This is a genomic window from Synechococcus sp. GEYO, assembly GCF_900473955.1.
Classification (GTDB): domain Bacteria; phylum Cyanobacteriota; class Cyanobacteriia; order PCC-6307; family Cyanobiaceae; genus Synechococcus_C.
The window spans coordinates 1-55,517 of sequence record NZ_UCNL01000004.1; the positions used below are offsets into that span (position 1 = coordinate 1).

Here is a 55,517-nt window from a genome sequence, read left to right on the forward strand (position 1 = left end):
CGCATGTGATGCGAAGAAAGCCACCCTTGAGGGGTGGCTTTTTTTGTGCCCTGGCGCGTTTTGTTGTTTTCAGGTTCAATTCAGCGCTGGTTGTTGTGCGCTGCATTGATCTTCTCGAGATCGATATCGCAAAGTTGTTGTACGACTGCGTGCTCGCCAGGGTCTTGATGTGGATTGCCTTCGCGCAGGCAGAATACAGTGTTCATGCCTGACTGCCAGGCTGCATCGCATTCGCCTGGGTGATCGCTGATAAACAGCACTTGGTTGGATTGAACGCCTAGTTTTCGCGCAATGATTGTGTAGCTCTGATGGGCAACTTTGGGGCCTGTGCGTGTGTCAAACCAGTGGTCAAAGCGATCCGTGAGGTCTCCTTCGCTCGTATGAGCGTAGAGAAGTTTCTGGGCCTGAATGCTGCCAGATGAGTACACGGCAAGCGTGATTTCCTTGCGTTTCCAGTGATCGAGTTGTTTGCATACATCGCTGAATAGGGTTGATTTCAGCTCGCCTGATAAGTAGCCTTGCTTCCAGATTATGCCTTGTAATTCCTTGAGTGCTGTCGACTTTCTGTCTGATTGAATCAGGTGCTGTAAATACTCTTCTACCTCCTTTGTGGATGGAGGCTTTTGAGTGGTTTGGCTCAGCATCGTTTTGCTGGTTGGATCCGAATCAGCCAGCCATTCATTGATAGCTTCATCCACTAATGAATCAATCTCAGCATTGCTTGATCTGGTCATCAATGCTGCATTCAGATTCTTCTGCGCGAAAGGAAACAGCGTCTGGCTGACAAAATCGACGGGGCAGGTTGTTCCTTCGATATCCAGCAGGATGGCCCGAATCATTGTTGGCTCCGCATGAGTGATTGTCTCCAGCTGAGTTCCAAAAGGAATTCGAGGATTTCGGTATGACGACGAGCTTCTTTCAGGTTGTCGCCCCAGGCGTAGAGGCCATGGCCTGAAACCAGCAGCCCATGGGGAGCTTCACTTAATCGTTCGGCAGCTGCTTCGCTCAGTGCCTGTAGATCCTGATTGTTGGCAATGATCGGTACGTTGACACTGGTGTCATGGGTTGTGACTCCCTTCAGTCCCTTCAACATCTCCCAGCCCTCAAGAGTCACCTTGCCTCGCTCCAGCTCCGTTTTCGACAGCAGCGTTCCTGATAGGGAGTGGGTATGCAGCACGGCCTCGGCTCCGCAATAGTCAATGATGCGCAGATGCAGCAGGGTTTCTGCACTCGCTTTGCCTGCTCCTCGGGTGACGTCACCGCTGCTATTCACTTCGATCAGTTCTTCGGGTTGGACTGAACCCTTGTCGACTCCGCTGGGGGCCATCAACAATCGCAGAGGTTCATGCGCCACTACAACGCTGAAATTGCCTCCAGTGCCATCGCACCAACCCCGGCGATGCAGCAGTTTCATCGTGGCTGAGAGTTCTTCAGCAGCCTGAATCAACGCTTTCGCGCCTCCCGCGTTCCATGCTTCTCCGTCCTATCGCACCCGAGATTCAGGATTGGCAGGTGGGGCACCAATGGGTGCTACGGCCGGCAAGTTTCACCCGATCAATGGCAGTGCCACAGTTCAAACACGGTTGCCCGGTGCGTCGATACACCGCGGCTTGTCCTCCGTAATTGCCGTTGACGCCTTCAAGGTCTCGGAAATCGCTGAATGTTGTGCCACCAACGCCGATGCTGATCTCGAGCACATGCACAAGGCTGTCGCACACGTGTTCCAGTTGTTTGCGGTTGAGCCTGCCTGCTGGCGTTTGGGGTGCAATGCCCGCTGCAAACAAGCTTTCGTCGGCATAGATATTGCCTGCGCCTGCCACCAGTGATTGGTCCAGCAGGGCTGCCTTGATCGAGCGTGTTGATCCTTTCAGCTTCTTTTGCAAATAACAGGCATTGAATTCTTCGCTGAAGGGTTCGGGTCCTAGTCGCTTCAATCCGGTGATGACGGATTCGGTGGCTGTTCCTTGCGGAACCCACCACATCTCTCCAAAGCTACGTACGTCGACGAAACGCAGCTCCTGCTCCATGGCATTCCAGAAGCGCGCCCTTGTGTGCTGGCAAGGTTCTGTGGGTTCTTCGTGCCACTGGAACTGGCCGGTCATGCGCAGATGCACTCCCCAGCTGCCACTGGGCTCGCCAGTGCTGGGATCCAAGAGCTGGGCAATCAAATATTTGCCGCGTCGCCGCCACTCGCCAACGGTCTGGCCTACAAGACCACGGCAAAAAGCTGTCGCGCCCCCAGGGCTTGCCACAGCTCTCTCACGGAGGATTTCGGCCTCTTGAATGACAAACGATTGAAGACGATTCGCCAGTCCCCGACGAACCGTCTCAACTTCCGGAAGTTCCGGCAAGAGAGTTAGGCCGGTTCGAGTTCGTCGAGCGCGAAGTTGTTGGTGTTGATGCCACCGTCCGAACCCTGTAGGCCGTTGTAGTTGACCTGTTCGAACCTGACTACGACCGGGTAACGGATGCCGGACGTGTCGATTGAGGCGACCTTGCCCACATCGTTGAACCAGAAGGACTCAGGGCGCTTGATCCGCACCATGTCACCGCGGGAGATCGCCATCGCTTCGTAGCAACTAAAAGCACATTTAGCGTATCTCTAGGTCTTTCCCTGGAGTGCTGTTGCGTCACACAATGTCGCCCTGATCAGCTCTTTGCCAGCCCTGCGCCATGCCAGCATCCAGCCTCTGGACTGCTGCCTGCCTTGCTGCCAACGAACATGGAAACTCCAGTTCTGGAGCTGGATTTGCCAGATCCTGATCAGGACGACATCAGCACGATGGAGTTTCTGGCTCGCTTGGAACAGGCCTGGGCTGTCTGTGACAAGTTCGATCTGCAGACCGAAATTTGGCGTGGAAAGATCCTCAAGGCCGTTCGTGACCGCGAAAAGAGGGGTGGAGAAGGACGTGGCGCCGGATTCCTGCAGTGGCTCAGGGAGCGGGAGATCAGCAAAACCCGGGCCTACGGCTTGATCCAGCTTGCGGAGTCGGCGCAGGAGATGCTGGGTGAGGGGGTGCTCGAGGAGACCAGCGTCAATCAGTTCTCCAAGCGCGCCTTCATGGAAACCGCACAGGCGGCTCCGGAGGTGCAGCTGATGATCTCTGAAGCTGCCAATGAAGGGCAGGAGATCACCCGCAAGCAGGTTCGACGGCTCACGGACGAGTTCATGGCGGCCACCAGTCCTCTGCTGCCAGAGGAAATTCGGCAACGCACCCAGGAGAATCTGCTGCCCCCCAAAGTGGTTGCGCCGCTGGTGCGTGAGCTGGCCAAGCTGCCGGAGCCACAGCAGGATGATTTGCGCAAGGTGCTGCGCGATGAGCCCGAGCTTGACCGCATCAAGGATGTGACCCACACCGCGCGCTGGATCACCAAGGCGACAGAATCCAGTGTCGCCGTCCGTGCCTTTCAGCAGGGTGAGCTTGATCTGGAGAAGGCCATGCAGGAAGCCCAGAGGCTGGATGCGCTCGGATTGCTGGCTGATGCAGTCGGTCAGGCTCAGTCCCTGGAGTCGGCAGTGCTCAAGCTGCACACGTCCTGGCGACGACTGGGTGGTTTGCAGGAACGGCTTTGGGTGGAAAGTGGGAGCAGCACTCCGTATCTCCGGGATGTGCTCTCGGCGCTGCAGAGTCTCAGCGGCGCGACGCTTCGGGTGTCTTTAGGTGAGTTGGCCGGGGGTAAGCGGGTGCGACTCCAGCTGGTTGAGGAATCACCGGATCAGCTGGATCCTCCTCCGCTCCCCTAGATCTGGGGCTCGATAGGCTGGGCACACCATCTGTGGAGTGCTTTGGACCTGCTGCTGGATGCGCTCAAGCGCCATTACGGCTGGTCTGAGTTCCGGCCAGGGCAGCGTCCCGTTGTGGAATGCCTGTTGCAGGGGCAGGACTGCCTGGCGGTGCTGCCGACTGGTGGTGGCAAGTCACTGTGTTTTCAGTTGCCCGCTCTGGTGAGATCAGGTCTCGTCGTGGTGATCTCGCCTTTGGTGGCTCTGATGGAGGATCAGGTTCTCCAGTTGAGACGTCGAGGCATCGCAGCGGCCTGTCTTCATGGAGGAATTGATCCAGTTCAGCGGCGACAGACGCTTTCGCAGCTCAGCGACGGATCCTTGCGGCTGTTGTATCTCGCTCCGGAGCGTCTTCAGGGTGAAGCCACCCGTTCTGTTCTGCAGGAGCACGCCGCTACAGGACAGCTGGTGGCGCTCGCTGTCGATGAGGCTCACTGCATCAGCGCTTGGGGCCATGACTTCCGCCCTGATTACCGCCGGCTGGGTGAGCTGCGAGCCCTTTGCCCAGGGGTTCCTCTGGTGGCTCTCAGTGCTACGGCAGCCCCTCGGGTCAGAGCAGATATTCTTCGCCTTCTGCATCTCAGGCGGCCTCTGATCCAGGTCGGATCGGCCCGACGTCACAACCTCCACTACGCCATGCGCCGCCGGGTTGGTGATCCTTTGCAGGATGTGGTTGATGCATTGGAGGAAGCCCGTGGCGCTTGTTTGATTTACGCCCGCACCCGTGTTTCGGTGGAGCGTTGGACAGAGCGACTCTGTGCCAACGGGATTCAGGCCATCGCCTATCACGCCGGTCTTGAACCTGAAGTTCGACATCGAGCGCTGGAGCATTTCCTGGGAGCGCAGGATCCTGTGTTGGTGGCCACGGTGGCATTTGGTATGGGGGTGGACCGGTCGGACGTCGGTCTGGTTTTGCATCTGGATCTCCCAAGCACGCCGGAGGGCTATCTGCAGGAGTCAGGTCGTGCAGGGCGTGATGGCAAGCCAGCACACTGCCTGGTGCTGTTCTCGCCGAGAGATCGAACCAGTCTGGGATGGGCGATGCAGAGCGCTCTGCGCCGGTCATCCGCCAGCGATGCTGCCGAAGAATCGCGTCGAATTGAACTGGCGCAGCAGCAGTTGCGCCGTATGGAGGCTGTGGCAGAGGGAGAAACCTGCAGAGAACAAGCTCTGCTGCTGTCCGTCGGTGAATTAGTTCCTCCCTGTGGCCGCTGTGACCGCTGTCTTTCCAGTACCTCAAGTCAGGATTGGTCTGACCAGGCCACGGCTGTTTTGGAGTTGCTGGCGGAGGTTCACGGCACAGATTCCCGCAGACTCAGTGAACGACTTAATGCTGAAGAAGGTCGTTCGGCGCACTGGGGATGGCTGACGCGGCGGCTGGTTCAGGAGGAGTTGATCCATGAAACCGATGACGGCAGCCAGCGTCTGTATCTAAAGGAAAGTGGCCGTCGCTTTTTGCGTCAGCCCTGGCCTTTGCACTACGCCGCTTAAGCCGCGTTCAACCCTTTGCTGCCATACAGCGATCCTTCACGAGAGCCTTCTCGAATTCCGATTGGGGTGCAATCCAGTTTTTCCACTTCCCGTTGGCGCCAGTGGCATTGATTTTTTTGGCGGAGCAGTTCACCGCCACATAGAGCGACTGACCATCGCTGTTCAGTGTCGGAGCTACTTCACTCCCACCCATCGACTGCCAGTTTCCCCAGTCGACTTGAAGGGGGCCATAGTTCCGCCAAGAGGCTGGCTTCGGCTGCACGCTTGTTGTTGTTGCTTGGGTCGCCTTGGCAGTGGTGACAGGTTTGACAACTTTGGGCTTCACCGCACTGGGTTTCACAGTCGTTGGTTTGACAGCCGCCGGTTTGGCGGCAGACGTCTTGATGCTTTCGGTCTTGGGTTGGACTTGTGCTGGCTCCTGCTGATCAGGCTGGCTTTCGGTCAGCAATGGTTGTTGCTCAACAGGTGTTGTCGCCTTGGGTGTGGCTGTTGATGTGTTGCTGGTGCTTTCGGTGGAGCGCAGCATCAGCTGGGTTCCGATATTGACCTGATTAGGGTTTTCAATCGCATTGATGCTCACCAACGATGTGAGAGGGATGTCGTAGGCCTTAGCGATCTGGCTGAGAGTTTGGCCGCGGGCCACGGTGTGGGAGATGGCATTGGGTTTGGCCTGAATCGGCACCGGCTTGGCCGTGGGTTTGGGCTTGGCCTGAGGAAGCACCGCGTTGCTGGGAAGCTTCAGGGTCTGACCGATCTCAACATGGTCAGCACTCGAGAGTCCGTTCAGGGCCATTAACTGGCGTTCACCAACTCTGTATTGCGCCGCAATCCCGCTGAGGGTGTCACCGGACTGCACGTTGTGACGCCCCTTGCCTGCTGAAACGCTCCCAGGCAGCCGCAGTGTCTGGCCGGCCTCCACATGGTCCGAGTTCCTGATCCCGTTGAGGCGCATCAGGCTGTTGATCGATACGCCGTAGCGAGCCGCAATATCCGAAAGGGTCTCCCCTGACTGAACCGTCACGTTGGCGGCATGACCGGCGAGTGGTGTCAGAGCCATCGCGGCAAGGACGGTCAGGAGAGTGCGGCGCATGCGTGAGCGTTGGCTGGGCGAAAGATAAGGTGCCTCCCGTTCAGCGCCAGTGCTGTTCTGAACTTGTTGTCGCGTCCTTCAGCTCAAGAGACGACGGAATGTTTCTGGCTTGAGGGTGTAAGGCGGATAGCGCTGGGGCAGATCCAGCCAGAATGGACGCCTCAGAACCGAGCGCTCGTGGGAAAAGGTTCTGAATCCCGCTTCGCCGTGATGGGCTCCCATCCCGCTGGCGCCCACGCCACCAAAGGGCAGATCGGGGACGCCACATTGCATCAACACGTCGTTGAAACACACACCACCGGAATGGGTGCTGTTTAGGACGAGTTCCTGATCACGATCGTTGCCGCCAAATAAATAGAGCGCGAGTGGTTTGTCCTGCTTCTGGATTCTCTGAATGGCTTCATTCAGGTCGTTGATCTCCAGCACAGGCAGCAGCGGTCCAAACAGTTCGTCGGCCATCAGCGGATCTTTTTCGTCTTGAACGGCGATCAATGTCGGTGCAATCCGGCGTCTGATCGGGTCGCACTCACCTCCGAGCAGCACGCGACCATCATCTTTCGCTTCCTGCAACAAAGCCTCCAGTCGGCCGTAATGACGGTCGTGAATCAGACACGCCAGAGATTCGGATTCGAGTGGATCGCTGCCGTAAAGCTTCAGTCTTTCCTCAGCGATGGCATGCAGCAGAGGTGTACGCAGATCGGATTGGACAAGCAGATGATCCGGTGCGATGCAGGCCTGCCCAGCATTGAATCCCTTCCCCCAGACCAGTCTGCGTGCTGTGATGGACAGATCGGCCCCAGGCAGCACGATCGCAGGGTTTTTGCCGCCGAGTTCCAGGGTTACGGGCGTGAGGTTGGCGGCGGCTCCCTCCAGCACCTTGGCTCCGATCTGCCCGCCGCCGGTGAAAAAGATGTGATCGAAGCGTTGCCGAACCAATTGAGCGGCAACAGCTCCATCACCATTGACGACCTGAACCACATGATCTGGGAAGTGCTCTGGCACCAGCCTCTCGATCAGTTCGGCTGTTGCTGGGGCATGTTCGGAAGGTTTGATCACGGCGGTGTTGCCGGCTGCAAGAGCGCTGACTAACGGCCATAACGTGAGACTGAACGGCAGATTCCAGGGGCCGATCAGCAGCACGCATCCGAGTGGTTCGCGGATCAGCTCGGCCCGGCCGGGCTGCTGCACAAGCGGCACACGGACTCGGCGTGGACGCATCCAGGTACGAAGACGCCGTTCCGCGAGTTTGAGTTCCTGAAGCAGGGTCACAACCTCAGCCATCCCTTCAAGATCGGGTTTGGCAAGGTCATGGCGAAGGGCCTCGAGAATCTCTGGCTCGTGTTGTGTCACGAGCTCACGTAGGCGCTGAAGCTGTTCACGACGCCAAGCTTCCGGCCTGGTGAGTCCCTCCAATACAGGTTGTCGCAGCCGGTCCAGGTCGGTTTCGCTAAAGGGGTATGCAGCGTTGGCCTGGACCATGACGAGAAGAGCGTTCTGTCTGTGCAGGGCATGCTCGCAGTTTTGTGAGCTCAACCGTTGATGAGGGGATGACGCAGAACACGATCGCCATTACACCGTGATCAGAGGCAACGGCCTGATGAGTCAGCAGCAGCCGTGGTGGAACGGCGCCGTCATCTATCAGTTGATCGTGCGCAGTTACCGCGATGGCAACGGTGATGGGATTGGAGACCTGCAGGGCCTGTCCAGCCGGCTTCCTTATTTGCGTTGGCTTGGGGTGGAAGCCATCTGGCTCACGCCCATCTACCCCTCACCGCTGGATGACGGCGGGTATGACATCACCGACTTCAAGGCGATCCATCCCGATCTGGGCGATCTCGCCGCGTTTCATCGTTTCCTAACGGCCGCACATGCGCAGGGGCTGAAGGTGGTGATGGATCTGGTGATGAATCACACCAGCACCCTTCATCCCTGGTTTCAGCGCGCTCGATGGGCAGCCAAGGGCAGCCCTGAGCGCGAGATCTACGTGTGGAGTGATGACCCGCATCGTTATTCCGACGCCCCAGTGCTCTTCCGCCATTTCGAGTCGTCGAACTGGGAATGGGATGAGGTGGCAGGTCAGTACTTCCTCCACCGTTTCCTTCGCCATCAGCCCGATCTCAACTACGCCAATCCATTTGTCCAGGAGGCGATGTTGGATGTGGTGGATTTCTGGATTGATCGTGGTGTCGACGGTTTCCGCCTGGATGCCGTGCCTTTCCTGTGTGAGGAGGAGGGATCACGCTGTGAGGGGCTTCCGGAAACCCACGCTTTTTTACAGCGACTTCGCCAGCGGGTGGATTCTCATGGCAAGGATGTTTTGTTGCTGGGTGAAGCGATCCAGCCCGTTGAAGAAATTGCGCCTTACTTATTGCAGGATGAGCTCCACGGTGCCTACAACTTTGCGCTGACCGCTCACCTCTTTGCTGCGATCGCCAGCGGCAGTGTGGAAAATCTGCGCAATTGTCTGGAGAAGGCACAGCAAGTTGTCAGTGGCTGCCGCTGGGCATTGCCTCTGCGTAACCACGATGAGTTGTGGTTGGGTGATGGTCACCTGATCCCGGAGGAGGTGATCCAGACCATCCGTGCCGGACTGCATCAAGGACAGGGACATTGGCTCAACTGGGGCATTAATCGTCGCCTGGCGCCATTGCTCAATGGCGATCCGGGTTCCAACCGCGTTCTTCACGCCCTGCTGTACAGCCTGCCGGGGATGCCTTGCCTCTATTACGGCGATGAGCTCGGTATGGGCGATTGGCCGGGATTGCGTGACCGCGATCCCAATCGCACCCCGATGGCCTGGACTCCCGCGCGTAACGGGGGCTTCTCCACCGCACCTGATCCGCTGTTGGTGCTGCCGCCGATCACAGCTCCCGGCTACGACTACCGCGTGGTGAATGTTGAAGTGCAGAAGCAGCTGCCTGGTTCACTGCTGAACTGGCACCGGCGCATGCTCACCTGCCGGCGACTCTTGCCGGCGCTGCGACATGGCAATTTCGAGCTGTTGAAATGTACTCACCCAGGTGTGATCAGCTACGTGCGCTGCGACGGCAGCATGACGGTGTTGGTGGCGGCCAACCTCTCAGCAGCAGGGGCTTCTCTGCACCTTGACCTCAGCCGTTGGAGCGGTGTGCGTACGCGTGAGGTGTTCTGGGGTTGTGAATATCCCCCAGCTTCAGAGCATTGGTTTGTCTACTTGCCGGCCCATGGATTCAGCTGGTGGCTGATCGGTGAAGTGGAGGACGTGAACGCTGATCAATCAACGCTGAGCAATGAAATCTGATCAGTGACTCAGTTCAAGAGGTGCGCTGTTGCCATGGCCGCACTGCTCAAGCATTTGATTCACCACAGGAGCAAACCGTTGCGCTTCGTCGCGGTCAACCATGGCCAGCCGCGTCCGCCGGGCCAGCACGTCCGTGATGCTTCTCGCCTTTTCGGTCTCAATGGCATGCCGCAGCTCTCCGCTGCAGATGGGCATCACCGGGCTGAGAGGTTCACGCTCTGCTGTTGACCAGCTGTTGACCAGGGCTTCCGCATTGAGGCCATGACTGCTTTCAAGATGTTCGATCTGTTCCGCTTGCTGCGGCGATTTCGGCAACAGATCCTGGAGGGTTGAGCGTTGTGCAATCAGACGGTTTGGGGTTTGCATGGGATCGCGGTCTGAGCCGATGAGAGGCAGTTCCTTGGCCGGTGGCAGTGACTGTCCCAATTGCTTCGCGACGGCCGTGAGGGTGTCGAGAGCCATGGGACGACAGGTGGTCCATTTTCCGCCCATCACGCTCACCAGCCCGCTGGGCATCGTCTCCACCTCGTGCTCTCGCACAACACGGCTGCTGTTCATGTCGGCATCGGCTGGCTTGAGCAGGGGTCTTCCTCCAGCCCAGCAACTACCGATCTCAATGCTTTTAAGGCCTGGGAACCATCGCTTCACGTAGTCGAGGAGATAGCTCTGCTCCTGATCGGAGGGCACAGCTGCCTGCGGATGGCTGCAGGGCGTGTCGGTTGTTCCGATCAGTGTGCTCCCGAAGAAGGGCAGCATGAACAGCACCCGGCCGTCATCGGTGGAGGGCAGCAGCAGGCCGATGCGTTGCGGACAGAGACGCTGCTTCAGCACCAGGTGCACTCCACGACTGGTCAGCATGCGTTCCTGGCACTCGGGTTCGGCCATGCGCCTCAGCGCATCGGCATGAATGCCGGTGGCGTTGACCACCACGCGGGCTTGCCAGCGCTCTCTCTGGCCATCGGCGTTTTCGCTGATAGCTGCGCACAGCTTCCCGTGGCTGTCTTTCTCCAGCTCCACCACCGGCGTCCGCGTGCGCACGACCGCCCCGTGTTGCTCGGCGCTGAGTGCCATCAGCAGGTTCAGCCTGGCATCGTCAAACTGCCCATCGCTGTAGGCAACCCCTCCGCTGACATCGCTGCGCAGCTCGGGCAGCGCTTGGTGCAACAGCGTCCGAGACAGCAGCCGGCTACTGCCGATCCCTGCACGGCCTGAGAGGGCGTCGTACATGCCGAGCCCGAGGCGGTAATACAGCTGGCCGATGAGCCCATCTGTGGGCAGAGCTAGTTCAAGGCGATGGGCAAGAAACGGCGCCTGTTTCAGCCAATGACCGCGTTCCAGCAACGCTTCTCTGACCAGTCGAAGCTGAGCGGCGTCGGCGGTTTTGAACGCCAGTTCGAGATAGCGAACACCTCCGTGTAAGAGCTTGGTGCTGCGCGAACTTGTGCCGCCACCAAGGTCATGGCCTTCGAGCAGGGCCACCTTCAGCCCCCGGCAGACCGCTTCGTAGGCCACGCAGGCTCCACTGGCCCCGCCGCCAATTACCAGAAGGTCGAAGCAGTTGTCAGGCATGCCAGCGCAAGCTCCTTGAGATGGCGTCGCTCCATTGCTTCATCCAACACTGGCGTTGTTCAGCACTCAGCGAGGGTTCAAACACGTCGGCCTGCTCACCCCGGAGGGATTCCAGATCCTTCAGGTTGTTGATGAGTCCTGCTTGAACTCCAGCCAACAGTGCGACACCACGGGCGGTGCTTTGCAGGTAAGCCGGACGTCGCACCCTCAGTCCCGTGCTGTCGGCCTGGGCCTGCAGCAGTGGATCCGATGCGGCTGCACCACCATCCACGGCCAGCTCCCCGAGTCCATGGCCGATGGACTGCTCCGCAAGCTGCACCAGTCCCGCCACCGAGAGTGCGATGCCATCAAGGGCAGCACGAGCGATCTGGCCGCGACCAGTGTCGCGGGTCAATCCGATCAAAAGGCCCCTAGCGCCAGGATCCCAATGCGGTGTTCCCCAGCCTGTGAAGGCAGGAACAAGCATCACTCCACCTGCATCGGCAACGCTGAGGGCTAACTGGTTGATTTCTGCCGCTGTCTCGATGATTCCCAGTCCATCCCGCAGCCACTGCACCACCGTGCCGGCGTTGAACAAGCTGCCCTCAAGGCAGTAGGTGGGCTGCCCCTGGTCGTCGGTCCAGCCGAGAGTGCTCAGCAACCCAGCATCACTGCGTTGAATGCTGCTGCCTGTATTCACCACCAGAAAGGCACCTGTGCCGTAGGTGCATTTGGCTTCGCCTGGTTGAAGGCACAACTGGCCGAGTGTGGCGGCTTGTTGGTCGCCTAGCAGGGCATGGATTGGCACTCCTGCAAAGGGGAGTCCTGATGCGATGGTTCCAAAGTCGCCACGACAGGGCACCAGCTCCGGCAATGCACTCAATGGCAGCCCGGTCTGCTCGCAGAACGCATCCACCCACTCACGTTGTTTCAGGTCCATCAGCAGGGTGCGGCTGGCATTGCTCATGTCGGAGCAGTGCCGCTTTTGTCCGTTGAGGTTCCACAGCAACCAGCTCTCCACCGTGCCGAAGCAGAGATCATCATTCGCGGCAGCACTGGATGCGCTCGCCTCATGCCGCATCAGCCAGCGAATCTTGCTGGCGCTGAAGTAGGGATCGAGGAGCAGGCCGGTGCGAGCTCGCCATTCCTGCTCAAGGCCTTCTTCTTTCCACTGTTGACAGATATCGGAGGTGCGGCCGTCCTGCCAGACCAAGGCGGGGCCGCAGGGCTGCCCATCGCTGCGTCGCCACAGGATCGTGGTTTCCCTCTGATTGGTGACTCCGCAGGCCACCACAGCGTCCCTCTGTTCTTGGCTGATGGCCTTCTCCAAGCGCTCCATCGCCAGGCGCTGGCTCTCCCAGATGTCCCTGGGGTTCTGTTCCACCCATCCGTCAGCTGGATAGCTGATGGCTAAGGGAGCGCTGGCACTGGCAACAGGGAATCCACGCGGGTCAAAGAGAGCGGCGCGTGAGCTGCTGGTGCCCTGATCCAGTGCAAGAAGGAGGGGCGTTGCTGCCATAGCCGAGACTTTTTTTAGTGCTAGCGGCACTGGTCGGCTGTCGCCACTCGATGTTGAGGTCTTATTGCCAAGCCGGGTTGTTCTTTGGCACGTTTCGATCCATCGACCGCGAGCTTGCCAGCTGCGCTCGGGAGCTGAGGCAACTCTGACCTAGAGGAAACGTTCTCAGAGGCAATCCATCCTTGATTGCCTCTGGACACAACACCCGGTGCCTGGGTGTTGAGTGAAGCCCTTGTCGAGACTTGAACTCGAGACCTCTCCCTTACCAAGGGAGTGCTCTACCGCTGAGCTACAAGGGCTTGTGGTGGATGGGCCGGGTTGGATTTGAACCAACGTAGGCAGAGCCAGCGGATTTACAGTCCGCCCCCATTAACCACTCGGGCACCGACCCGAACCACTCGAAGAACTTACCAGTCGGCCTGGCGATCCTTTCAGCGATCTGTGCCTCTCGTTGGTTCTCGATACGATCGAGTTTCAAAGGAATTCTCGTAAGGCCATGCGCCTGCTGCTCCTCAACGGCCCCAATCTCAACCTGCTGGGGCAACGAGAGCCTGGTCTCTATGGACGACAGACGCTCGAACAGATTGAGCAAGCTTTGAAACAGCGTGCGACGGCAGCAGGCGTGCAGCTGGACTGTTTTCAAAGCAATTTTGAAGGTGCGCTGGTAGAGCGCGTCCATCAGGCCATGGGTGAGGTGAACGGGATTCTTGTGAATGCAGGCGCCTACACCCACACGTCGATCGCCTTGCGTGACGCTTTGCTGGGAGTGGCCATTCCCTACGTGGAGCTTCATCTCAGCAACACGCATGCCCGCGAGCCCTTCCGCCATCACTCATTTCTGGCCGATCGCGCGGTTGGTGTGGTGAGTGGTTTCGGGCCTTTCAGCTATGACCTGGCCTTCGATGGTCTGGTGAATCACCTGCGTCAAGTTGCCGTATGACCATCACCTCGTCGGTGACGAGCATCCGCTGGCTTGCAGCGCCCACCAGTCGTCGCTGGGTTGAGCAGGCCATTGCCAGGCCAATGGAAGTGCTGATCGACCATGCCCATTGCGAACGCAAAGCGGCTGGGGCGGCAGTGCAGCTGATGTTCCGCTATTTGTGCGAACCAGGCCTGGGCGAGGCCCTCAGTCCGCTGGCGCGGGAAGAGCTCGAACACTTTGAACGGGTGTTGAAGCTGCTCAAGGACCGGGGGCGCTATCTGGAGCCGCTGCGCTCTCCCGGTTATGGGGCATGGCTGGCCAAGCAGGTGCGCCGGGCAGAGCCCGAGCGCATGCTCGATTCTTTTTTGGTTGCCGGGTTGATCGAGGCCAGAAGTCATGAGCGCATGGCACTCCTGGCTGAGCACAGTCCGGATCCAGACCTGCGCTTGCTCTATGGCGACCTGCTGAAGAGCGAAGCCCGCCATTTCGGTCTCTACTGGGTGCTATCTGCAGACCGATATCCGAGGGACAAGATTGTGCCTCGGCTTCAAGAGCTGGCCGCGGCTGAGGTGGATGCGCTACGCGGGGAGCTCTCTGCACCGGAGGCTGTGCGCATGCATTCAGTGGGAGTTGATGCCTGATCAGCCATGACCTGTCGATCTCTGGATGGAGGCGAGGCTTTTTCAGTTGGTCGAGCGTGGCGCCAGGGCCAGACTCGGAAAGTTCGCAATCAGAGTCCAAAAGAAGTCTGAAGAGACGCGCCATGGACTCTGGGTCACTTCTAGAATTGACCCAGTCAATTTGCGATGTCGATGCCTGACCCTGTGATCGCTGTTGCTGATTCGTTGCAGGCCCTGCGGAATGGCACCACCGACGAACAATGGGATGGTCTCAAGTCCAACCCCCTGGTCCGTGATCTGATCGGGCGTTGTGCCGACCTGGAGGCCGCGATGCTGCTCGATGATCAGACATTGGCGGCCGAGCTACCCACCACTCGGATCGCATCGTTGAAATCTGCTGTCGACGCGCGTCTGTTGCTGGCGGCCTGAGTGTCTAAGACGGTCGGAGGCGGGGGTAGCGCTCGGAGATTGGGTCTCCGGTGAATTCTGCGACCCAGCCGTTTGGATTGTTGAAAAACCTGAGTGTGCAGAAATAGGGCGTTTCGCCCATGTCAAACCAGTGAGGTGTTCCTGCAGGAACACTGATCCAGTCGTTTGTTTCACAGAGCACCTGCACAACTTCATCGCCGATATGCAGGCAGAACAGACCGCAACCTTCCACAAAGAACCGCACTTCGTCCTCTGCGTGGACGTGCTCTTTCAGAAACTTTCGGCGCAGGGAGATGCGATCTGGATGATCAGGAAGCACCCTGATGGCATCAACGCTCGGGTAATGCCATCGAGCCTGCGTTCGTGCGATTTCGCTTTTGTAGTTCTCCAGGATCTGTTGAGGTGAGGCGTTGTCATCCGGCCGATAGTGTGCCGGCCAGCGTTCGAAGCCAATGCCCCGTTCCTTCAGCACATCCTGGATCCGCCTGCCTTCCTGGGTTTTCAGCAGGATGGTGTTGGACCGTGCCGAATACAGCGTCAGTTCGCTCATGGGCCCGAAGCAATCCTGAAGCAGTGCATCAAGGCTCCTTCCACCCTGTTCAGCATGCTGGATGGCTGGTTGGCTTGCATTGCCGTTGTCCATCACGTCCGAGTGTCCCCAAGATCAGCTGGTGTTAGTGGGCGTCGGTCCCGGGGATCCCGAGCTGCTCACCGTGGCTGCAGTTCGAGCTTTGGAAGCTGCTGATGTCGTTGCCCATCCCATCGCGCATGAGGGGGCTGAAGGTATGGCACTGGCGATTGCATCCCGCTGGATTCGGCCTGATCAGCGTTGTCTGCCTCTGTTGTTCCCCATGGTGACTGAATCTCAGCCACGAATCGCAGCCTGGAGGCAGGCGGCTGATGTGTTGGCTGCAGAGGTCAGATCCGGCAACCGGGTGGTGCTGCTGTGCGAGGGGGACGTCTCACTGTTCGCGACCGGAAGCTATGTGCAACTGGCTCTGCGGCGCCATCACCCTGATGTGCCGTTCGTCTTGATCCCAGGTATCACGTCGGTGAGTGCTGCAGCGGCAGCAGCGGCCAAAGATTCTTTCGATGTCCCTTTGGCGTTTCAGCAGGAGGGCTTGCTCATTCGTCCCTGCCCGGAAACGCATGCCGAGTTGATCGCCTTGCTGCAGAGTGCTCGCAAGACCTCCACGGTGCTGGGTTTGATCAAGCTGGGGCAGCGCTGGTCTTGGGTGCGAGCGGCTCTGGAGCAGGAACAGCTGCTCGATCGTGCCCTCTTTGCGCAACGGGTTGGTTGGCCAGATCAGTGGGTGGCATCGGCTCAGGCGGTGCCCGACGATGTGAGGCCTTACTTCTCAATGCTGCTGATCCGTCAGCAATGGCCTGAGGTATTGCCTTGATCGCCGCATTGCAACCGCTGACACCCCTGCAATGGCTGGCGCTGGTGCATCCGGTGCTGATCATTCTGTTTGTGTATCCGGTGATCGGCGCCACGATCCGCCTTGGAATTCTGGCCAGGGAGCGGCGTCTAGAGATCAACCCCATCGCTCCAACTGTGCCTGTTGAACATGTTGATCACGGCCGTTGGGCAACGGCTGGTCTGCTCGTGGCTGTGCTGTTTGCTTTGAGTCACGACTTGGCTGCCGCTGGCGCCGGTTTCAGCAGCTGGGCGGTGGTCATCCTTCAGGCGTGCGGCGTTGTGCTGTCGTTTGTGGCCCTCCTTCGCACCCGACGACTGGCCCTGAGGCTGCTGTTCTCCTGGAGCTGTTGGCTGTTTCTGCTGCTGATCATGATCCAGCCTTTGCTGGTGAGTGAGCGTGCGCTGGTTGCTCCTGCCGTCTGGCAGTCCCACACCTGGGGCGGACTGTTGCTGCTCGCTTTTCTGCTGCTGACCATGGCCTGTCAGCGAGAGATTGCCGGGCGCCTTTGGATGCGCCGTCTGCATGTGTCTCTCAATGTTCTCGTGGCCCTTTTGCTGGCGACTCAGGCCATCACGGGGACCCGTGATCTCTGGCTTGGTTGAGTGTCACTGCGGCGGGGTCTGTGGCATCAGACAGCGGTGGAACGGGCGTCGTGACGGCAGGATGATCAGACGGCTGATCAGGGCAATCAATGCTCGCCACTCAGGCGGAGCCTGACGTTCCGGCCAGCAGCCTGGCCGGCAGAACAACCAAAGGATGAGCTGTTGTCGAGTCTGGTCGCTGAGTTCTTGCCAGCGAAGCGCCAGTCGATTGCCTTGAGTGCGTTCCCAAATGACCGGCAGTGGCGACAAGTCGGCTGTCCAGCGAAGCTGCGTGATCTTCAGCTCGGCTGGCAATGGAGTGGCCAGCTCCAGCTCAGCGCCGCTTTCGCTGAGCGCCGTGATTCGACAGGGTCGCCGCTGCCCGTCGCTGTCTTCCAGCTCTGCTGGCAAGCAAGCGGCCTGCCATGGGGCCGGGTCGCGTGCGGGTGGATCCCAGCAGGCGCGCAGTGCAATCCAGAGGCTGAGCAGGTTGATCACCGCCCAGGTCAGGCCAAGCGGCCGCGAGTCGAGCATCTCGCTGTCCATTGGTGTTGTGGTCACCAGACCCAATAGGTTGACGAGGTTCAGCAGCAGCAGTGCCAGCAGGGGGATCACCAGAACGAGGCTGAAGCTGCCCCGATTGCGTTTCTGGTGTTTTGGTGTCACACGAAAACCACCGATGTGTCCCATCAGATTGGTGAACACCGTCAGCGTCAGTGGCACCGTCAGCACCCAGCCGGTGAGTTCGCTCAACAAGGCTGTGCGAGAGCCGCGGTTGATCCAGCCGATGCTGAGCAGAAGTGAGGCCCAGAGAGGCAACAGCAGCCGGAGAGCTTCACTGTTGCTGATCAGAATGGGAACAGTGCCAAGTAGGCCGTAGCTGAGTGGCATCAGCATCAGCACCAGCCGGGGCATGTTGTTGAACCAGTGCACAACGCCTTCGAGGTAGGCCATTCGTTCCCCGAAACGAAGCTCGCCTGGGCCCAGTGGTCCATCGCTCAGTCGCAGGCTTTGCAGTGTTCCATTGGCCCAGCGCTGGCGCTGACGCACAAAGTCGGCCATGGTTTCCGCTGCAAGGCCAGCACTGAGCTTCTGTTGGAGATACAGCAGTTTCCAGCCCTTGCGCCGTAGCCGTAGCCCCGTCACGAAATCCTCTGAGATCGCCTGTTCCTTGAATCCTCCGACTGAATTAATGGCGCTGCGTCGAGCCAGAAAAGCAGTGCCGGCGCAAACCACTGCTCCCCAGCCATCGCGGACGGGTTCGATCCATCGATAGAAGCTTTCTTCGTCGGGCAATAACCAACGCTCCATGCCCAGGTTCCGCATCACTGGATCGGCATTGATGAAGGTCTGCGGGGTCTGAAGCAGCCCAACCGATGGGTCCTGGAGAAAGCCGATGCAGCACTCGAGAAAGTCTCTCTGCGGAATGAAGTCAGCGTCGAACACCGCCAGCAGCTCTCCGCTGCAGTGCTGAAGTCCGTCATTGAGATTGCCGGCTTTGGCGTGGATTCGAGTCGGTCGATGGCGGTAATGGCACCCGTGCCGAAGGGCTAGTTCTCTGACTTCGTCTCGGCCGCTGTCATCCAGTACCCACACGCAATGGTTCGGATAGTTCTGATGACAACAAGCGATCAGGCTGCGTTCCAGCACCTCAAGGGGTTCGCCGTAGGTGGGCACGAGAATGTCGACCATCGGCCGCCAGTCGCTGCTCTGCCATTGTTTTTTCAGTTGGTCGATCGTGCTTCGACGGTCGGGGAAGCGACGCCAGGCCAGCCATAGCGGCAACAAGCCCGACAGCAGCAGCCAGGCTTCCGCTGTCAACAACAACAGGCTCAACCCTGTGCTCAGGTGCGTGCTCAGGTTGAGGCTGCTGGTGATTCGCCAGTGCAGATACCTGGCCGTTAGCAGGCTGATCAGCACAATCAGGCTGCGTCGCTTCCAGATGGGGCTCTGCTGCTCAGGCTGTTGCCTCAACCAAAGGGGCCACGCCAGCAGCATCAGTGGCAGCCAGTTCAAGCCAACTGCTCCTGTTGCTGTTGAAGCAGTGTCAGTGCCTGATCAGGGGTGGGTGCACGCATCAATTTCTGGCGGAACTGTGATGCACCGGTGAATCCTGTGCAGGTCCAGCTCATGTGTTTCCGCGCGATCAGCAAGCCGTGATCTCCCCGCGAGTCAACGAGGGCCTGCAGGTGTTCAGAGGCCAGCATCAGGCGTTCCCGCGGACCTGGAGTGGGGGGAATGGCGCGACCGGTCAGCGCCGCATCGATCTGCCCCACCAGCCAGGGCGCTCCCATGGTGCCTCTCCCCACCATCACCCCATCGGCACCGGTCTTTTCGAGGCAGCGCAAGGCGGCGTCAGGGTTGTTGACATCGCCATTGGCGATCACCGGAATGCTGAGTGACTGCTTGACCGATGCAATCGCTTCCCAATCCGCGGATCCGCTGAAGCGTTGTTCCCGTGTCCGACCGTGCACGGTCAGCAGCGTGGCGCCCGCACCCTCCAGCTGTTTGCACCAGGCCACTGCCGCGTGATGGGAGCCTTCGATTTGTGCTTGATTGCACCATCCCAGGCGTGTCTTCACCGTGACAGGAACGCCGACGGCTGAAGCCACAGAATCCACGATTCGGCAGGCCAGATCGGGATCGCGGATCAGGCCGCTGCCGCCACCTTTGCGGGCGATTTTTCTCACGGGACAGCCCATGTTGATGTCGATCAAGAAGGCACCTGCGTCTTCAGCCCGTCGGGCTGCATCGGCCATTGCCTCGGGTCTGTGATCAAACAGTTGGACGCCGATGGGGCCCGTTTCTTCGCTCAGCTCATCGACTTTGCCTCTGCCGTGGCCGAGCTCAAGACTCGTGGCGTTCACCATTTCCGTGAACAGAAGAGCATCCGGCGCCCAGCGTCTGACGAGAGCGCGAAAAATTTTGTCGCTGACTCCTGCAAGCGGAGACTGCAGCACGTTGCAGCGCAGAACGCGTTCAACGCTGCTTCCCTTCAGCCGCAGACCCCTCACCATCGGGATTGGATTCAGTTCATACATCCTCGCTAACTGCAGGTTTCAAGCGGTTTCAGGATGCGGACTCATCCAGTCCGAGCCCGGCACGGGTGTGCTGATGCCGGTCTTGCTGCTGTAGCTGAAGCACACCCTGCCTTGCGCATCCCAGGGAGGGCGTGTCGTGTCATCCCTTCCCCCTCAGCGGCTGTCGATGACAGCATGCGGCGATGTCCTCACAATCCTGGAGCCTGAGCCGGGCCCTACTCATGGCGATCCTTGAAGATCGGCTCAGCGACCGATTCGTGGCGTCGCTGGTCTGGGAGCGATTGGGCTATCTCCCCCCTGAGAATGGTGCGGGGTCATGGCTGGCAGGCCCTGCGACGCCCGCCGCCTGGAGAGAGGCCTTCCCGGAAGCTCCGCAGGTGATTGCTGTGCGGCCCGCTTCGGTGCGTCTGACCCGGTCGATTCCCAAGGAATCCAAACAGCTGCTGAAGCAACAGCTGCAGTTCGGCGGCTATCGAATTCATGAGCTCTATCCAAGGCGCACTCGCCGCGCCACGGCGGTGAACTGGTTACTCGCCTGGTTGGTCTCAGCTGGTGAGCTGCTGCCAGAGGAAGGAGCTCTGCCGCCTCTGCTCGATGCACCGGCGGATCCGGTGCGGGGGCACCCCGGAGATCCGCCGGTGCAATGAGCCTCACACCTGAATGACCACCTTGGTGCCCTTGAGCGTGTTTTCAAACAGCCAGCGGGCCTGATGCGTGGGCATGCGGACACAGCCATGACTGCGGGGAACGCCGAAGGCCTGGCCGGCGTCTTCCTGCCAGGGAGCTCCGTGCATGCAGATCATTTCGTTTGCGGTGATGCACATCGCATAGGGCACCCCGGGTGCGACATAACCACGGCCGCGCATGGTGACGGAGCGATATTTGGTCAGCACCTTTGCTTCTCCAGTGGGAGTTGGCGTGGATGCCTTGCCGGTGCTCACGGGGATGACCCGCACAATTTCTTGGTTCTGGTCGTAGACGGTGAGCTGTTGATCTGAGAGGTCCACCACCAGGGTGGCGATCAGTTCGAGCATGATGGTGTGACAGCAGGTTCACTGACCTATCGCTAGCTGTCTCATTCGAGTCTTACTGGTCTCGCTCGGAAAGAATTCCCATTCCTGTTGGCGAAATGAAAAGTTGAGCGGCTTCCCTTTCGGGTCCTGATCTCGCAGACAGGTGCCTCTGTACTGTCAAGACTGTTCTTGCTGTGGACCTTCTTGGCGCGTCCCGTCGTCGCGATTATCGGGCGCCCCAACGTTGGTAAATCCACGCTGGTCAATCGTCTCTGCCGAAGTCGAGAGGCGATCGTCCACGATCAGCCGGGTGTGACGCGTGATCGCACCTATCAAGATGGCTATTGGGGAGATCGCGAATTCAAGGTGGTCGACACCGGTGGGTTGGTGTTCGATGACGACAGTGAGTTTCTGCCTGAAATCCGTGAGCAGGCTGCGCTGGCTCTCGAGGAGGCCAGTGTTGCTGTGGTGATTGTTGATGGTCAGCAGGGCCTCACGGCATCGGATGAGGCCATCGCGGAGTTCCTGCGCGGTCAGCGTTGTCCAACGCTGCTCGCGGTGAACAAGTGCGAGTCACCTGATCAGGGTCTGGCCATGGCTGCGGAGTTCTGGAGTCTTGGACTCGGAGAGCCCTACCCCATTTCCGCAATTCATGGTGCAGGCACTGCAGAAGTCCTGGATCGGGTGCTCACATTCCTGCCTCCGAAAGATCAAGAGGGTGATCAGGAAGAGCCGATACAAATGGCCATCATTGGTCGTCCCAACGTCGGTAAATCAAGCCTTCTGAATGCCATTTGCGGTGAACAGAGGGCCATTGTGAGCCCGATTCGAGGCACCACGCGCGACACGATCGACACCAGCATCGTGCGTGAAAACCGTCCTTGGCGCCTGGTGGACACCGCTGGGATCCGCCGGCGTCGCAGTGTTAATTACGGGCCTGAATTCTTTGGAATCAACCGCAGTTTCAAGGCGATTGAGCGCAGTGATGTGTGCGTGCTGGTGATCGATGCATTGGACGGTGTGACCGAGCAGGATCAACGCCTTGCAGGTCGCATCGAAGAAGACGGTCGGGCCTGCGTGGTTGTTGTCAATAAATGGGATGCCGTGGAGAAGGACAGCCACACCATGACGGCCATGGAGAAGGAGCTGCGTTCCAAGCTTTATTTCCTCGACTGGGCCCAGATGCTGTTCACCTCAGCACTCACCGGCCAGCGTGTTGACAGCATTTTTGCTCTGGCTGTTCTGGCGGTGGAGCAGCACCGTCGTCGTGTCAGCACTTCCGTGGTTAACGAAGTGCTGAAGGAAGCCCTCAGCTGGCGGAGCCCGCCGACAACAAGAGGCGGACGTCAGGGCCGGCTGTACTACGGCACCCAGGTGGCGACCAGGCCCCCGAGTTTCACCCTTTTCGTAAATGACCCCAAGCTGTTCGGTGACACTTATCGGCGTTATGTCGAGCGTCAGATCCGGGAAGGGCTCGGATTTGATGGCACTCCCTTGAAGCTGTTCTGGCGTGGGAAGCAGCAGCGCGACGCTGAAAAGGATCTGGCCAGGCAGCAGAACCATCAGGGCTGAGCAGCATGGATTGGCTGAGGCAGATTCCGATCGGGCAGTACGTGGATGGTGCCGGTGGTTGGCTGCGCCAGCTGGATCCCCGCCTGAAGCTGTTGTGGGTTCTGGTGTTTCTCCTCACGCCTGTACTGGCAGGCCCCCTGTGGCGCGTGGCGCTCGTGCTGGCCCTGCTGTTGATCACGTTGGTGAGTGGATTGCCGGCGCGGCTGTGGTGGCGCTCGTTGCTGTTGGTCAGTGTTCTCGGCTGTGCGGTCGGGCTGCTGGCCATGTTGCTGCCCACCGGTGATCCTGGAGCCAGCATGAGCCTGCGTTCGCCGGCGGAGATTCCAGGCCTCACACTGACCTCACCCTCCTGGGAGTTGATTCGTCTGGGGCCTCTGCAGTTGGGATCTCTGCAACTGGGCCCACTTGTGGTAGATCGCCGCTCGGCTGAATTGGGGTTGAACAGCGCCACCTTGATCGTGACCGTTGTCCACAGCGTGAATCTGATGTTGCTGTCGACCCCCAGTGAGGAGTTGATGTGGTCCTTGAGTTGGTGGTTGGCTCCCCTGGCTTGGCTTGGAGTTCCGATTGATCGACTGAGCTTTCAGTTGCTTCTGGCTCTTCGCTTTCTGCCGTTGGTTCAGGAAGAACTCCAGAACCTGTTGCGCTCGCTCGCTAGTCGTGCCGTGAACCTGCGCCAGCTTGGTTTTAAAGCTTCCTTCGGGTTGGTGCTTTCAGTGGGAGAGCGCCTTCTGGCCAACATCCTGCTGCGTGCAGAACAAGGTGCTGAAGCGTTGCTTGCGCGAGGTGGAACCTGGTTGCCTGCAGATGCGTTTCGTCCAGAGCAGGCTTCGAAGGGTGCTCTCCCAAGCATTCTCAACGGGGTTGCTGCTGTGGGGCTTGTCACTGTTCTTGTTCTGCGCGGAAGGTACGGTGCTCTCTGATCCCCGTTTTCAGGTCTGTGAGCGCTGAGGGTTATCTCAACCACCCCACCTTTGGGATGCTCTACAGAGTGGCCCCTGCGGGGGAAGGTCGTGATGTGTACGCCACCTTGTACGCCCAGCGCATGTTCTTCCTCGTCACCCTGCAGCCTCGAGGGGCTCAGTTTGAAGTGATTCCCTATCTGGATGCGCGCCACCATGCTGAGTTGAATCTTGCCCGCCGGCGCCGGGATGCTTCGGAGGATTACGGCAGCTGGAAGCAGTTGTTCGATCAGACCTTCATCTGAACCATGCAAGGCGGACCGCTCGGGTGACAGAGATACAGACCCGCTGGCAGCAACTGCAACAGCGTCTTCCGCAGGGCGTCAACCTGCTTGCTGTGAGCAAGATGCAGCCTGCTTCGGCAGTTCGAGAGCTTGCCGCTTGCGGTCAAATTGATTTCGGCGAAAGTCGGGTTCAGGAGGCTTTGCCCAAGCAGCAGGCTCTCGCCGACCTCACGGATTTGCGCTGGCATTTCATTGGCCGCCTGCAGGCCAATAAGGTCCGCGCGGTGGTGAAGGCCTTCAGCTGGATTCATTCCATCGACTCGATGGCGCTGGCGGAGCGTTCATCCCGCATTGCCCTGGAGGAGGGGTGTTGTCCTTCGGTGTTATTCCAGGTGAAGCTGAGGCCTGATCCTTCTAAGGGCGGCTGGGACCCTCAGTCACTCAAAGAGGCCTGGCCCGTGTTGCGACAGTTGCCGGGACTGAAGGCCTCCGGGCTGATGACGATGGCTCCGTTGGGACTGGACAGCATCGAGCGTCAGGGGCTTTTCAGGGATTGCCGTGATCTGGCGGATCAGCTCAGTCTGTCTCAATGTTCGATGGGGATGAGCGGCGACTGGCCGCAAGCTGCCGCCGCCGGTGCGACCTGGGTTCGTGTGGGATCAGCCCTGTTTGGTGCGCGGCCTCCTGTGTCTTCTTGAACGGAATGATCAAATCAACGTTGCGAGATGGACATCAATTCATCTGGACACGCTTGCTCACAACTCCCTTGAGCGCTATTCAGGGTCAAGGTTCTGCAGATTTCCAGTGTCGTTGATTTCTCGTCTTCGTGCGGTCGTTGCTGGTGACGATTACCTAGATGGCGATTATGACGAGCTCGACTACGACACAGGCGAGCAAGACGACAGCATGCAGGGCATGTCGTCTGTCAACAGCAGTGCTCTGGCGCCTCTGGATGCATCAAATCCGTTTGAGATGGACCAGAGCTTCTCAGGCTCGAATGTGATCGGGATGCCTGGAATTAGCTCCGGCACCGCAGAGGTTTCTCTGATGGAGCCGCGCAGTTTTGATGAAATGCCAAGGGCGATTCAGGCCTTGCGCGAACGCAAGACCGTGATTCTCAACCTCACGATGATGGAGCCTGATCAGGCTCAAAGAGCGGTTGATTTCGTGGCCGGTGGAACGTTCGCCATTGATGGTCATCAAGAGCGTGTTGGTGAGAGCATTTTCCTGTTTGCCCCGAGTTGCGTCACTGTGACCAACGCCAGTCAGGACGAGAGCACGACTCCAACGGTTGTCACCAAGGATGTCGAGCAAGCTTCAGCTGAGAGCAGCGTTGCTCCCGCACCGGCCTGGGCTGTTTCGGATGCCGCCGCTCTTTGAGTTTTCGCTTCGGTGACTGTTTCTGTTGGTGTGATTGGTCTGGGTCGGATGGCCCAGGCCCTGATCTTCCCTCTGATTAAACGAGGCAAGCTTCAGTCAGCTGATGTCATCGGGGTTGTTGGCAGTCAGTCGTCTGTCTCCCGGCTGACCCCTGATTTGCCCAATGGCTTGACTGTTGTTTCCGCGTCTGATCCCCGGTCTATGGACGCCTGGAATGCTCCGGTTCAGTTGTTGGCGGTGAAGCCCCAGCAGCTTGATGCTGTGGCCGAATGCGTTTGGCCAGTTCCATCAGGCCAGTCGCCGCTGCTGATCTCTGTGTTGGCGGGTGTCACTCTGGAGCGTCTTCAGAGTCAATTTCCAGGTCGTGCGTGCGTGCGTGCGGTTCCTAATACCCCTTGCTTGGTGGGTGAAGGCTTGTGTGGACTGGCATTTGCAGAAGGAGTCTCGGTGCAGCAGCGTCAGTGGGTAAAGGAGGCTTTCGACCCAGTGAGCGAAGTTCTTGAGCTGCCGGAGTCCAGGCTTGATGCGTTTCTAGCGTTGACCTCCTCAGGCCCCGCTTACGTAGCTCTTGTGGCTGAAGCTATGGCTGATGGCGCAGTAGCTGCTGGTTTGCCGCGCGATCAAGCCCACCGGCTCGCTCATCGGACATTGGCCGGAACGGCTGCATTGCTTGATCAGCAGCAACTCCATCCAGCTCAGCTCAAAGATATGGTCGCCTCACCTGGCGGCACGACCATGGCGGCTCTGCGCAAATTGGAGAACGCTGGTGTTCGGACAGCCCTGATCGAAGCGGTGATTGCTGCCGCCGACCATGGACGGACTTTGCGCTAGGCCGCCAGCGGCGCTCGACGCATTAGCTCGCCATACAACTGTTCGAGTGCGTCGATATTGCGGCTGATGGTGTAGCGCTCTAGCACTCTTTCGCGGGCCTGTCGGCCGAGTTCGCGCGTCAAAACGGGTTGATCGCGCAGCACCGGAAGCAAGGTGCGAAGTTGGCTGGTCACGCCCAGAGTGCTCATCACGATTCCTGCCCCGCCAGCGAGCACTTCTCCGTCGGCTCCAGCATCGGTGGCCACACAGGCACAGCCACTGGCCATGGCTTCAAGCAAGGCGAGTGAAAGCCCCTCCACTAGAGAGGGAAGCACGAACACCTCGGCGCATTGCAGTAAGGCAATGCGAGTGGCCAGATCGGCTTCGTAGCCCCACCAGAGCACGTCATCGTCGTCGTAACTGTTCTGCAGGGTGCTGCGCAAAGGTCCTTCGCCAACGATCACCAGGCGACAGCCCTGCATGGCGACCAGACGCCAAGACTGCAGAAGAGCTTCCACGTTTTTTTCGGTGGCAACGCGTCCCATGTAGAGGAAGACGCGCTCCTTACCAAGACGGCAGCGCACCTTATGCATTGCGCTGCCGATGGGCGGTGTGATGCCTGGTTCTGGTAGTGGGTCAGAGGGACTCCACTGGCTGGTATCAACCCCGTTGGGGATCACGGCTAAACGGTCTTCGCGTACTCCAAGACGCGCCAGGAATTCAGCTTGTAGATCGGAGAACACGATCACCCGGTCGTACTTGGAAAGTGCCGGTGCGTAGAGCTGATAAGTGAGTTGCTGTGTCCCTGCCGTCAGGTTGCGGAGGCTGGCGTCGAAGGGAGGGTGGAAGGTGGCCACCAGGGGGACTCCCAACTGCTGACAGAGCTCCGGTAGTCGGAAATCCAACGGCGACAGCGTGAGGCTTGCATGCACCAGATCGGGTTGCAGACGTTCCAGCGATTCCCGCAACTCACGCTGGGCACCCGGCGAGGGGATTGTGTAGACCTGCGATTTGACCAGATACGGAAGGCTGACATCGGGATCGTTGGCGAGAAGCGATGTGCTGCTGCCAGGTGCCTTCGGATTATCGAAGTGAATGAAACTGGTCTGATGACCCCGTGTCCTCAGGGCCTCCGTTGTGCTGAGCCCGTAGGTGACATTGCCGCAGAACGGAGTTTTTTTGCCCAGCCAGGCAATATGCGTCACCGCCACCAGTCACAGGGCATGGCTGACGCTAGCAGCGTTGCCAAGGTCGTTCGAGCAAGGCGGCAACAAGTGCCAACAGGGCGAGCAACCACAACACCGGACTGAGCCCGATGCTGCTGACCAGAGTGCCTGCCAGCACTAGCGGCAGGCTGAGAGCGATATTGATCAGGTTGTTCTGAAGACCGAAGACTCTGCCTCTCTGGGTGACCGGAGTTTCCTCCTGAATGGTGGTCTGTGCCGGAATGGCGACTAGTGCGGCTCCGATCCCGAGGATTCCGCAGAACGCCAGAGTGCTGTTGAGCGAGCCTTTGAACTGGCTGAGCAACACCAGTGAAAAGGTGATTAGGCCGAGTCCTGCTGCGGTGAGTCGACGGCGACTGAAGTGATGACCGAGCTGGGCCATCATCACGGCGCCAAGGGCCATGCCCAGGCCGCTCATCGCCAGCAGCATGCCGAAACCAGAGGGGCCAAGACTGCGAATCAGCCCTGCTAGCTGAAGGGCCAGAACATAGAGAGCCGCGAGCAGGCTGTAGAGCAACACCAGATGAACCATGGCGTTGCGCACTGTGGGGATGCGCTTCAGCACCTGCAGCCCTTCTCCGATCTCGTGCCAGACCGATCGACCATCGTTGTGGATTTCCCGCTCCCTGTGGCTGACCGCCAGCAGGCTTAGGGCCGCCATGCCGTAACAGAACGGCAGCAGAATGAACTCACCACCGCGCACGCCGACCGCGCTGAACAGGTGATTCAGTGCTCGAAGGATCGGCTCACCCAGAGCGAAGCCAACGATGGTGGCTCCCATGCTGGTGGTTTGGTATAGAGAGTTCGCTGCCAGTAGGTGTTGGCCAGGCACGAGCAAAGTGATGGCCGCCTGTTCGGCCGGTGCGAAGAACTGCGTGAGGATCGACTCGATAAACGTCATGCCGATCAGACCCCAGTAGCCCCAGGGCAGTCCCAGGATCAGGGGGCCTGGAATCAGAAACAGAGGCGTCAGCATCACCATCAGTGCCCGCAACCCGTTCGAGGCCACCATCACCCGTCGTTTCGGCCAGCGGTCAACCCATACCCCCGCCACGCTGCCCAGGACCATCGCCGGCAGTGTGTTCGCCACGAAGATTCCCGTGGCCAGCAGGGTGATGACTTTGGTGCGGGTACTGATATCGAGGCCGTAATCGGAGGCCACCTCCGCAAGAACGCCGTTCTGTTGGGTGGTCAGCAGCAAGTGCTGATCGATCAGAAAGACCATCAGCACGATGTAGAACTTGTCCGCCAGCTGAGAGAAGATCTGGCCGATCCAGAGTTTTCGGAAGTCGCTCAGGCGCAACACAGCCTGGAGCCCGCGGCCTCCCTCCGGATTGTTGCCAGTGGGTAGGACCGGCTCAGGACTGTTCAGGGGGGATCCGCTCAAGGTTCCAGCAATGACCGGCTCATGATCGCTTACTGCGACGGCATGCAGTTGCCGACCATCTCCAGTGAGCGCACCGGGCGGGGCAAATGGGTGCGGCACCAGCACTCCAGGACAGCCAGGAGCTTCAGCCACACCGGACGTGGACCCATCAGTTGGCCATCGCGTCTCCTGGGGAGTTCCGCCCTGGGCAACCGTTGCAGAAGAGCCAGTTCAGATGGGTTGAACTGAAGCGTGGCGCCCGGTAATGAGCCGATCGCTAGTCCCTCTTCAGGCAGAAGGCTGCAGCGCCATTCCCACTGACCGATCGGAGGAGCCAGCTCTGCTCCAGTGCGGCAGCAGATCTGCAGTGGAATGCCATAGCCGCCCAGCGCCAGCAGATGCACCCCCGCCTGCACGAGCATGGCCAGGCAGAGATCCGGGTCTGGTTGGTCGAAGCGGCTCAGGGCTTCGAAGCTCTCGAGATGAATCAGCACCGTATCCAGCATTCCTGGAACAGGGTCGCAGTCGCTCACAAGGGCAATGGCTAGTTCCGCCAGGGCTTGGGCGGCAGCCAGTGTTTCCAGTTGCTTGCCAACACCGCTGTAGTTATGCACGACCTGCAGCTGACGCACCCTCTTCAAACTGCGACGCCCCACCACCTGCAGTTCCAGCAGAGTGAGCGGGACTGCAGCGGCAAGGCTGCTGCGTGGTTTGCGTGCTCCAGGCACTGCCAGTCGCACCACGCCGGCTTCATCACTGAGCAGGGTGAGCAGCCGGTCATGCTCCCCGAGGGGCCCCACCTTGAGAGCAAGTCCCGATAGGCGCTTGTCCCCACTCATCGTGGTTGTCGCAGGGCTTTCACCAACGCTGGACCGTGACCGGTGCCCAGCGCGATGGCTCCTGCTTCCACGAGATCCAGCGCCTGTTCAAGCTCCCGGATCCCACCGGCGGCCTTGATGGCGCAACGGCCTCGGGTGAGCTGCCGTAGTTCTCTGATCTGATTGGTGGAGACCGCTGCTCCAAATCCGTTGCCGGCCTGCAGCGATGCAGCCCCTGCATCCATGGCGGCCTCTGCTGCTAAAGCAAGCTGCGCCTCACTTAGCTGATTCATATCCATCACGACGGTCATGGGTAGATCCAGTGCTGCGATCGCTGCCAGCTCCTCGGCGAAGCTGTTGGCGCGACCGTTAACGAGAGCTGACCAGTCGGGTGTGACTTCGAGGGCTTCGGCACCATGGGCAGCAGCCCATTCGGCCTGGGCCTGTTTCAGTTCGGCGGGCAGTGCTCCGAATGGAAAGGCAACGGTGGCGATCAACGTCACCGCTCCCTGGCCACCCAGGCGCCTGCGCACTGCTTCGAGGTGGATGAGGCTGACGCACACGCCGCCGAAGCCCAGTTGTTTGGCTGCGTCGCAGAGCGTCAGCAGTTCCTCCTCTTGCAGGAGTGGATTGAGCAGAGCCTGGTGAATCAGAGGGGGGATGTCCGGCAGTTCCTGCCGGCGCGGTGACTTGGTCATCGCTGAGCAAACGACGGATCAAGCCGCCACGAAAGGTTCAGTTGCGTGCCTGGATCACTCCATAGCCACCGTGGTTGCGCCGATAAATCACCTGTAATTCGCCGCTTTCACTGTCGCGGAACAGGTAAAAGTCATGGTCGATGAGATCCAGCTGGGTGCGTGCGTCATTCAGCGTCATCGGCGGCATGGCGAAGTACTTACGCCGCACACCCGGGCTAGGTAGCTGGGCTTCTTTCCCCTCGAACAGCGAATCGTCCACGGGGGTGTCATCAAGCACCGCTTCAGTGGTGGGGGTCTCAGTGGCCCGGTGGCCGGGGCTGTGATGGTGGTCGCTGTGGCGTTCTTTGAAGCGTCGCAGCTGCCGTGCCAGCTTGCTCGCCACCAGGTCAATGCTCGCGTAAAGATTCTCACTGCGTTCCTGGGCACGAATCACGGTGCCGTTGGCGAAGACCGTCACCTCGGCCGTCTGCTGCGGCACGCGGGGGTTGCGAGCCACTGACAGATGCACATCTGCTTCCTGAACCAGGTCATTGAAGTGATGGATCGCCCGATCAAGCTTCGTCTCGGTGTAATCCCGTAATGCGGGAGTCACATCCAGATTGCGACCATGGATCAAAAGCTTCATGCATCCCTCCGGTGCCTGCGCCTAACGGAAAGCTAGTGACGCTGAGAGATTCCGGAACCGGGTCTTCGGCATTTCTTTTTCAGCCTGAACAGCTGGTGCCGTTCCAGCAGGCCTGGGATCTGCAGCGCTGCTGGCAGGAGCGGTTGCTCCTGGAGTCAGACAACGCATCTGATGCGGACACTGAAGCTGAAGCGGTCTGGCTGCTGCAGCACCCCAGCTGTTACACCCTCGGCCGCGGCGCCAGTCAAGACCATCTGCTCTTTGATCCCGAACATCCGCCTGCCCCGCTGCACCGCATCGATCGTGGTGGGGAAGTCACGCATCATGCACCCGGTCAACTGGTGGCCTACCCGGTGTTGGACCTGCGCCGTCGTCGCACCGATCTGCACTGGTATCTGCGTCAGCTGGAACAGGTGGTGATTGATGTTTTGCAGCGTCTCGGGCTGCAGGGAGAACGGATCGAAGGACTTACGGGGGTCTGGCTCGATCAGCAGAAGGTGGCGGCCATCGGTGTTGGTTGCCGTCGCTGGATCACCCAGCATGGTCTTGCGTTGAACGTGACCTGCGATCTGGAGGGTTTCGAATCCGTGGTGCCCTGTGGACTCAAAGGACGATCCGTCGGTCGCCTTTGCGACTGGATCCCTGATCTGGAGATCGAGAGCGTGCAACCCCTGTTGCGCGATGCCCTGGCTGCCCGCTTTGATTTGGTTTGGCAGCAGAGAGCTGCAGAGCAGCTGTGATTGCCGAAGCAGCTTTGAGGTGATAGGCCTGGGCGACTACAGACCGTTCCCGTGACTGACGCCGCTCAATCCGCCTGGCAACCAACGTCCCGCGAGCAGGCAGCATTGGCTCGCCAGGCTCATGTTCAAACTCTCGGCCGGGTGGATCAGGTCTGGCCTTGGTTGCAATCGCATCACGGTGAGGTGATGGCGGTTGATGCTCCTCACGCTGCCCATCCGGAGCATCTCAGCTACCAAGAATTGGCAGAGCGGATTGATCAGGCCGCTGCCGCATTCCGAAGTTTGCAGATCGGCAGTGGCGATGTGGTGGGGCTTTTCGCAGAGAACAGTCCTCGCTGGCTGGTGGCTGATCAGGGCTTGATGCGGGCAGGTGCCATTGATGCTGTGCGTGGGGCAGCAGCACCTGTTGAAGAGCTGCGCTACATCCTCGAGGATTCCTCTGCCGTCGCGCTGGTGGTGCAAACCGCTGATCTGCTGCAGCGTTTACAGCTGCCGGCGGAGCTGCAGGAGCGTTTGCGCTTTGTGCTCGTGCTTGAGGGGTCTGCACCTGCTGGCGCGCTCGACTTCGACACTTTCCTCGCCCTTGCCGATGGGCAGGAGGCACCGGATCCAATCACTGGGCGGGACCGTGCCTCTGCGCCAGCCACCACGGCCACGATCCTCTATACCAGTGGGACCACCGGTCGGCCCAAGGGCGTGCCGCTGTCGCACGCCAACCTCCTGCATCAGATGCGCAGCCTCGCCTGCGTGACCCGCCCGGAACCGGGATCACCGGTGCTGAGCGTTCTGCCGATCTGGCATTCCTATGAACGCAGCGCTGAGTACTACTTCTTCTCCTGTGCCTGCTCGCAGAGTTACACCACGATCAAGCAGCTCAAGAAGGATCTGCCACGGGTCAAGCCGGTGATCATGGCCACGGTCCCCAGGTTGTGGGAAGCGGTTCAGGCTGGTTTCGAGGATGCCGTGAAGACATTTCCCGCCTCGCGTCAACGCCTGTTGAGAGCAGCCTTGGCCAACAGCACGGCCTTCACCCTCGCCCGGCGTCGCAGCCGTGACCTAATGATTCAGCCGCTGCGCAAACGCGACCGTCTAAAGGCTGCTGCTGAGGCGAGCCGTCGCTGGCCAGCCCATGCGCTGGCCTCCAAGCTGATCTGGCCCAAGCTGAGGCAGCAGCTCAGTGGCGGAGCACTGCGCTTCCCGATTAATGGGGGAGGTGCCATCGCTCCCCACGTGGATGCCTTCTTTGAAGCGGTGGGAATCGAGCTCCTGGTCGGATACGGTCTCACGGAAACCAGTCCGGTGGTGAGTTGCCGGCGGCCCTGGCGCAATATTCGCGGTAGCTCCGGTCTACCTCTCCCGGACACCGAGTTCCGCATTGTTGATGCCGACAGCAGGAAGCCGCTTGGGTTCCGTGAACGTGGGGTTGTGCTGGTGCGCGGCCCTCAGGTGATGGCTGGCTACCTCGGCAAACCTGAGGCAACAGCCAAGGTGCTGGATGCCGATGGCTGGTTTGATACAGGCGATCTGGGCATGCTTCTCCCCGATGGATCTGTGGTCCTGACCGGACGGGCCAAGGACACGATCGTGCTCAGCAGCGGTGAGAACATCGAGCCAGGGCCGCTTGAAGAGGCTCTTGTCTCCAGCCCGCTGATCGAGCAAGTGATGCTGGTGGGGCAGGACGAACGTCAACTGGGGGCTCTGGTGGTGCCGCGGGCGGATGCGATCAAGGCCTGGGCCAGCTCACAGGGCTGCGATCCAGGTGATGACCTTGGCGGTCATCCCGGTGATCAGCGCTTGCTCAAGCTGCTGCGCGGGGAGTTGAACCGATTGTTGGCGGACCGTGCTGGATCCAGGGCTGATGAGCGTCTTGCTGGTGTGGCTCTGGTCGAACCATTCTCGATCGAGAACGGCCTGCTCACCCAGACGCTCAAGCAACGCCGAGACCGGATCACTGAACGGGATCGCTCATTGATTGAGAGCGTGTATGGCCGTTGATCGTCCTCCGGTCAGGGTCGGGTTGACCATCCGTCGTGAGGCTGAGACGCTTGGCGCTGATTCCTCGCCCCAATGTCTGACGGCACCACTCTGTCGATCAAGCGTTCCATCACCATCCGTGCCGTGGTCACGTCGGCCTGGAAGGAAGAGGCCGAGCGTGAGTTGAGCGCTGGCATCGCCACCACCGACCAGCAACTGGCTCAGCTTGAGCAGGAGGGGCAGCAGGTTGTGGATGATGTTCGGCGTCAGAGCGCCAATCCCCTTGATCCGCGTGTGCAAGAGCAGGTCGCTCAGGTGCAGCAGCAGGTTGCTGCTAAGCGGGCTGAGCTCGACGAGCAGAAGCGCAATCTTCTTCAGCAGCAGGCCCAGGTTCGCGAGCTTGAAATGGAACAGATAGTGGATCAGGGCCAGCTTGAGAGCTTCTGCGATATTCAAGTGGGCGACAACCTGGTGAGCAAGATGCAGGTTGCGGTCGTGGTTCGCGACGGCGTGATCGAGGCCATCGAGCAGGGCTGAGCGCTGATGAGGGCCGGCCTGCCGGCCCGTAAGATTTTTCTTAGTCAGCCCCTCTGGAGACGGTTTTGGCAACCCACGACATCTTCATGCCTGCCCTCAGCTCCACGATGACGGAGGGGAAGATCGTTGAGTGGCTCAAGAATCCTGGCGACAAGGTGGGCCGCGGCGAGTCTGTGCTCGTGGTCGAGTCCGACAAGGCCGACATGGATGTTGAGTCCTTCAATGAGGGTTACCTCGCAGCTGTGCTGATGCCCGCGGGCAGCACGGCTCCTGTGGGCGAGACCATTGGTTTGATCGTGGAGACCGAGGCTGAGATTGCCGAAGCTCAGGCCAAGGCACCGTCGGGTGGTGGATCGGCATCCGCTTCCGCAGCACCAGCGCCAACATCGGCTGCTCCAACGGCACCTGCTCCAACGGCACCTGCTCCAACGGCACCTGCTCCAATAGCACCAGCCCCAGCTGCGGCTCAACCCGCACCAGTTGCGCCTCCTGCTCCGGTGGCTGCGCCAGCGAGCAACGGTCGACTGATTGCCAGTCCTAGGGCTAAGAAGCTGGCTTCTCAGATGGGCGTCGACCTCGCCGGGATCCGCGGCAGTGGTCCTAACGGTCGAATTCAGGCTGAAGACGTGGAAAGCGCCGCAGGGCGTCCCATCAGTGTGCCCCTGGTCGGGGAGGGGACTGCTGCTGCCGTCAGTGCCGGAGCTGCGAGCACCGCCAAGCCTCCGAGCTCACCGGCCGGCAATAGCTTTGGCCGCCCTGGCGACACCGTGGCGTTCAACACGCTCCAGGGCGCGGTGAACCGCAATATGGAAGCCAGCCTCGCGGTCCCCTGCTTCCGTGTGGGCTACACGATCACCACCGATCAACTGGATGCCTTTTACAAACAGGTGAAGCCCAAGGGCGTCACGATGACGGCCCTGCTGGCGAAGGCCGTGGCCGTCACTCTGGCCCGGCATCCGCAGGTGAATGCTGCAACGACTGCTGCGGGAATGACCTATCCCGCTGATGTGAATGTCGCCGTTGCCGTGGCGATGGAAGACGGTGGTTTGATCACCCCTGTGCTGCGTCAGGCCGATCGAACCGATCTGTATGAGCTCTCGCGTCAGTGGGGGGATCTGGTGAAGCGCTCGCGCAGCAAACAGTTGCAGCCCGAGGAATACAGCACCGGAACCTTCACCCTCTCCAATCTCGGCATGTTCGGGGTGGATCGTTTCGATGCCATCCTTCCTCCCGGCACCGGTGCCATCCTCGCAGTGGCGGCTTCAAGACCTGCCGTTGTGGCTGGAAAGGATGGGTCCATCGCTGTCAAGCGGCAGATGCAGGTGAATCTCACGGCGGACCACCGTGTGATCTATGGCGCCGATGGCGCCGCCTTCCTCAAGGATCTGGCGGAATTGATTGAAACCCGTCCCGAAAGTTTGGCGATCTGAATCAGGACAGGGGAAGATACACAGCTGCGGAGCTCAGGGAGCCTTGCCACTCTTGACGTGGTGATGGTCGCCCTGTGTCAATTCCGTCCTTTTCACGTCTGCTGGGCCGTCCCCTGCCGCGTTCCAGTGCCAAGGATGAGCGACTTCCCAATCTTCAGGCGCTGCCCATTCTCTCCTCGGATGCTTTGTCATCCGTGGCCTATGCCACGGAAGCGGCGCTTGGAATTCTGATCCTGGGAGGCAGTGCCGCTTTGCGGCTATCGCTGCCAATCACCGTGGCGATCATCGCCTTGATCACGATCGTGGTGCTGTCGTACCGGCAGGCGATCTCTGCCTATCCCAACGGTGGCGGTTCCTACGTGGTGGCTCGCGACAATCTCGGACGCAACGTGGGATTGGTAGCAGCCGCTGCGTTGCTGATCGACTACACCCTCACTGCAGCGGTCAGCTTGATGGCGGGCACCCAGGCGCTGTCGTCACTGGATCCAGCGTTGTTGGCCTACGAGGTTCCAATCGCTCTGTTCATGCTCCTGCTCGTGGGCTGGGCCAACCTGCGCGGGGTGAAGGAAGCGGGACGCGTGTTCTCGGTGCCCACCTATGCCTTCGTGGTGATGATTGTTCTGCTCACGGTGGCTGGGCTCAAGGACCTCACCTTCCATCACGGCTGGACTCCCGATGCTCCCCCGCTCACGGCTGCGCTGCAGCCGATCGGCTTATTTCTGGTGCTCCGGGCCTTCAGCTCAGGCTGTTCAGCGATGACCGGGATCGAAGCCATCGCCAATGGTGTTCAGGTTTTTAAGGAGCCTGCTCCCGTTAACGCTCGCAAAACCCTGCTGGTGATGAGTGTGTTGCTGTCGGTGATGTTCCTTGCGGTCAGCACCATAGGTTTCATGTATGGAGTCGCACCCAATCCCGACATCACCGTGTTGGCTCAGATCGGTCAGCGTGTGTTCGGCGACGGCAGCGTTCTGTACTGGACCCTGCAGATCTCAACACTGCTGATTCTGGTGCTGGCAGCAAACACGGCCTTCTCCGGCTTTCCACGTCTGGCGGCAATGCTGGCGGAAGACCATTGCTTGCCCATGCAGATGAAGCTGCTGGGTGATCGGCTCGTTTACCAGAACGGGATCAGTGCGCTGGTCGTGATTACCGCGCTGATCATCGTGATTTGCCGAGGTGACACCACCGTGGCGGTCAATCTGTATGCCCTTGGAGTGTTCACGGCCTTCACGTTGTCGCAGCTGGGCCTGGTCTGTCGCTGGTGGAAGCGGCGTGGAGAGGGCTGGCGCGGGCGAATGGCCATGAATGCGCTCGGATCGCTCACCACCTTTGTGGTCCTGCTGGTGATTGTGGTGAGCAAATTTGATGAGGGGGCCTGGACTGTGGTGATCGCGATTCCTCTGCTGGTGTGGGGACTGGCCTTGATCCGTCGCCGCTACCGGGAGATCTTCGCTGCCCTCGCTCTGGACCCTGATGGGTCGTCACTGAAGCTGATTCCCCGTGATCCACCCACCGGACACCATGCGATTGTCTGGGTCGCAAGCATGATGCAACCGTCGTTTGAGGCGCTGCGCTACGCCTGTTCGTTCGCCGATTCGGTCACGGCGGTGATGGTGGTGCAGAAAGAAGAAGACGCCGGCCAGCTCAGCCAACTGTGGGATCGCTACGCGGGCACCGACACCGGTGCTCTTGAGCTGGTGCTGCTCCACAGCCCATACAGTTCGCTGCTGGATCCCTTCTGTGACTTCGTGATGGAGCAGGAGCAACGGCATCCCGAGCGCGCCACCACGGTGGTCATGCCGGTGGCCATTCCCAGGGATCGACTGGATGTGGCTTTACTTAACCAAAGGGCTCGCAGCCTGTTCGAGGCACTCTCCACCGACCAGAGCCGCGTGTTCTCGATTGTGCGCTATTTCGTTCCCCGCTTGGCAAGCAAAGCCGGGACGTTGCCCTCAGGCAGCATGGATTAATCACGTTCAAGCGTTGTGGTGGATCCAAGGGATCTTCAGCTCAGCTCCTACGACTACCGCCTGCCTGAAGAGCGCATCGCGCAGGCACCCGTGGAGCCTCGCCATGCAGCACGACTGCTGATGGCTCCCCCCATGAACCGACCCGTGACGGAGCTGATGCATCGTCAAGTGTGGGATTGGCAGGATGAGCTCCGTCCTGGCGACCTGCTGGTGGTCAACGACACCCGGGTTCTGCGGGCGCGCCTGAGGGTGCGGCGTTCCGGTGGTGGCCTGGCGGAGCTGCTGGTGCTTGAGCCCCGCGGCGAAGGCCGCTGGCTCTGTCTGGCCAGACCCGGCAAGAAATTGAAGCCTGGCGATCAGGTTTGGCTTGAAGCCCTTGAGCAGGAGTCCATCCCTCTGCAGGTGTTGACCGCAGATGGCGCCAGTGGCGGTCGCATCATTCAATTCCCAGCTGCTTTCGTCGATGCTGCAGCGATCGAAACGCTGCTGGAGCGTTATGGCGAAGTGCCCTTACCGCCTTACATCACGCGTCACGATGAGTCGGATCAGGAGCGTTATCAAACTCGCTACGCCTCCAGTCCAGGAGCGGTTGCTGCACCAACCGCGGGCTTGCACCTCAGTGATGAGCTTCTCAAGGCGATCCGCGGCCGCGGCGTTCAACTGGCCACAGTGACGTTGCACGTGGGGTTAGGTACATTCCGGCCTGTGGAGACTGAAGATCTCAAGGATCTGAGTTTGCACAGCGAATGGGTGGAGGTCACTCCTGATCTGGTGGCTGCTGTCGCCGCGTGCCGGCAGCGTGGAGGCCGTGTGATTGCTGTGGGCACCACCAGTGTGCGGGCTCTGGAGGGAGCTGCTGCGGCAGGGGGCGGCAGCCTGCAACCTCTGCGGGGACCTGTTGATTTGGTCATCCAGCCCGGCTTTCGTTTCCAAGTGGTGCAGGGTCTGCTGACCAACTTTCATCTGCCCAAGAGCTCGCTGCTGCTTCTGGTCAGCGCTCTGATCGGACGCAGCAGGTTGCTTGAGCTGTATGGGATCGCCATTCAGGAGGCTTATCGCTTCTATTCCTATGGTGATGCGATGTGGATCGCTCCGGATGCCGTGCTTCCAGGCGTGAAGCTGCCAGTGGATGGCTGAGCAGTCGGCATGAAAAAAGCCCCGGTGTTCCGGGGCTGCATGATGTGTCAACGCTGTGGTTCAAGCTGTCACGGGTTGCTCGATGATCCCTGTGGGAACGTCGGCGAACATTACTGAAGAGAGGTAGCGCTCAGCAAGATCGGGGAGAACAACCACGATGGTCTTGCCGGCGTAAGCATCTTGCTTGGCCAGGCGAATGGCAGCGGCAGCTGCGGCTCCGCAGGAGATGCCCACCAGCAGGCCCTCTTCCTTGGCCAGACGAAGAGCCATCTCAACGGACTCGTCGTTGGTGACCTGTTCCACCTTGTCGACGACGGAGAGGTCGAGGTTCTTGGGAATGAAGCCGGCGCCGATCCCTTGGATCTTGTGGGGACCTGGCTTCACTTCCTCGCCGTTCATGGTCTGGGTGATCACCGGGCTGTGGCTGGGCTCCACGGCAACCGATTCAATCGCCTTGCCTTTGGCGTTCTTGATGTAACGGGACACGCCAGTGATGGTGCCGCCGGTACCCACGCCGGCCACCAGAACGTCGATGGCGCCTTCGCAGTCGTTCCAGATCTCGGGGCCAGTGGTCTTTTCGTGAATCTCCGGGTTGGCAGGATTTTCAAACTGCCCTGGCATGAAGTACTTGCCAGGGTCGCTGGCGGCGATCTCCTTGGCTTTGGCGATGGCGCCAGGCATGCCTTTGGCGGCTTCGGTGAGCACGATTTCAGCGCCGAGAACGGCCATCACGCGGCGACGTTCGATCGACATCGACTCGGGCATCGTGAGTACGAGCTTGTAACCGCGAGCGGCGGCGGTGAAGGCGAGAGCAACCCCGGTATTGCCTGATGTGGGCTCAACGATCACCTTGCCTTCGGTGAGTTCACCACGCTTTTCGGCATCCCAGATCATGTTTGCGCCAATGCGGCACTTCACGCTGTAGGCGGGATTGCGGCCTTCGATCTTGGCGAGAACGGTGGCTTTGCAGTCCTTGGTGACATGGTTCAGACGCACCAGGGGGGTATTACCGATGGCCTGGCTGTTATCGGCGTAAACGCGAGACATGAGTGAGTTGAAAAAATGGCCAATTTTTGTAATTTAGGGAGACTCTCAGTCAGGTGCCTGGCTCTTAAGAGCTTGTTCAAACTCTGTCAATCCAGCAGGCAGCAACTCCGACTTCATCACAAGCCTGTTTTCCGCTTATGCCGAGTCCAGAGCCAGCAGGAACCGCTTCCAGAGATCCGGCTGCTCCTCAAGCCCTACTGAAACGCGCAGTAGATGGGATGGCACATCGCAGCGTTTCGCCCAAACCAACTCGTCGTAGTGAGCAAGAAGTACGTAGGGGCAGACCAGGGTGAAGGCGGTGCCGAGACTTGGCCCCTTGCAGACCGTCAGTGCGTCATAGACCTTCTGCGAGGAGGGGGTTCCTCCTTTCAGTTCAAAAGACAGCAGGCAGCCATGGCCTGCACCTGGTCGCTGCAATGCCTTGAAGTTCTCGCATTCACCCGGATGGAACACCTTTTCCACGGCGGGGTGATCGCGCAGCTGTTCAGCCAGGAACAGCGTGTTGCGATTGAGCTGATGCACCCGTTCGACCACGTCTTCACTGCCCTGGTCGAGTGCGATGACATCCACGTCGGCAAGCTCCGCCAACGGTTGCAGGGAGCGAGCTGATGCAACGAGCTGATCTCTCCATGGGGAGTGCGGACTCAGCACCAGACCTCCGGCCAGAACATCGCCACGGCCGGCGAAGCTTTTGGTGAGCGAGCTGAAGACCAGATCGGCGTGGGGCAACCCGTCGATATTGACCCCAGATCCAATGGTGTCGTCGGCGATCACGGGGATCCCCTGCCGGTGGGCAAGCCTGGCGATCGTTGGCAGATCAATGCAGCGCAGCAGGGGATTGCTAGGCAGCTCCACCACCACTGCTGACGGCTCTAGGCGCTCGAGAACGTCACCCACACTGGCTGCACTGTCATCTAGCAGCAGTTCGGCTCCGTTGAACACCACCTGGGGAAGCTTGAGCACATCCACATAGGGGAAACCGATCTGCAACACGGGCCTGTTGGGCCGGATGGCCGAGATCAGTTGGAGTGCTCGGTGCAGAGCCGACATGCCTGAGGGGTGGAGGCTGATCGCATCTCCCTCGCAGCCATAGATCCGCGCCAGCCGCTCAATCACATTGAGGCGGGCGTTCTCAGCTGCGGAACCGCTGGCGTTCTGCTCCTGACCAAGGGTGATGGCAGCCAGCCTGGAGGAGGCTCCAAGGCCAGTGTGCTGCCAGAATGCCTTCGCGGCAGGAGTGCTGGCTGGGTCGGCAATCAGGCAGGTCAGTCCACCGATCACGCTGAGCTGTGTTTCTCCCGCAGGCCTTGTTCGGCGGCAGTGGGCGAGAGCGGCTTCTGCCGCTGCGAGGTTCGGATACGGCCAGCTGCTTGCTCCCTTGGAGGGGGCGAGGTCGGAGACCTGCAGCGAAAGCTTCGCAACCTGTGCCACCAGCGGATGCTGACCAAATCGCGGATACACCGCCCGCAACGCTCCTCGGCATGCGGGATCCTGTTCCTCGTAGGCGATCACATCGCTCCATCGAGGCAGGGCGACCGAGACGGCATGGGTGGTATCAGGGAGGGGATGGCCGAGATCGCTGCCTTGCCAGCAGGGATCCCGCAGCAGGTCGCGCGAACTCATCGGAGCAAGCAAAGTGCCTGATCGAGATCCGCGATCAGATCCGCGGCGTCTTCACAGCCCACGGACAGACGGATCAGGCCATCGCTGATACCCAGTTTCTGTTTTACCTCCATAGACACAGAAGCGTGAGTCATCGTGGCCGGGTGGCAGATCAGGCTTTCCACGCCTCCGAGGCTTTCTGCCATGGTGAACCACTGCAGCGCCTTGCACATGGCATAAGCCTGGTCGCGGCTGGCTTCGACTCCAATCGTGACGATGGCGCCACCACTACTCATCTGCTGCATGGCCAGCGCGTGTTGGGGGTGATCCGGGCGATGGGGATAGCGCACCCAATTCACATCGTCGTGGTGAGCGAGGTGATCAGCCAAAGCAGCGGCGTTGGCCATCTGTTGTTTGAGCCGCAGAGGCAGGGTCTTGATGCCGCGGGTGATTAGCCAGCAATCGAATGGTGAAGGTTGCAGGCCCAGGGCTTTCTGGGCAAACACCATTTTTTGGTGCCAGGCCGGATCGTCGGTGCAGACCGCACCGCCAAGGGCATCGGAGTGTCCGTTGATGTATTTGGTGGTGCTTGTCAGTGAAAGGGTGGCCCCAAGCTGCAGAGGCCGCTGCACAAGGGCGGTGGCGAAGGTGTTGTCTACCACCACGGGGACACCGGTGGCCGAGGCTGCCGCGCAGACCTGTTTGAGGTCGATCACCTTGAGCAGCGGGTTGGTGGGACTCTCCAGCCAGACCATGGCGGGCTTTCGAACCGCGATGCTGGAGACAGCCTCGGCTGATGTGAAATCCACCCACTCGGTGTGGACCCCGAATTTGGCGAACACCTGTTCAAACAGCCTCACCGTGCAGCCGTAAAGGTTTTCCTCGCAGAGCACAAGATCCCCCTGGCTGAGACCTGAGGCAATCGCCGTGATCGCGCTCACTCCCGAGCCAAACACCGTGGCATGGTTGCAGTGCTCAACCGAAGCGAGCACTCCCTCAAGGATGCGGAAGTTGGGATTGCCAGAGCGTGTGTAATCGAAACCACCGGCGTTGCCATGAGCAAACGTCGATGTGGAGAAAATCGGCGGCATCACGGTGCCCGTCCCGTCCGCAAAGCTCTCCCCGTGATGAATCGCCCGGGTGGCATCGGCTGGTGTTCCTGCTGGGCGCTGCAAGTGATGGCTGCGATCAGGTCTTCAAGTTAGGAAACAGGCTGTCCTTCGCCGCTAGCGTCGAGCCGGACGTTGAGATCTGGAGCCTTGGCTGATAACTCAGTGCAGCAGAGCCACAAGGATGAGTGGCGGGATCATGTGCTCAGTGAAATCGTCACGTTTCTGAGTGAAAATAAGCAGCGAATTCATGCTCGCTACCTGGAGCAGCGACAAGGGCAATTACCCCGCGACCTGATCGAGCAGGAGGGCCTGATGGATTTTGAGCTGGCCCTCACTTTTCTGGAGGACAAACCGAAAGGCTTTGGGTTGGGGCTCGGCTTTTTTAAAGCAAACTTGATTCGTTGATCGACGAACCTGAACCATCTAATCAGTCAGCGTTCGGTTGGTGTTGAGAATCGATCTCTGGCTCTGCGGTATGAGCCTTGACCGAGTGAAATCAAGTTCTTTTTAGGAACACTTATCCCATGCTTGTCATTATCTGCTTGGTTACGAAATTGTTTCAGTGATCAGTCGAGAAAGATTCAACGCTTTTCATTCGTTTTGTTGTCAAACATCCATTCCATCATTCCCTTACTGTCGTTTTTAAGGGAGACAATTCCGAAACTCACTAGAAATACCAGCGAGACGGTGATGAGAACAGCGGCACTCATCTCGCTGATTTCGAGATTTCCGAGCGATAGGGTGAGCAGAACTGGGTAATTCATTCAGCTGTTTCGCTCCTTCCTTCTCTGGGGATCGGGCCGAGAATTAAGAGCATTTTTTCGTCTGGAAAAGTTTGCTCACCAGATAGCATCGACATTAACCAACCGAACATTCTATTCGACCATTTTTTGAAGTTTAGCTCTTGGGATTGAACTGGAGTTCGACTGTTATGACCGCTTATCAACACTCAATGTCGTTGTATCCGATTTGACTGATTGTCAGACACTTTTGCGATTCGGTGTTTTTGGTTGCCACTGTTTGGTCTTCGGCGAACCTCGATCCCAAGCAAAAGGGGCCGGTTAAATCCGACCCCAACCACCTGCATCCTTTTGATGATGGCAATGATGCTGCTTTTCGCAGGCAGCTCTTAACGTCTTGAGATCAACTTGTTCATGAGCGTCAGGACTCAGTTTCGGCGTCCTGCTTTTGCTCCGTGATTCCTGCATTTGCTGATGTCTGGTTGCGCTGGTAGCCGGATTACGCCAGTTCAATCTTGAGGAAGGAGAGTTGTGTTCAATTCATCGTCAATCCTGTGTGATCCCAAAGCTCGTCTGTTGCTTACTGGCTTAAAAATGCTGGCTGAAGCACAGTGCGCTCATCACAGGGTGCGATCGTGTTTTGTATTCAACGGCTTTCAGATCAAGGCTGGGTCGGCATTGCAGAAAACCTCAACCTGCTGGAAGCCCGAGCCAAGGCGACACTGTTGTCGCAAGAGCATGGCGCTGCGTTTCGGGTGGTGAGTGATGATCAATCAGATATGCAGTTCCTTTGCCGAAATGGGGTGATTCTGGTTGATCTTTCCGAACCCGCGGATCTTGCTGCCGCTCTTGAGGGTCAGCCATCGGTGTTGATGGAAGACATCTCATGGAAAATTCTTGCTGAGGCCAACTGAAGGTTCTCGTGATTGTTGCTGCTGATGGGTCGGCGGGGTGAGCGTGTCACTCACTCATTCGTCCGACATGAAAAACCCCGCTCCGGAAGAACCGTGCGGGGATTGCAAAGTAAGAACGTGCTGAGAAGTGAGGTAGGCCTCAGACCTTACGTGAGTAGTACTCCACAACCAGCAGTTCATTGATCTCCAGTGCGACCCATTCGCGTTCGCACTTACTGATCACTTTGGCGCTGAGTTTTGCCTTGTCGAGCTCCAGGTGGGGCGGCACGTTGGCGAGACCCGGGAATTCCAGGTTGCCTTCAGCCAGTTTTTTGCTGCCCTTGCGCTCGCGGACGGCGATCAGATCACCGGCCTTGCACTGGTAGCTAGCGATGTCGGTGACGCGGCCGTTCACGGTGACATGGCCATGGTTCACCAGCTGGCGGGCGCCAGGCACTGTGGGGCCAAATCCGAGACGGAAGCAGACGTTGTCGAGACGGTTCTCGAGAAGTTTGAGCAGGTTGGTTCCTGTGGAACCTTCCTGAGCGCGCGCTTTTTTCACGTAGCGCACGAGTTGGCGTTCAGAGACGCCGTAGTTGAAGCGAAGCTTTTGCTTCTCCTCAAGCCGGATTGCGTATTCAGAGCGCTTGCGACGGGCTTGGCCGTGCTGACCGGGTGGATAGGACCGCTTTGCGGCCTTCCGGGTGAGACCAGGGAGGTCTCCCAAGCGCCGCGTGATCCTCAGGCGAGGGCCGCGGTAACGAGACATAAGTAAGGAAGGTGTTGGACCATTCACGCCGGCAAAACGCCATGCTGGACTTGAAGTCAGCTTTGCGTTTCTGCATGCGCGAACCACGCATCCTATCTGTCGGCTTCCTGGCGAGTATTGGGGAGGCTTTCGGTCAGGCCCTGGCTCAGCTGATGATTGCGGCGATTGGTTTTTACCGCAGCTGGTTTTCGCCCTTCTTCGGCCCCCGTTGTCGCTTCATTCCCAGCTGCAGTGCCTACGGATTAGAAGCGATTAAGCGCCATGGTCCTTGGCGGGGTGGCTGGCTCACTCTGCGCCGGATCTGTCGCTGTCATCCCTTTACCCCCTGCGGCTGTGATCCAGTCCCCGATTGAGCCCCTGCAGCTGACCTTGTTCAGCAGGCAGGGCTGCTGTCTTTGTGAAGGTTTAGAGCAACGTCTGCAAGACATTGATCTCAGTCGTTTGCAGCCACCGCTGAGTTTGGAGGTGATTGATATTGATGCTGCGGGGATTGAGCCGGAGCTTCGGACTCGTTACGACCTGGAAGTGCCTGTTTTGGCACTGCAGGGGAAACCTCTGCCACGAGTGTCTCCTCGCCTGAGCGGAGAGGGACTGTTCAATTGGTTGCAACGGCTCTGCTCCACCATCGCCGGATCGGACTAGAACTGCCTCAGCTATAGGAGCTGGTGATGACGCAGATGCTCCATTCGCTGCTGAACGCAGTACGGCTGCCAGTGCCGTCTGAGCTGCCCAACCCAGCGGTCACGTCCATCACTTGTGATTCCCGCACTGTCGGCAAGGGCTGCGTCTTCATCGGTCTTCCCGGTGAACGGGTGGATGGGGGCTGTTTCTGGCCAGAGGCTCTGAAGGCCGGTGCTGTGGCCGCGCTGATCGGTGAGCAAGCAGCGCAGTCGCTTCCGCCCTCCGCTCTGGATCCTGTTTTGGTGATCCCTGAGCCGGTGTCCCATTGGGCGGGAGAGCTGGCTGCCGCGTTCTGGCAGCAGCCCTCTTCGCGCATGCAGTTGATTGGCGTGACTGGCACCAATGGCAAGACCACCACAACCCATTTAATTGAACACCTCAGTCTGGAGTGCGGTCGCTCTTCGGCCCTGTTCGGAACGCTGGTCAACCGTTGGCCCGGCCAAAGCCTGACCTCCACCCACACCACGGCGGTTGCGGATCGGCTGCAGGCCCAGCTCGCTGAAGCGCTGAATCAGGGCACCCAGGTGGCGGCAATGGAGGTCAGTTCTCATGCTCTGGAACAGCAACGGGTCGCGGGTTGTCGTTTCTCTTCTGCCGTGTTCACCAACCTCACGCAGGATCATCTCGACTATCACTCATCGATGGAGGCCTATTTCGAAGCGAAAGCGCGTCTGTTTGCTGATCCCTTTCTGATTGGTGAAGGCCCCCGAGCGGTGGTGAATGTTGACGATGCTTGGGGACGTCGACTGGCTGATCGCCTTGGTGATCGTTGCTGGCGATCCAGTGTCGACGAGGCTGCCGATCTCAGCATGCGTGATCTTGTGATGACATCGAACGGTGTGGAGGGAATGCTGCTCACTCCCCGTGGCGAAGGACGTTTCCAGTCGCCTCTGGTGGGTCGCTTCAATCTGATGAATGTGATACAGGCCGTCGGCTCGCTGCTCCAGCAGGACTTACCACTGCCCCTGTTGTTGGAGGCCCTACCGAAATTCCGTGGTGTGCCAGGCCGCATGGAGCGGGTGCTGCCCTCCAGCCCTTCCACAGATCAGCTCCCCGCCGTCGTTGTGGATTACGCCCATACCCCGGACGGCCTGCGTAGCGCGCTCCAGGCCAGCCGCCCTTTTGTGGATGGGCGTCTGGTGTGTGTGTTTGGCTGCGGTGGAGACCGCGACCGGGGCAAACGTCCTCAGATGGCCTCGATTGCCGCAGAGCTTGCTGATTGCGTTGTGGTCACATCCGATAACCCTCGGACTGAGGATCCACAGCGCATTCTCGACGATGTGGTGGCTGGCCTTGCTTCAGGCATCGACTACCAGGTGGAAGCCGACCGAGCGATCGCGATTGCTCAGGCAATTGCCATGGCCAAGCCAGGAGATCTCGTCCTGATCGCGGGTAAGGGGCATGAGGATTACCAGATTGTCGGCACTGAAAAACTGCATTTCGATGACCGGGAAGAAGCGGAGAAAGCGCTGCGCTCTTGGAGCTAGCTGGCCATCGCTGACAACATCCGAATCTGATCAGTGAGTTTCGCGATGTCGTTCTTACTGGTGCAGACATGGGTGCATGCCCGCAGGCAGACGGGGTCTGCCAGGTCACGGATCCAAACTTGTTGTCCGCCGAGGGCCTTCACGACCTCGGCGGGTGTGGCTCCCGTTGCCTCAGGGTGCATCTGAAAACTCACCAGACCAGCCGGCGGTGGGCCTTCGAGCAGCGGTGAAACCCCAGGGGTCGACTTCAGCTCTCTCCAGAGCTGTTCGCTCAGGATCCGGATCTGCCCGAGTCGTTCGTCGTCTGAGCCCTCCTGCTCCAGCAGGTCAAGAGAGCAGCGCAGGCCAGCCATCAGTGGCACGCAACTCGTGGCCACCTCAAAGCGACGGCTGTCGTGATGGAAGGGGTCTGGATCTTCAGCCACAGCTCGCGTTTCATCCTGAAGGCTGCGCCAACCGATCACGGTGGGATAGCCATCCGAGAGCACACGCTCTGAGATCGCGACCCCGCCCAGCCCTTCCGGACCGCAGGCCCATTTGTGCCCGGTAAAGGCATAGATATCAGCTGCTGCTGCCGCCTCTGAAACGGGAATCTGGCCGACGCTCTGCGCAGCATCTACAAGTAGGAATGGCTGTGCAGGGTGCTGTTGCAGTTGTGCGGCCACGGCTGCGATCGGCATCTGCTGACCCGTGTTCCAGAGCAGATGCGACAGCACCACGATGCGGGTCTTGCTGGTGAGCTGCTCTTCGAGGGCTGTCAGCACCTCGTGATCGGTGTTGGCCTGATCATCGCTGCCGAGTCTGCATTGCTTCACGGGCAGCGTGTGAACCTTCAGCTGGCGGCGACGAGCCAGTTCGTGGCATGCCGCTACGACACCGGGGTGCTCACAGTCGCTGATCAGAATGTGGTCTCCATCGTCGAGGGGCAGGCCCCAGAGGGGAAGTACACATCCCGTAGTCACGTTCTCGCTCAGGGCGAGCCGATGCGCTGGCACATTGCATAACCGGGCTAGACGGCCGCGTGTGCTGTTCACTTCGGCGCTGATGTAGGGCCAGATGTCCGTGGTGAAGGGGCCGAGTTCCTGAATCCTTCTCCAGCTGGTTGTGATGGTATCCAGCGAGGGTGTGGGCAGCGGCCCCTGCCCGCCGTAGTTGAAGTAGGTCTTGTTGGCCAGTGCGGGGCAGAGTTCTCTCAGCATCACTCAAGAAACGTCGGTCTAGGTGTTGGTCTAGTTGGCTTACAGACGCATTCCCAGTTACGTCTACAAGGCGCGTTAGGGGTACGTACTTCAGAGGGCTGTACCTATGGATGTACGTGCTGTGATTGGACGCGCGAAGTTCAAAGAGCCAGGGGGGACGCTGCAGGCGGCTTTGAATCAAGCTCGCGCTCAATGCGTTCGAGTTCCTTTTCCGCTTCGCTTGTCATGAACGAACCGTAAAAGCCAAAAAGGCCTCACGCATCCCCCAAAGGAGCTAACTAGTTACTGCTTCTTGGCTTTATCAGCTTCATTGATCTGGTTCATGCCTAGGCCGACCAGAAGAGCAACAGTGAGAACAAGGGTAGAAGTCATGGCTCGAGCTAAACGCATGAATTGAGTGTCTGCCACTCGGTATGCGATGCCATCTCCCAAGTGAGCCAATTGCTTGACGACCACCCCTCCCCGCGAGTAGTACAGGTGTACTTGCTAGTAATGAATGATGGATGGATGGCTTTCAGATCCGAAGGGGTACTGGCTTGCTCGTTTTCACCGGGACCCCAAGAGCACCTGGATCAAAGATCAAAGGGTTTTCGTGGACCACGGGCGGCCAATGCCAGAAGGACCCGCGCTGCTCAAGACAAGACGGGAGATGCGATACGAGGATGCGGCTTCTCTGTGGTTTCAGCTGAAGAACCTTGGGTGGACCGTGGCGGAGCCTGCTTGGGGTGCTGATCTGGAGCCCTAGAAGCCTGAGGCTCGGCGATTCCGGACTGCTGAACACAGGTAGTTCCACTTATGTTCCCTGAGATACACAGAAGTTAGAAATGGCATAAGGCCAGAGGCTTCCGGGAGCGGTCTCAAGGCCTTCGGGGGGGCATCGCCATCCCCCCTTCTTAATGGGAAGAATGCCGAGAATGCATCGCCACTCACGGTGGGCAAGCATCAATTTTTACAGTGAACCAGCCACCTTATTGGTGGCAATGATGAGGGTTGGGGAGTGATGGAGATCACCCCCCTTTTTTTTGTCGTGATCCGCTGGGGCAACGCTGACCTGATGACACATATCGTTCCAAGTACACTTTTCTGATGTCCGATAAGCCAAAGCTGCTAACAACAACCCAGGCAGTGTCCTTTTGGGTTGGTTTAATTGCTTCTTTATCGCTATGGGTTCAGCTCCTTTTGAGGTGGACACGTGATGGCGTTATTGCTCTTCAGCCAGTAACTCTTCGTGATTACATATTAATACTAGGACTATTCGTAGCAGTTCCTCTAGTTGTTATTGCTTTGTTTGTCGGGATTGCTGCTTTCGTGGCTTTGAGAAGAGCAAGAAATAATTAGGCAAAAAAGAAACCCCCGCCAAAGGCAGGAGCTCCGAAAACTCTGCAGAAGTGTGTCCTTGTTTCCACCCTGTGAGCTTTTCTCCTCACTTAGAAAGCCTATCTTTTGGGTATGGGTATGCAACCAGTTGCGACCAGTGAGCTAAATGGCACAGGCTTGGGCTATGCCCGTGGCAGTTGGCTTTTTCCTCGTCGAGATTCCCAACTCCTCACACCAACCGAGACCTTACAGACGTCCGAGTCTCTTTTATTGAGATAGCAAACTATCTTCTGAACATTGCAATTAACAAAGAACCAGTGCTCAGTGCGATCACTCCACAGAGCCAGGTTTTCCTGCTGTATTTGCTGTTGATGTTATGAACCCAAGTTGGAACGCCATCAGTTGTGAAGATGATGGTGAGGCCCAAGATGATGACGAGGGGGATCCCTAAAGCAATGACCAGATCCATTTCAGCGTAGGGCGTGGCAATCCTCCTGCGATCAACGCGAGGAGAAGGTTGTTGATGCTATCTCTTTTCATTTATGAATTAACGGATTTCTATCCCAATGGCATTTTTATTGGTTTTGTTCACGTTCTTAACGCCTCGGTTGCCCGCTCGGTGGCCTTGACGGCCCAATCCTCAGCAAAAATTTCCGAGGCTCTATTACCTATCTGCACGGACGCCATCAGACCACTAGCCCGGAGTTAGGTTTTGTCGAGCAAGGTTGAAGCGCCCTGGTCGAGAGAGCGCCTGTGGCACATGTTTGCTTCGATGTACACAATTGGTGAGCGAACTCATTAGAGCTATGCAGCAACTCGCTAACAAGCACAAGCGTCTGATCAGCCTTGTTCAGCAAAAAACAGGATTAACGGACTACCAGATGCTCTGGGTCTGGTTCGTTGTTGGCGTGATCGTTGGAGCGATCATCACAGCCTTCTTCTTTTGATCTGACTTTTGAAGGCCGGGTAGACCTGAGTACAAAAAAAGACTCGGTTGTTCAACGAGCCTTCGGGGGGTGTGAGGAGTTGGAATCTCGGTGAGGAGAGCCAACGATTTAGGTATAGCAACAGCTTGTGTCGTTAAAAGCAGTGGTCACATCTAGTTGCATCCCCCTTCTTGCTTCATAGGATTTCGTGGTGAGGTGAAAAGACAACTAGGTGGCAACAAGGTCACACATAGATGACTTTCGAGACCCCTGCCTTTGGCGGGGGTTTCTTTTTGGCTAGTCACTTCTGCTATTTCGTTAGGCACTTGGTTATGCCTGCTTTTGTTCCATGGAAGAAGGGGTGTCCTGAGCGAACAGCACCGCTCACAGCGATTGATTAAAGTACGCTCAAGAGGAATTAGATATGAACCCTGAAAAGCAGCATAAAAAGCTGATCAAGTTAAAGATCAAAGCTCAAGAGTGTCTGACCAGAGAGGATGCACAAAAAATCCTGAGGAAGGCAGACAAAGCTCACCGAAAGCTTGCCCAACGGTGAACGCTGTCTAACGATGACCTCAACAAAATCATGCAGAGATTTCTGAGGCCTTATTACGTGCCTGCACGGACGCTGAAGAACCCCACGCCCCCTTCTGATTGTTTGGTTTAGTGCTTCCTTGTTGTGTGGCTAGTGAACCTATGGAGGGGTTTGTAAGCAGCTTTGGAGGGGGTGCGGGTAGTGAAGTGTCAATTGACTTCTATTGGATGGATCTTCTTAAGGCGTTGGTCTAGCTGTTGGTCTTGCGCTGTTTTATGTGATCAAGATCTATTGCTATGACTGGGCTAATGAATAGGCCTTGCTTAGTTGAAGTAGGTCTTTTTGGTCAGTGCGGGGCAGAGTTCTCTTTGCATTTGGAGCGCAAAATGGTCTCATGATTGCTCCAAATGCTCATGCATTGCTGCGTTGCTAAGTAGCTTCAGGCGAGGTTGAACTGAGTGCTGCAACAGGCAGCTTCGAGCGGGTCCGTGTCGAATTCCAAGTTTTGGCTCTACTGAGAAGCGTTTAGCCAAGCGATGACTACGTTGCTTTTGTTCGTTGGCTTGGTATCACCGATGGCACTGGTGGACTGGCTCTGGATCCTGCACCCGGTTTTGGCGGTGGTGTTGATCTATCCCCTCACCGGGATCGTGATTCGACTGGCGATGCAGACACGATCTCGGCGATTGAAGACCGCAAAACCGCCTCCGACGGTGGGTCGCAACCACAGTGATCTCGGTCGCTGGCTGGCCGCAGCTGTGGTTGGTCTGGTGATCGTTGCATTCACCGTGGTCATCGCAAGGCATGCGCCGCTCGATCAGTTCCAAGGAGGCTTCGCTCGTGCTGGCACGCTGCTGCTGGTGCTGATCGGAACTCTGCTCAGTTTCGGCGCGCTGTCGATTGCGACGGCACCTGGCCTGAGGCTGGCGTTTGCTCTGATCACCTGGGCTGGTGTTCTTGGCCTGGGAGCTCAGCCGGAGGTTTGGCGATTGTCTGATGACCCTTTGTCGCCAGCGTTCTGGCAATTCCACTACTGGTCTGGCGTCGCTGTGGTGGGCCTGATGTTGTTTTCGCTCGGTGCCCGGCCGGAGATCTTGCGCGATCTGCGCCTGCGCCGCCTGCATGTCACCGCCAACCGGCTTGCGGTACTGGTGTTCGTGGCTCAGGGGGTCACCGGCACCCGCGACTTGCTGGAGATTCCCCTGAGCTGGCAAAAGCCGACGATCTACGCCTGCAATTTCGAGCTCCGCACCTGTCCGCCGCCGGCACAGTGACAGAGAGCAGTGAAGGGATTGCCTGTGAGTTGAGCTGCTCGATGGCTCAGCCGAATTCAGAGCACCTGAACCACTTCACTCACTTCAGGAATGGACTCGCGCATCTTGCGCTCGATTCCCATTTTCAGCGTCATGGTGCTGCTGGGGCAGCTGCCGCAAGCACCCTGCAACCGCACTTTGACCACCGGTCCATCGATTTCCACCACTTCCACGTTGCCGCCATCGGCCATCAGGAATGGACGCAGCTCGTCAAGCACCTTCTCCACGTTTTCAGTTGTGAGCGGCATTGTTTCGGTGCTCATGGCCGGATGGGGGTCAGTGCTTTTGCTCAGCGTAGGCAGGCATGTGTCCGGATTGATTCATACCCTTGAGAAGCAGGATCACCCGACGCGATGGATCGTTACGACGCCGTGCTGGTGGGTGCGGGAATGATGAGTGCCACCCTGGCTTCATTGCTGCATGCCCTCGACCCGGAGATGCGCCTGCTGCTGGTGGAGCGTCTCGAGGCACCGGCTTTAGAGAGCAGTGCTGCGGTCAACAACGCCGGCACTGGCCATGCCGCCAACTGTGAGCTCAATTACACCCCTCAGCAGGCCGATGGAAAGGTGTCGACAGCGAAGGCCCTTGAAATCAATGCCGCTTTCGAGCGCAGTTTGGAGTTCTGGGCCTCACTCACAGACCAGGGGGTGTTGGACCCAGGCAGCTTTCTTCACCAGGTGCCCCATCTCAGTTTTGTCTGGGGACAGCAGGATGTGGCGTTTCTTCAGCAGCGGCATCGTCAGTTGAGTGCCTTGCCCGCCTTCGCTGCCATGCAATGGAGTTCGGATGCCGGGCAAATCGGCGACTGGATGCCCCTGGTGATGGAAGGGCGTCTCCCTGGTCAACAGATTGCAGCCACCCGTATCGAGCGTGGGCTCGATCTCGACTTCGGGGCGTTGACCAGAGCACTGCTGCTGCCGTTGCAGACAGCGGGCGTACTTCAGGTGATGTATGGCACGTCAGTGCAGGGCCTCAAACGACTGCTGACAGAGTCGATGAGCTGCTGTGACTGGCAGCTTGAGCTGCGCGGTCCGTCGGGCCGTCGCAAGGTGCAGGCTCCGTTTGTGTTTCTCGGTGCTGGTGGTGGTGCCCTGCCACTGCTGCAGAGCAGTGGCATCCCTGAAGCCGCCGATTATGCCGGCTTCCCGGTGAGTGGCCAGTGGCTGGTGTGCGGTGAGCCGGATCTGGTGGAACGGCACCACGCCAAGGTTTACGGCAAGGCGAAGGTGGGCGCGCCGCCGATGTCGGTGCCCCATCTGGATACCCGCTGGATCGACGGCAAGCGCTCACTGCTGTTCGGTCCTTATGCCGGATTCAGCAGCAAATTCCTCAAGACCGGGTCACTGTTGGATCTGCCTCGCTCGGTACGGCCCACCAACCTGCTGCCGATGCTGCAGGTGGGAGTTCACAATCTGCCTCTGGTGAAATATTTGATCAATCAGCTGCGCCAAAGCGAAGCTGATCGGATGGAGGCCTTGCGCGCGTTCTTACCTGAGGCCGATGCAAATCATTGGAGCCTGTCAGTTGCCGGACAGCGGGTTCAGATCATCAAACGCACGTCTGATGGCGGTCGCCTGCAAATGGGCACGGAAGTGGTGAGTGCAGCGGATGGATCCCTGGCCGCACTGCTGGGAGCATCTCCTGGGGCCAGTACCTCCGTGCAGATCATGGTGGAGGTGCTGCAGCGTTGCTTTGCCTCAAAACTGGCCACGCAGGCCTGGCAAGAGCGCCTGCAGCTACTGATTCCCAGCTATGGACGGGATCTCAACAGTGATGCCGAGCTTTTAACGCGCACCCGCGAACGCAGTGATTCGCTGCTGGGTTTAAGTATCTGAGCCTGCCTGCTTGCGCGTGCGTTTCTTGACCCAGCCTGCGATGACGGCCAGGCCAAACACTCCAAACACAGCCGCGCCGATCAGCAGTTTGCTGTTGTTGTCGCTGAAGATGCCGGCGCCAAGAGCCACGATCGGGGCGTCACTCAGAATCACGCTGAAAAGCAACGGCAGGATGAAGGCCCGCCAGCGAGTCCCTCCCAGCCCGACTGCGTAGCAGACGAAATCAAACAGCCCTGTCATCAGCAGCCCACTGAGAAGAAAGGGATTGCCTTCCAGTTGATTGCGATTGAATCCTTCGATGATGCCCATCGCCCGGGCTCCCACAAGCTTCCGGACAGGGTCTCGCCCGTAGTGACGGGCTAGCAGAAAGGCTGCCTGGCAGAAAATCAGATCGGCCACCACAATTGTGATGAAGCCTGTGCGAAAACCAAGAACGGCTCCGGCGACCAGTGAAAAAACCGTACTGGGCAGTGCTGGCAGCACGATGCTCACTCCACGCAGCGCAAACAGCGCCAAGGGCCCCCAGATCCCGAGGGTCTTCACCTGAAGTTCGATTTCTTCCCGGGTTGGCCAAAGGCCATTCGCCCTGATGATCTGAAACAGCACGACTAGCCCTGCAATCACAGCTGTAATCAGCAGGAATCGGCGAAAGCGCGACACAGGTAGGGAGGTTCAGCGTGCTGATGACCTTCCCATATCGATGTGATCTCCTGCGACTACTGGTATCAGTTGATATGGGCGCGCCTTTATTGATCAGCGGTGTCTTCGAAGGGTTCGTTGTGTGGGTCTAGCCACGGCTAACGCTGGAGTTTCGAGCTCAGCTAGGCGTGCCCGGCGGTACCGCTGAGATTCACGGTGATGACACCAGCTGTAATCAGGGCCATGCCAACAAGCTGCCCATGGGTTGGCACTTGGCGGTAGAGCAGCAGGCCGATCAGCACGATGGCCACGATGCCGATTCCACTCCAGAGGGCATAGGTGAGGCCCATCGGCAGCACTTGAACCACCCGTGACATCAACGTCATCGAAATGGCATAAGCCGCCAGCACAATCACTGTGGGGACAGGTCTGCTGAAGCCCTGCGAGAGCTTCAGGCAGGAGGTGCCGATCACTTCTGCGCCAATCGCCAGCAACAGCAAAACCCAGGGCGAATTCATCGGTGTACAAACCAGAGGGCTGATCCATTCAACAAAACGTGAGTTTCTATGGCCTCTGATTGACAGAAATCCGCCCATGTCTACGGTTTAGTCGTCGATTCAGCATGGTTGCTTCCGCTGTGGTGTGGTCATCTCTCAGCAATGATCAAAGCCGAGTAGCTCAGTTGATGGGCTTTGAAGAAGGTTCATTTGACGCTTATGAGCTTCAGGAGTTGGAGGATCTTCTTGCTGGTGCCAAAGGTCTGGATATTGAAGGACTCGAAAAACTTTCTGAAGAGGAAGTGTCAGAGATTAGAGAGTTTTTAAACCAACAGGCTCCGTTAGAAGGTTTGCTGGGTTTACAGCCCACTAAAAGAGAACTTCGAGTAGCTAAATTGACCGGATTTGACTCAGATAATCTCAGCGATAGTCAAATTTTGCAAACGAGGGATTATTTGAATGTTGCTGATGAAATCGGATTGGAGGGGTTGCACAGCTCAGCTGATCTTCACCAGGTAAGTCAGAGCATTAAGGGCGCTGAGTCCTCCACGGAACGACCGCCAAATCTGGTTGTGTTCATCCGAGATCAGGTTAAACCGGAGGATCTGTGGCTTCCTCGCGACTGGGCGAAGGAGAATCTGCCAACCCGTCAGTGGTTACTCGATAACGGACTTTCATTCGAGAACTCCTTCACGAATACGGCGATGTGCTCCT

Annotated in this window: 57 protein-coding genes and 2 tRNA genes (1 of these 59 running past the window's edge); 31 read left to right on the plus strand and 28 right to left on the minus strand. The window is 58.8% G+C overall.

What is annotated here, in order from left to right:
• Window positions 1–80 precede the first annotated feature (80 nt).
• Genes mtnC through DXY37_RS02305 form a run of 4 tightly spaced genes read right to left on the minus strand, consistent with a single transcriptional unit; the run spans window position 81 to window position 2,566 of the window.
• Window positions 81–839, minus strand: coding sequence for an acireductone synthase (mtnC, locus tag DXY37_RS02290; RefSeq protein WP_115125190.1), 759 nt, complete (start codon window positions 837–839; stop codon window positions 81–83).
• Window positions 836–1,447 (minus strand): methylthioribulose 1-phosphate dehydratase, encoded by a 612-nt coding sequence (gene mtnB, locus DXY37_RS02295; RefSeq protein WP_256377358.1) that lies wholly within the window; start codon window positions 1,445–1,447, stop codon window positions 836–838. The genes mtnC and mtnB overlap by 4 nt, the downstream gene beginning before the upstream one ends.
• Before the next feature lie 52 nt (window positions 1,448–1,499).
• Window positions 1,500–2,351, minus strand: a complete 852-nt coding sequence (locus DXY37_RS02300; protein WP_115125191.1) for a DNA-formamidopyrimidine glycosylase — start codon at window positions 2,349–2,351, stop codon at window positions 1,500–1,502.
• Window positions 2,352–2,356: 5 nt separating this feature from the next.
• Complete coding sequence (locus tag DXY37_RS02305) at window positions 2,357–2,566, minus strand: photosystem I reaction center subunit IV (protein ID WP_066912053.1); 210 nt, start codon at window positions 2,564–2,566, stop codon at window positions 2,357–2,359.
• Window positions 2,567–2,722: 156 nt separating this feature from the next.
• Between DXY37_RS02305 and DXY37_RS02310 the strand changes: the two genes are divergently transcribed.
• Both DXY37_RS02310 and DXY37_RS02315 read left to right on the plus strand, forming a co-directional pair.
• Window positions 2,723–3,745: a hypothetical protein gene (locus DXY37_RS02310; protein ID WP_067093881.1), complete on the plus strand. Its 1,023-nt coding sequence runs from the start codon at window positions 2,723–2,725 to the stop codon at window positions 3,743–3,745.
• A 42-nt stretch (window positions 3,746–3,787) separates the two neighbouring features.
• Complete coding sequence (locus tag DXY37_RS02315) at window positions 3,788–5,275, plus strand: ATP-dependent DNA helicase RecQ (RefSeq protein WP_115125192.1); 1,488 nt, start codon at window positions 3,788–3,790, stop codon at window positions 5,273–5,275.
• A 7-nt stretch (window positions 5,276–5,282) separates the two neighbouring features.
• Here DXY37_RS02315 and DXY37_RS02320 read toward each other — a convergent pair whose 3' ends face one another.
• Complete coding sequence (locus tag DXY37_RS02320) at window positions 5,283–6,365, minus strand: LysM peptidoglycan-binding domain-containing protein (RefSeq protein ID WP_115125193.1); 1,083 nt, start codon at window positions 6,363–6,365, stop codon at window positions 5,283–5,285.
• Between the two features lie 78 nt (window positions 6,366–6,443).
• On the minus strand, window positions 6,444–7,844 hold the full coding sequence (locus tag DXY37_RS02325; protein WP_115125360.1) for an aldehyde dehydrogenase family protein: 1,401 nt from the start codon (window positions 7,842–7,844) through the stop codon (window positions 6,444–6,446).
• A 118-nt stretch (window positions 7,845–7,962) separates the two neighbouring features.
• On the opposite strand from DXY37_RS02325, the gene DXY37_RS02330 reads away from it, so the two are divergent.
• Complete coding sequence (locus DXY37_RS02330; protein ID WP_115125361.1) at window positions 7,963–9,645, plus strand: alpha-amylase family protein; 1,683 nt, start codon at window positions 7,963–7,965, stop codon at window positions 9,643–9,645.
• Here DXY37_RS02330 and DXY37_RS02335 read toward each other — a convergent pair whose 3' ends face one another.
• The 4 genes from DXY37_RS02335 to DXY37_RS02350 all read right to left on the minus strand — a co-directional run bounded on the left by DXY37_RS02335 (window position 9,646) and on the right by DXY37_RS02350 (window position 13,103).
• Window positions 9,646–11,214: a glycerol-3-phosphate dehydrogenase/oxidase gene (locus DXY37_RS02335; RefSeq protein WP_115125194.1), complete on the minus strand. Its 1,569-nt coding sequence runs from the start codon at window positions 11,212–11,214 to the stop codon at window positions 9,646–9,648.
• A complete protein-coding gene (gene glpK, locus DXY37_RS02340; RefSeq protein ID WP_115125195.1) occupies window positions 11,207–12,712 on the minus strand; it encodes a glycerol kinase GlpK in 1,506 nt (501 codons plus the stop codon). Before glpK ends, DXY37_RS02335 begins: the two co-directional genes overlap by 8 nt.
• A 227-nt stretch (window positions 12,713–12,939) precedes the next feature.
• Window positions 12,940–13,011: transfer RNA gene (locus DXY37_RS02345), tRNA-Thr, on the minus strand.
• A 10-nt stretch (window positions 13,012–13,021) separates the two neighbouring features.
• Window positions 13,022–13,103, minus strand: a tRNA-Tyr gene (locus DXY37_RS02350).
• A 105-nt stretch (window positions 13,104–13,208) separates the two neighbouring features.
• Between DXY37_RS02350 and aroQ the strand changes: the two genes are divergently transcribed.
• The 3 genes from aroQ to DXY37_RS02365 all read left to right on the plus strand — a co-directional run bounded on the left by aroQ (window position 13,209) and on the right by DXY37_RS02365 (window position 14,683).
• A complete protein-coding gene (aroQ, locus tag DXY37_RS02355; RefSeq protein ID WP_115125196.1) occupies window positions 13,209–13,652 on the plus strand; it encodes a type II 3-dehydroquinate dehydratase in 444 nt (147 codons plus the stop codon).
• Window positions 13,649–14,275 carry a tRNA-(ms[2]io[6]A)-hydroxylase gene (locus tag DXY37_RS02360; protein ID WP_115125197.1) on the plus strand — a complete coding sequence of 209 codons (627 nt, stop codon included), beginning with the start codon at window positions 13,649–13,651 and terminating at the stop codon, window positions 14,273–14,275. The genes aroQ and DXY37_RS02360 overlap by 4 nt, the downstream gene beginning before the upstream one ends.
• Window positions 14,276–14,440: 165 nt before the next feature.
• The gene (locus tag DXY37_RS02365) at window positions 14,441–14,683 is read left to right on the plus strand and encodes a hypothetical protein (RefSeq protein ID WP_244276795.1); all 243 of its coding nucleotides are present in this window, start codon (window positions 14,441–14,443) and stop codon (window positions 14,681–14,683) included.
• A 4-nt stretch (window positions 14,684–14,687) separates the two neighbouring features.
• On the opposite strand, the gene DXY37_RS02370 is transcribed toward DXY37_RS02365, so the two are convergent.
• Window positions 14,688–15,233, minus strand: coding sequence for an acireductone dioxygenase (locus DXY37_RS02370; RefSeq protein WP_115125198.1), 546 nt, complete (start codon window positions 15,231–15,233; stop codon window positions 14,688–14,690).
• Window positions 15,234–15,294: 61 nt separating this feature from the next.
• On the opposite strand from DXY37_RS02370, the gene cobI reads away from it, so the two are divergent.
• Window positions 15,295–16,086 (plus strand): precorrin-2 C(20)-methyltransferase, encoded by a 792-nt coding sequence (gene cobI / locus DXY37_RS02375; protein ID WP_115125199.1) that lies wholly within the window; start codon window positions 15,295–15,297, stop codon window positions 16,084–16,086.
• A complete protein-coding gene (locus tag DXY37_RS02380; RefSeq protein WP_371637809.1) occupies window positions 16,077–16,709 on the plus strand; it encodes a DUF4079 family protein in 633 nt (210 codons plus the stop codon). Before cobI ends, DXY37_RS02380 begins: the two co-directional genes overlap by 10 nt.
• A 3-nt stretch (window positions 16,710–16,712) precedes the next feature.
• On the opposite strand, the gene DXY37_RS02385 is transcribed toward DXY37_RS02380, so the two are convergent.
• Together DXY37_RS02385 and dusB are read right to left on the minus strand one after the other, a co-directional pair.
• Entirely contained in the window at window positions 16,713–18,704 is a 1,992-nt protein-coding gene (locus DXY37_RS02385; protein ID WP_115125200.1) for a glycosyltransferase family 2 protein, read from the minus strand.
• Window positions 18,701–19,705 carry a tRNA dihydrouridine synthase DusB gene (gene dusB, locus DXY37_RS02390; protein WP_115125364.1) on the minus strand — a complete coding sequence of 335 codons (1,005 nt, stop codon included), beginning with the start codon at window positions 19,703–19,705 and terminating at the stop codon, window positions 18,701–18,703. Before dusB ends, DXY37_RS02385 begins: the two co-directional genes overlap by 4 nt.
• 206 nt (window positions 19,706–19,911) lie before the next feature.
• On the opposite strand from dusB, the gene DXY37_RS02395 reads away from it, so the two are divergent.
• Window positions 19,912–20,376 carry a DUF1823 family protein gene (locus DXY37_RS02395; RefSeq protein WP_115125201.1) on the plus strand — a complete coding sequence of 155 codons (465 nt, stop codon included), beginning with the start codon at window positions 19,912–19,914 and terminating at the stop codon, window positions 20,374–20,376.
• A 3-nt stretch (window positions 20,377–20,379) separates the two neighbouring features.
• On the opposite strand, the gene DXY37_RS02400 is transcribed toward DXY37_RS02395, so the two are convergent.
• Window positions 20,380–20,763: a L,D-transpeptidase gene (locus DXY37_RS02400; RefSeq protein WP_115125202.1), complete on the minus strand. Its 384-nt coding sequence runs from the start codon at window positions 20,761–20,763 to the stop codon at window positions 20,380–20,382.
• 183 nt (window positions 20,764–20,946) lie between these two features.
• Here DXY37_RS02400 and der point away from each other — a divergent pair, with 183 nt between their 5' ends.
• The 6 genes from der (at window position 20,947) to proC (ending at window position 25,711) form a co-directional block, all read left to right on the plus strand.
• Complete coding sequence (gene der, locus DXY37_RS02405) at window positions 20,947–22,314, plus strand: ribosome biogenesis GTPase Der (protein ID WP_115125365.1); 1,368 nt, start codon at window positions 20,947–20,949, stop codon at window positions 22,312–22,314.
• Between the two features lie 5 nt (window positions 22,315–22,319).
• Complete coding sequence (locus DXY37_RS02410; RefSeq protein WP_115125203.1) at window positions 22,320–23,237, plus strand: energy-coupling factor transporter transmembrane protein EcfT; 918 nt, start codon at window positions 22,320–22,322, stop codon at window positions 23,235–23,237.
• Window positions 23,238–23,254: 17 nt separating this feature from the next.
• Window positions 23,255–23,521: a PipX family protein gene (locus tag DXY37_RS02415; RefSeq protein WP_067093917.1), complete on the plus strand. Its 267-nt coding sequence runs from the start codon at window positions 23,255–23,257 to the stop codon at window positions 23,519–23,521.
• 23 nt (window positions 23,522–23,544) lie between these two features.
• Window positions 23,545–24,198: a YggS family pyridoxal phosphate-dependent enzyme gene (locus tag DXY37_RS02420; protein WP_115125204.1), complete on the plus strand. Its 654-nt coding sequence runs from the start codon at window positions 23,545–23,547 to the stop codon at window positions 24,196–24,198.
• Window positions 24,199–24,304: 106 nt separating this feature from the next.
• Complete coding sequence (locus tag DXY37_RS02425; RefSeq protein ID WP_115125367.1) at window positions 24,305–24,880, plus strand: cell division protein SepF; 576 nt, start codon at window positions 24,305–24,307, stop codon at window positions 24,878–24,880.
• A gap of 12 nt (window positions 24,881–24,892) precedes the next feature.
• Window positions 24,893–25,711, plus strand: coding sequence for a pyrroline-5-carboxylate reductase (gene proC / locus DXY37_RS02430; RefSeq protein WP_170951750.1), 819 nt, complete (start codon window positions 24,893–24,895; stop codon window positions 25,709–25,711).
• On the opposite strand, the gene DXY37_RS02435 is transcribed toward proC, so the two are convergent.
• Genes DXY37_RS02435 through hpf form a run of 5 tightly spaced genes read right to left on the minus strand, consistent with a single transcriptional unit; the run spans window position 25,708 to window position 30,423 of the window.
• Window positions 25,708–26,895 (minus strand): glycosyltransferase family 4 protein, encoded by a 1,188-nt coding sequence (locus tag DXY37_RS02435; protein ID WP_115125368.1) that lies wholly within the window; start codon window positions 26,893–26,895, stop codon window positions 25,708–25,710. The two genes, proC and DXY37_RS02435, sit on opposite strands and share 4 nt — an antisense overlap.
• A gap of 28 nt (window positions 26,896–26,923) precedes the next feature.
• On the minus strand, window positions 26,924–28,303 hold the full coding sequence (locus tag DXY37_RS02440) for an MFS transporter (protein WP_115125205.1): 1,380 nt from the start codon (window positions 28,301–28,303) through the stop codon (window positions 26,924–26,926).
• A 29-nt stretch (window positions 28,304–28,332) separates the two neighbouring features.
• Window positions 28,333–29,121, minus strand: a complete 789-nt coding sequence (gene recO / locus DXY37_RS02445; RefSeq protein ID WP_115125206.1) for a DNA repair protein RecO — start codon at window positions 29,119–29,121, stop codon at window positions 28,333–28,335.
• Window positions 29,118–29,798, minus strand: coding sequence for a 2-deoxyribose-5-phosphate aldolase (locus DXY37_RS02450; RefSeq protein ID WP_115125207.1), 681 nt, complete (start codon window positions 29,796–29,798; stop codon window positions 29,118–29,120). Before DXY37_RS02450 ends, recO begins: the two co-directional genes overlap by 4 nt.
• Before the next feature lie 37 nt (window positions 29,799–29,835).
• Entirely contained in the window at window positions 29,836–30,423 is a 588-nt protein-coding gene (gene hpf / locus DXY37_RS02455) for a ribosome hibernation-promoting factor, HPF/YfiA family (RefSeq protein WP_115125208.1), read from the minus strand.
• 11 nt (window positions 30,424–30,434) lie between these two features.
• Between hpf and lipB the strand changes: the two genes are divergently transcribed.
• The 6 genes from lipB to queA all read left to right on the plus strand — a co-directional run bounded on the left by lipB (window position 30,435) and on the right by queA (window position 38,211).
• Window positions 30,435–31,163, plus strand: a complete 729-nt coding sequence (gene lipB / locus DXY37_RS02460) for a lipoyl(octanoyl) transferase LipB (protein ID WP_244276797.1) — start codon at window positions 30,435–30,437, stop codon at window positions 31,161–31,163.
• A 51-nt stretch (window positions 31,164–31,214) separates the two neighbouring features.
• Window positions 31,215–33,158, plus strand: a complete 1,944-nt coding sequence (locus DXY37_RS02465; protein ID WP_115125210.1) for an AMP-binding protein — start codon at window positions 31,215–31,217, stop codon at window positions 33,156–33,158.
• 72 nt (window positions 33,159–33,230) lie between these two features.
• Window positions 33,231–33,674, plus strand: coding sequence for a YlqD family protein (locus DXY37_RS02470; protein ID WP_115125211.1), 444 nt, complete (start codon window positions 33,231–33,233; stop codon window positions 33,672–33,674).
• A 65-nt stretch (window positions 33,675–33,739) separates the two neighbouring features.
• Window positions 33,740–35,104 (plus strand): dihydrolipoamide acetyltransferase family protein, encoded by a 1,365-nt coding sequence (locus DXY37_RS02475; protein ID WP_115125212.1) that lies wholly within the window; start codon window positions 33,740–33,742, stop codon window positions 35,102–35,104.
• 74 nt (window positions 35,105–35,178) lie between these two features.
• Window positions 35,179–37,074, plus strand: coding sequence for an APC family permease (locus DXY37_RS02480; RefSeq protein WP_371637782.1), 1,896 nt, complete (start codon window positions 35,179–35,181; stop codon window positions 37,072–37,074).
• Window positions 37,075–37,089: 15 nt separating this feature from the next.
• Window positions 37,090–38,211 carry a tRNA preQ1(34) S-adenosylmethionine ribosyltransferase-isomerase QueA gene (queA, locus tag DXY37_RS02485; protein ID WP_115125213.1) on the plus strand — a complete coding sequence of 374 codons (1,122 nt, stop codon included), beginning with the start codon at window positions 37,090–37,092 and terminating at the stop codon, window positions 38,209–38,211.
• Between the two features lie 60 nt (window positions 38,212–38,271).
• On the opposite strand, the gene cysK is transcribed toward queA, so the two are convergent.
• The 3 genes from cysK to DXY37_RS02500 form a co-directional block, all read right to left on the minus strand.
• Window positions 38,272–39,258: a cysteine synthase A gene (gene cysK, locus DXY37_RS02490; RefSeq protein ID WP_115125214.1), complete on the minus strand. Its 987-nt coding sequence runs from the start codon at window positions 39,256–39,258 to the stop codon at window positions 38,272–38,274.
• A gap of 135 nt (window positions 39,259–39,393) precedes the next feature.
• Entirely contained in the window at window positions 39,394–40,881 is a 1,488-nt protein-coding gene (locus DXY37_RS02495; protein WP_115125215.1) for a PLP-dependent transferase, read from the minus strand.
• Window positions 40,878–42,035 carry a PLP-dependent aspartate aminotransferase family protein gene (locus tag DXY37_RS02500; RefSeq protein WP_115125216.1) on the minus strand — a complete coding sequence of 386 codons (1,158 nt, stop codon included), beginning with the start codon at window positions 42,033–42,035 and terminating at the stop codon, window positions 40,878–40,880. Before DXY37_RS02500 ends, DXY37_RS02495 begins: the two co-directional genes overlap by 4 nt.
• A gap of 84 nt (window positions 42,036–42,119) precedes the next feature.
• Here DXY37_RS02500 and DXY37_RS02505 point away from each other — a divergent pair, with 84 nt between their 5' ends.
• Window positions 42,120–42,377 carry a hypothetical protein gene (locus DXY37_RS02505; RefSeq protein WP_115125217.1) on the plus strand — a complete coding sequence of 86 codons (258 nt, stop codon included), beginning with the start codon at window positions 42,120–42,122 and terminating at the stop codon, window positions 42,375–42,377.
• A gap of 176 nt (window positions 42,378–42,553) precedes the next feature.
• On the opposite strand, the gene DXY37_RS02510 is transcribed toward DXY37_RS02505, so the two are convergent.
• A complete protein-coding gene (locus DXY37_RS02510; protein ID WP_115125218.1) occupies window positions 42,554–42,736 on the minus strand; it encodes a hypothetical protein in 183 nt (60 codons plus the stop codon).
• A gap of 587 nt (window positions 42,737–43,323) precedes the next feature.
• Between DXY37_RS02510 and DXY37_RS02515 the strand changes: the two genes are divergently transcribed.
• On the plus strand, window positions 43,324–43,626 hold the full coding sequence (locus tag DXY37_RS02515) for a hypothetical protein (RefSeq protein WP_115125219.1): 303 nt from the start codon (window positions 43,324–43,326) through the stop codon (window positions 43,624–43,626).
• A 139-nt stretch (window positions 43,627–43,765) separates the two neighbouring features.
• Here the strand turns inward: DXY37_RS02515 and rpsD are convergent, their stop codons facing one another.
• Window positions 43,766–44,374 carry a 30S ribosomal protein S4 gene (rpsD, locus tag DXY37_RS02520; RefSeq protein ID WP_067094008.1) on the minus strand — a complete coding sequence of 203 codons (609 nt, stop codon included), beginning with the start codon at window positions 44,372–44,374 and terminating at the stop codon, window positions 43,766–43,768.
• A gap of 74 nt (window positions 44,375–44,448) precedes the next feature.
• Here rpsD and yidD point away from each other — a divergent pair, with 74 nt between their 5' ends.
• The 3 genes from yidD to DXY37_RS02535 are packed head-to-tail and all read left to right on the plus strand — an operon-like array spanning window position 44,449 to window position 46,542.
• Window positions 44,449–44,727 (plus strand): membrane protein insertion efficiency factor YidD, encoded by a 279-nt coding sequence (gene yidD, locus DXY37_RS02525; RefSeq protein WP_115125370.1) that lies wholly within the window; start codon window positions 44,449–44,451, stop codon window positions 44,725–44,727.
• Window positions 44,708–45,016 carry a glutaredoxin family protein gene (locus DXY37_RS02530; RefSeq protein ID WP_115125220.1) on the plus strand — a complete coding sequence of 103 codons (309 nt, stop codon included), beginning with the start codon at window positions 44,708–44,710 and terminating at the stop codon, window positions 45,014–45,016. The genes yidD and DXY37_RS02530 overlap by 20 nt, the downstream gene beginning before the upstream one ends.
• Before the next feature lie 26 nt (window positions 45,017–45,042).
• On the plus strand, window positions 45,043–46,542 hold the full coding sequence (locus DXY37_RS02535; protein WP_115125221.1) for a UDP-N-acetylmuramoyl-L-alanyl-D-glutamate--2,6-diaminopimelate ligase: 1,500 nt from the start codon (window positions 45,043–45,045) through the stop codon (window positions 46,540–46,542).
• Here the strand turns inward: DXY37_RS02535 and DXY37_RS02540 are convergent.
• Window positions 46,539–47,741 carry an aminotransferase class V-fold PLP-dependent enzyme gene (locus tag DXY37_RS02540; RefSeq protein WP_115125222.1) on the minus strand — a complete coding sequence of 401 codons (1,203 nt, stop codon included), beginning with the start codon at window positions 47,739–47,741 and terminating at the stop codon, window positions 46,539–46,541. The genes DXY37_RS02535 and DXY37_RS02540 overlap by 4 nt on opposite strands.
• 499 nt (window positions 47,742–48,240) lie before the next feature.
• Here DXY37_RS02540 and DXY37_RS02545 point away from each other — a divergent pair, with 499 nt between their 5' ends.
• From DXY37_RS02545 to DXY37_RS02555, 3 genes are all read left to right on the plus strand, one after another.
• Complete coding sequence (locus DXY37_RS02545; RefSeq protein WP_371637785.1) at window positions 48,241–48,486, plus strand: DUF1651 domain-containing protein; 246 nt, start codon at window positions 48,241–48,243, stop codon at window positions 48,484–48,486.
• Between the two features lie 1,357 nt (window positions 48,487–49,843).
• Window positions 49,844–50,005, plus strand: a complete 162-nt coding sequence (locus DXY37_RS13160; RefSeq protein WP_170951749.1) for a hypothetical protein — start codon at window positions 49,844–49,846, stop codon at window positions 50,003–50,005.
• A gap of 1,089 nt (window positions 50,006–51,094) precedes the next feature.
• Window positions 51,095–51,793: a DUF4079 domain-containing protein gene (locus DXY37_RS02555; protein WP_115125371.1), complete on the plus strand. Its 699-nt coding sequence runs from the start codon at window positions 51,095–51,097 to the stop codon at window positions 51,791–51,793.
• 56 nt (window positions 51,794–51,849) lie between these two features.
• On the opposite strand, the gene DXY37_RS02560 is transcribed toward DXY37_RS02555, so the two are convergent.
• Entirely contained in the window at window positions 51,850–52,095 is a 246-nt protein-coding gene (locus tag DXY37_RS02560) for a NifU family protein (protein WP_067094052.1), read from the minus strand.
• 90 nt (window positions 52,096–52,185) lie between these two features.
• On the opposite strand from DXY37_RS02560, the gene DXY37_RS02565 reads away from it, so the two are divergent.
• Window positions 52,186–53,667: a malate:quinone oxidoreductase gene (locus DXY37_RS02565; RefSeq protein ID WP_115125225.1), complete on the plus strand. Its 1,482-nt coding sequence runs from the start codon at window positions 52,186–52,188 to the stop codon at window positions 53,665–53,667.
• On the opposite strand, the gene DXY37_RS02570 is transcribed toward DXY37_RS02565, so the two are convergent.
• Both DXY37_RS02570 and DXY37_RS02575 read right to left on the minus strand, forming a co-directional pair.
• Window positions 53,656–54,327: a TVP38/TMEM64 family protein gene (locus DXY37_RS02570; RefSeq protein WP_115125226.1), complete on the minus strand. Its 672-nt coding sequence runs from the start codon at window positions 54,325–54,327 to the stop codon at window positions 53,656–53,658. The two genes, DXY37_RS02565 and DXY37_RS02570, sit on opposite strands and share 12 nt — an antisense overlap.
• Window positions 54,328–54,488: 161 nt before the next feature.
• A complete protein-coding gene (locus DXY37_RS02575) occupies window positions 54,489–54,824 on the minus strand; it encodes a multidrug efflux SMR transporter (protein WP_115125227.1) in 336 nt (111 codons plus the stop codon).
• A gap of 104 nt (window positions 54,825–54,928) precedes the next feature.
• On the opposite strand from DXY37_RS02575, the gene DXY37_RS02580 reads away from it, so the two are divergent.
• Window positions 54,929–55,517, plus strand: the 5' end (the start) of a protein-coding gene (locus DXY37_RS02580; RefSeq protein ID WP_115125228.1) for a sulfatase-like hydrolase/transferase. The gene runs 1,856 nt beyond the window's last position; 589 of the gene's 2,445 nt are visible here — the first part of the coding sequence; the start codon lies at window positions 54,929–54,931; its stop codon lies off the right edge, out of view.

What these genes read in the sequence shown, in the direction of transcription:
- DXY37_RS02555 (WP_115125371.1), top strand. Translation starts at nt 51,095, where the DNA reads ATGGCACTGGTGGACTGGCTCTGGATCCTGCACCCGGTTTTGGCGGTG.
- cysK (WP_115125214.1), bottom strand. Translation starts at nt 39,258, where the DNA reads ATGTCTCGCGTTTACGCCGATAACAGCCAGGCCATCGGTAATACCCCC.
- DXY37_RS02360 (WP_115125197.1), top strand. Translation starts at nt 13,649, where the DNA reads ATGACCATCACCTCGTCGGTGACGAGCATCCGCTGGCTTGCAGCGCCC.
- glpK (WP_115125195.1), bottom strand. Translation starts at nt 12,712, where the DNA reads ATGGCAGCAACGCCCCTCCTTCTTGCACTGGATCAGGGCACCAGCAGC.
- DXY37_RS02330 (WP_115125361.1), top strand. Translation starts at nt 7,963, where the DNA reads ATGAGTCAGCAGCAGCCGTGGTGGAACGGCGCCGTCATCTATCAGTTG.
- DXY37_RS02365 (WP_244276795.1), top strand. Translation starts at nt 14,441, where the DNA reads ATGTCGATGCCTGACCCTGTGATCGCTGTTGCTGATTCGTTGCAGGCC.
- hpf (WP_115125208.1), bottom strand. Translation starts at nt 30,423, where the DNA reads ATGAAGCTTTTGATCCATGGTCGCAATCTGGATGTGACTCCCGCATTA.
- recO (WP_115125206.1), bottom strand. Translation starts at nt 29,121, where the DNA reads ATGAGTGGGGACAAGCGCCTATCGGGACTTGCTCTCAAGGTGGGGCCC.
- DXY37_RS02320 (WP_115125193.1), bottom strand. Translation starts at nt 6,365, where the DNA reads ATGCGCCGCACTCTCCTGACCGTCCTTGCCGCGATGGCTCTGACACCA.
- DXY37_RS02495 (WP_115125215.1), bottom strand. Translation starts at nt 40,881, where the DNA reads ATGAGTTCGCGCGACCTGCTGCGGGATCCCTGCTGGCAAGGCAGCGAT.
- mtnC (WP_115125190.1), bottom strand. Translation starts at nt 839, where the DNA reads ATGATTCGGGCCATCCTGCTGGATATCGAAGGAACAACCTGCCCCGTC.
- DXY37_RS02305 (WP_066912053.1), bottom strand. Translation starts at nt 2,566, where the DNA reads ATGGCGATCTCCCGCGGTGACATGGTGCGGATCAAGCGCCCTGAGTCC.
- DXY37_RS02470 (WP_115125211.1), top strand. Translation starts at nt 33,231, where the DNA reads ATGTCTGACGGCACCACTCTGTCGATCAAGCGTTCCATCACCATCCGT.
- DXY37_RS02325 (WP_115125360.1), bottom strand. Translation starts at nt 7,844, where the DNA reads ATGGTCCAGGCCAACGCTGCATACCCCTTTAGCGAAACCGACCTGGAC.
- DXY37_RS02310 (WP_067093881.1), top strand. Translation starts at nt 2,723, where the DNA reads ATGGAAACTCCAGTTCTGGAGCTGGATTTGCCAGATCCTGATCAGGAC.
- DXY37_RS02575 (WP_115125227.1), bottom strand. Translation starts at nt 54,824, where the DNA reads ATGAATTCGCCCTGGGTTTTGCTGTTGCTGGCGATTGGCGCAGAAGTG.
- DXY37_RS02400 (WP_115125202.1), bottom strand. Translation starts at nt 20,763, where the DNA reads ATGCTCGAACTGATCGCCACCCTGGTGGTGGACCTCTCAGATCAACAG.
- rpsD (WP_067094008.1), bottom strand. Translation starts at nt 44,374, where the DNA reads ATGTCTCGTTACCGCGGCCCTCGCCTGAGGATCACGCGGCGCTTGGGA.
- DXY37_RS02395 (WP_115125201.1), top strand. Translation starts at nt 19,912, where the DNA reads ATGTCCTCACAATCCTGGAGCCTGAGCCGGGCCCTACTCATGGCGATC.
- DXY37_RS02560 (WP_067094052.1), bottom strand. Translation starts at nt 52,095, where the DNA reads ATGAGCACCGAAACAATGCCGCTCACAACTGAAAACGTGGAGAAGGTG.
- yidD (WP_115125370.1), top strand. Translation starts at nt 44,449, where the DNA reads ATGCGCGAACCACGCATCCTATCTGTCGGCTTCCTGGCGAGTATTGGG.
- DXY37_RS02370 (WP_115125198.1), bottom strand. Translation starts at nt 15,233, where the DNA reads ATGAGCGAACTGACGCTGTATTCGGCACGGTCCAACACCATCCTGCTG.
- cobI (WP_115125199.1), top strand. Translation starts at nt 15,295, where the DNA reads ATGGCTGGTTGGCTTGCATTGCCGTTGTCCATCACGTCCGAGTGTCCC.
- aroQ (WP_115125196.1), top strand. Translation starts at nt 13,209, where the DNA reads ATGCGCCTGCTGCTCCTCAACGGCCCCAATCTCAACCTGCTGGGGCAA.
- DXY37_RS02545 (WP_371637785.1), top strand. Translation starts at nt 48,241, where the DNA reads ATGGATGGATGGCTTTCAGATCCGAAGGGGTACTGGCTTGCTCGTTTT.
- dusB (WP_115125364.1), bottom strand. Translation starts at nt 19,705, where the DNA reads ATGGTGAGGGGTCTGCGGCTGAAGGGAAGCAGCGTTGAACGCGTTCTG.
- DXY37_RS02565 (WP_115125225.1), top strand. Translation starts at nt 52,186, where the DNA reads ATGGATCGTTACGACGCCGTGCTGGTGGGTGCGGGAATGATGAGTGCC.
- DXY37_RS02410 (WP_115125203.1), top strand. Translation starts at nt 22,320, where the DNA reads ATGGATTGGCTGAGGCAGATTCCGATCGGGCAGTACGTGGATGGTGCC.
- DXY37_RS02510 (WP_115125218.1), bottom strand. Translation starts at nt 42,736, where the DNA reads ATGAATTACCCAGTTCTGCTCACCCTATCGCTCGGAAATCTCGAAATC.
- DXY37_RS02535 (WP_115125221.1), top strand. Translation starts at nt 45,043, where the DNA reads ATGACGCAGATGCTCCATTCGCTGCTGAACGCAGTACGGCTGCCAGTG.
- DXY37_RS02540 (WP_115125222.1), bottom strand. Translation starts at nt 47,741, where the DNA reads ATGCTGAGAGAACTCTGCCCCGCACTGGCCAACAAGACCTACTTCAAC.
- DXY37_RS02335 (WP_115125194.1), bottom strand. Translation starts at nt 11,214, where the DNA reads ATGCCTGACAACTGCTTCGACCTTCTGGTAATTGGCGGCGGGGCCAGT.
- DXY37_RS02450 (WP_115125207.1), bottom strand. Translation starts at nt 29,798, where the DNA reads ATGACCAAGTCACCGCGCCGGCAGGAACTGCCGGACATCCCCCCTCTG.